The 57671-nt window shown below is 70.8% G+C and carries 48 protein-coding genes (2 of these 48 cut by a window edge); 24 read left to right on the top strand and 24 right to left on the bottom strand.

The window, feature by feature from the left end; translation table 11 throughout:
* From JIG36_RS38515 to JIG36_RS38465, 11 genes are all read left to right on the top strand, one after another.
* Positions 1-879: the 3' portion of a maltokinase N-terminal cap-like domain-containing protein gene (locus tag JIG36_RS38515; protein ID WP_203381386.1), read on the top strand. 432 nt of this gene lie to the left of the window's left edge; only the last 879 of its 1311 coding nucleotides appear in the window; its start codon lies beyond the left edge, outside the window; it ends in the stop codon at positions 877-879.
* 70 nt (positions 880-949) lie between these two features.
* Positions 950-3055, top strand: coding sequence for a 1,4-alpha-glucan branching protein GlgB (gene glgB, locus JIG36_RS38510; RefSeq protein ID WP_203381463.1), 2106 nt, complete (start codon positions 950-952; stop codon positions 3053-3055).
* Between the two features lie 90 nt (positions 3056-3145).
* On the top strand, positions 3146-4063 hold the full coding sequence (locus tag JIG36_RS38505; protein WP_203381385.1) for a COG1361 family protein: 918 nt from the start codon (positions 3146-3148) through the stop codon (positions 4061-4063).
* Between the two features lie 75 nt (positions 4064-4138).
* A complete protein-coding gene (locus tag JIG36_RS38500; protein ID WP_203381384.1) occupies positions 4139-4300 on the top strand; it encodes a hypothetical protein in 162 nt (53 codons plus the stop codon).
* Between the two features lie 33 nt (positions 4301-4333).
* Complete coding sequence (locus JIG36_RS38495) at positions 4334-5530, top strand: FxsB family cyclophane-forming radical SAM/SPASM peptide maturase (protein ID WP_203381383.1); 1197 nt, start codon at positions 4334-4336, stop codon at positions 5528-5530.
* Positions 5520-7220: an HEXXH motif domain-containing protein gene (locus JIG36_RS54415; RefSeq protein ID WP_203381382.1), complete on the top strand. Its 1701-nt coding sequence runs from the start codon at positions 5520-5522 to the stop codon at positions 7218-7220. The genes JIG36_RS38495 and JIG36_RS54415 overlap by 11 nt, the downstream gene beginning before the upstream one ends.
* Positions 7217-8449, top strand: coding sequence for an MFS transporter (locus JIG36_RS38485; RefSeq protein ID WP_203381381.1), 1233 nt, complete (start codon positions 7217-7219; stop codon positions 8447-8449). Before JIG36_RS54415 ends, JIG36_RS38485 begins: the two co-directional genes overlap by 4 nt.
* Before the next feature lie 828 nt (positions 8450-9277).
* Entirely contained in the window at positions 9278-10456 is a 1179-nt protein-coding gene (locus tag JIG36_RS38480; RefSeq protein WP_203381380.1) for a tetratricopeptide repeat protein, read from the top strand.
* A 76-nt stretch (positions 10457-10532) separates the two neighbouring features.
* Positions 10533-11408: an aldo/keto reductase gene (locus JIG36_RS38475; protein ID WP_203381379.1), complete on the top strand. Its 876-nt coding sequence runs from the start codon at positions 10533-10535 to the stop codon at positions 11406-11408.
* Positions 11409-11973: 565 nt separating this feature from the next.
* A complete protein-coding gene (locus JIG36_RS38470) occupies positions 11974-12495 on the top strand; it encodes a SigE family RNA polymerase sigma factor (protein ID WP_203381378.1) in 522 nt (173 codons plus the stop codon).
* The gene (locus JIG36_RS38465; protein ID WP_203381377.1) at positions 12488-13471 is read left to right on the top strand and encodes a hypothetical protein; all 984 of its coding nucleotides are present in this window, start codon (positions 12488-12490) and stop codon (positions 13469-13471) included. Before JIG36_RS38470 ends, JIG36_RS38465 begins: the two co-directional genes overlap by 8 nt.
* Before the next feature lie 732 nt (positions 13472-14203).
* Here the strand turns inward: JIG36_RS38465 and JIG36_RS38460 are convergent.
* Together JIG36_RS38460 and JIG36_RS38455 are read right to left on the bottom strand one after the other, a co-directional pair.
* Positions 14204-14722 carry a nitroreductase family deazaflavin-dependent oxidoreductase gene (locus JIG36_RS38460; protein ID WP_203381376.1) on the bottom strand — a complete coding sequence of 173 codons (519 nt, stop codon included), beginning with the start codon at positions 14720-14722 and terminating at the stop codon, positions 14204-14206.
* A complete protein-coding gene (locus JIG36_RS38455) occupies positions 14719-15231 on the bottom strand; it encodes a hypothetical protein (protein WP_203381375.1) in 513 nt (170 codons plus the stop codon). Before JIG36_RS38455 ends, JIG36_RS38460 begins: the two co-directional genes overlap by 4 nt.
* Before the next feature lie 47 nt (positions 15232-15278).
* Between JIG36_RS38455 and JIG36_RS38450 the strand changes: the two genes are divergently transcribed.
* Together JIG36_RS38450 and JIG36_RS38445 are read left to right on the top strand one after the other, a co-directional pair.
* The gene (locus JIG36_RS38450) at positions 15279-15869 is read left to right on the top strand and encodes a GNAT family N-acetyltransferase (protein WP_203381374.1); all 591 of its coding nucleotides are present in this window, start codon (positions 15279-15281) and stop codon (positions 15867-15869) included.
* Positions 15870-16145: 276 nt separating this feature from the next.
* Complete coding sequence (locus tag JIG36_RS38445; protein ID WP_203381373.1) at positions 16146-16655, top strand: FBP domain-containing protein; 510 nt, start codon at positions 16146-16148, stop codon at positions 16653-16655.
* Between the two features lie 442 nt (positions 16656-17097).
* On the opposite strand, the gene JIG36_RS38440 is transcribed toward JIG36_RS38445, so the two are convergent.
* Genes JIG36_RS38440 through JIG36_RS38430 form a run of 3 tightly spaced genes read right to left on the bottom strand, consistent with a single transcriptional unit; the run spans position 17098 to position 18664 of the window.
* Positions 17098-17481: a VOC family protein gene (locus tag JIG36_RS38440; RefSeq protein ID WP_203381372.1), complete on the bottom strand. Its 384-nt coding sequence runs from the start codon at positions 17479-17481 to the stop codon at positions 17098-17100.
* A gap of 33 nt (positions 17482-17514) precedes the next feature.
* Entirely contained in the window at positions 17515-18090 is a 576-nt protein-coding gene (locus tag JIG36_RS38435) for a DUF4240 domain-containing protein (RefSeq protein ID WP_203381371.1), read from the bottom strand.
* A gap of 34 nt (positions 18091-18124) precedes the next feature.
* Entirely contained in the window at positions 18125-18664 is a 540-nt protein-coding gene (locus JIG36_RS38430; RefSeq protein WP_203381370.1) for a GNAT family N-acetyltransferase, read from the bottom strand.
* Positions 18665-18779: 115 nt separating this feature from the next.
* Between JIG36_RS38430 and JIG36_RS38425 the strand changes: the two genes are divergently transcribed.
* Entirely contained in the window at positions 18780-20489 is a 1710-nt protein-coding gene (locus JIG36_RS38425; RefSeq protein ID WP_203381369.1) for a serine/threonine protein kinase, read from the top strand.
* A 108-nt stretch (positions 20490-20597) separates the two neighbouring features.
* Here the strand turns inward: JIG36_RS38425 and JIG36_RS38420 are convergent, their stop codons facing one another.
* Complete coding sequence (locus tag JIG36_RS38420; protein WP_307873077.1) at positions 20598-23009, bottom strand: Tex family protein; 2412 nt, start codon at positions 23007-23009, stop codon at positions 20598-20600.
* A gap of 186 nt (positions 23010-23195) precedes the next feature.
* Here JIG36_RS38420 and JIG36_RS38415 point away from each other — a divergent pair, with 186 nt between their 5' ends.
* Positions 23196-23915 carry a PP2C family protein-serine/threonine phosphatase gene (locus JIG36_RS38415; protein WP_203381367.1) on the top strand — a complete coding sequence of 240 codons (720 nt, stop codon included), beginning with the start codon at positions 23196-23198 and terminating at the stop codon, positions 23913-23915.
* On the opposite strand, the gene JIG36_RS38410 is transcribed toward JIG36_RS38415, so the two are convergent.
* Both JIG36_RS38410 and JIG36_RS38405 read right to left on the bottom strand, forming a co-directional pair.
* Positions 23912-25150, bottom strand: coding sequence for an MFS transporter (locus JIG36_RS38410; protein ID WP_203381366.1), 1239 nt, complete (start codon positions 25148-25150; stop codon positions 23912-23914). The genes JIG36_RS38415 and JIG36_RS38410 overlap by 4 nt on opposite strands.
* Positions 25147-25695 carry a winged helix-turn-helix domain-containing protein gene (locus JIG36_RS38405; RefSeq protein ID WP_203381365.1) on the bottom strand — a complete coding sequence of 183 codons (549 nt, stop codon included), beginning with the start codon at positions 25693-25695 and terminating at the stop codon, positions 25147-25149. The genes JIG36_RS38410 and JIG36_RS38405 overlap by 4 nt, the downstream gene beginning before the upstream one ends.
* Before the next feature lie 142 nt (positions 25696-25837).
* Here JIG36_RS38405 and JIG36_RS38400 point away from each other — a divergent pair, with 142 nt between their 5' ends.
* Positions 25838-26101 (top strand): PspC domain-containing protein, encoded by a 264-nt coding sequence (locus JIG36_RS38400; RefSeq protein ID WP_307873076.1) that lies wholly within the window; start codon positions 25838-25840, stop codon positions 26099-26101.
* On the opposite strand, the gene JIG36_RS38395 is transcribed toward JIG36_RS38400, so the two are convergent.
* From JIG36_RS38395 to JIG36_RS38380, 4 genes are all read right to left on the bottom strand, one after another.
* Positions 26076-27017 (bottom strand): cytochrome c biogenesis CcdA family protein, encoded by a 942-nt coding sequence (locus JIG36_RS38395; protein ID WP_203381364.1) that lies wholly within the window; start codon positions 27015-27017, stop codon positions 26076-26078. The genes JIG36_RS38400 and JIG36_RS38395 overlap by 26 nt on opposite strands.
* 1 nt (position 27018) lies before the next feature.
* Entirely contained in the window at positions 27019-27579 is a 561-nt protein-coding gene (locus JIG36_RS38390; protein ID WP_203381363.1) for a TlpA family protein disulfide reductase, read from the bottom strand.
* Between the two features lie 154 nt (positions 27580-27733).
* A complete protein-coding gene (locus JIG36_RS38385; RefSeq protein ID WP_203381362.1) occupies positions 27734-29206 on the bottom strand; it encodes an NADH-quinone oxidoreductase subunit NuoF family protein in 1473 nt (490 codons plus the stop codon).
* Positions 29203-30963 carry a translation initiation factor III gene (locus tag JIG36_RS38380; RefSeq protein ID WP_236049069.1) on the bottom strand — a complete coding sequence of 587 codons (1761 nt, stop codon included), beginning with the start codon at positions 30961-30963 and terminating at the stop codon, positions 29203-29205. Before JIG36_RS38380 ends, JIG36_RS38385 begins: the two co-directional genes overlap by 4 nt.
* Before the next feature lie 397 nt (positions 30964-31360).
* On the opposite strand from JIG36_RS38380, the gene JIG36_RS38375 reads away from it, so the two are divergent.
* Complete coding sequence (locus JIG36_RS38375; protein WP_203381360.1) at positions 31361-32209, top strand: hypothetical protein; 849 nt, start codon at positions 31361-31363, stop codon at positions 32207-32209.
* A gap of 98 nt (positions 32210-32307) precedes the next feature.
* On the top strand, positions 32308-32838 hold the full coding sequence (locus JIG36_RS38370) for a DUF305 domain-containing protein (RefSeq protein ID WP_203381359.1): 531 nt from the start codon (positions 32308-32310) through the stop codon (positions 32836-32838).
* 663 nt (positions 32839-33501) lie between these two features.
* Here the strand turns inward: JIG36_RS38370 and JIG36_RS38365 are convergent.
* The 4 genes from JIG36_RS38365 to JIG36_RS38350 all read right to left on the bottom strand — a co-directional run bounded on the left by JIG36_RS38365 (position 33502) and on the right by JIG36_RS38350 (position 37231).
* The gene (locus JIG36_RS38365) at positions 33502-34146 is read right to left on the bottom strand and encodes a hypothetical protein (protein ID WP_203381358.1); all 645 of its coding nucleotides are present in this window, start codon (positions 34144-34146) and stop codon (positions 33502-33504) included.
* The gene (locus JIG36_RS38360) at positions 34143-34553 is read right to left on the bottom strand and encodes a PadR family transcriptional regulator (RefSeq protein ID WP_203381357.1); all 411 of its coding nucleotides are present in this window, start codon (positions 34551-34553) and stop codon (positions 34143-34145) included. Before JIG36_RS38360 ends, JIG36_RS38365 begins: the two co-directional genes overlap by 4 nt.
* Positions 34554-34605: 52 nt before the next feature.
* Positions 34606-35364 (bottom strand): PP2C family protein-serine/threonine phosphatase, encoded by a 759-nt coding sequence (locus JIG36_RS38355; protein ID WP_203381356.1) that lies wholly within the window; start codon positions 35362-35364, stop codon positions 34606-34608.
* 97 nt (positions 35365-35461) lie between these two features.
* Positions 35462-37231 carry a glycoside hydrolase family 6 protein gene (locus tag JIG36_RS38350; RefSeq protein WP_203381355.1) on the bottom strand — a complete coding sequence of 590 codons (1770 nt, stop codon included), beginning with the start codon at positions 37229-37231 and terminating at the stop codon, positions 35462-35464.
* 175 nt (positions 37232-37406) lie between these two features.
* Here JIG36_RS38350 and JIG36_RS38345 point away from each other — a divergent pair, with 175 nt between their 5' ends.
* Entirely contained in the window at positions 37407-38036 is a 630-nt protein-coding gene (locus JIG36_RS38345) for a hypothetical protein (protein ID WP_203381354.1), read from the top strand.
* A 79-nt stretch (positions 38037-38115) separates the two neighbouring features.
* On the opposite strand, the gene JIG36_RS38340 is transcribed toward JIG36_RS38345, so the two are convergent.
* Positions 38116-40566, bottom strand: coding sequence for a LamG-like jellyroll fold domain-containing protein (locus JIG36_RS38340; RefSeq protein WP_203381353.1), 2451 nt, complete (start codon positions 40564-40566; stop codon positions 38116-38118).
* A gap of 178 nt (positions 40567-40744) precedes the next feature.
* Between JIG36_RS38340 and JIG36_RS38335 the strand changes: the two genes are divergently transcribed.
* Positions 40745-42244: a sensor domain-containing diguanylate cyclase gene (locus tag JIG36_RS38335; RefSeq protein WP_203381352.1), complete on the top strand. Its 1500-nt coding sequence runs from the start codon at positions 40745-40747 to the stop codon at positions 42242-42244.
* On the opposite strand, the gene JIG36_RS38330 is transcribed toward JIG36_RS38335, so the two are convergent.
* Both JIG36_RS38330 and JIG36_RS38325 read right to left on the bottom strand, forming a co-directional pair.
* A complete protein-coding gene (locus tag JIG36_RS38330; protein ID WP_203381351.1) occupies positions 42237-42842 on the bottom strand; it encodes a hypothetical protein in 606 nt (201 codons plus the stop codon). The two genes, JIG36_RS38335 and JIG36_RS38330, sit on opposite strands and share 8 nt — an antisense overlap.
* A 29-nt stretch (positions 42843-42871) precedes the next feature.
* Positions 42872-43939, bottom strand: a complete 1068-nt coding sequence (locus tag JIG36_RS38325; protein WP_203381350.1) for an ROK family protein — start codon at positions 43937-43939, stop codon at positions 42872-42874.
* Between the two features lie 37 nt (positions 43940-43976).
* Between JIG36_RS38325 and JIG36_RS38320 the strand changes: the two genes are divergently transcribed.
* Positions 43977-44996, top strand: a complete 1020-nt coding sequence (locus JIG36_RS38320; RefSeq protein WP_203381349.1) for a sugar phosphate isomerase/epimerase family protein — start codon at positions 43977-43979, stop codon at positions 44994-44996.
* A 22-nt stretch (positions 44997-45018) separates the two neighbouring features.
* Here JIG36_RS38320 and JIG36_RS38315 read toward each other — a convergent pair whose 3' ends face one another.
* Positions 45019-47136, bottom strand: coding sequence for an FUSC family protein (locus JIG36_RS38315; RefSeq protein WP_203381348.1), 2118 nt, complete (start codon positions 47134-47136; stop codon positions 45019-45021).
* Between the two features lie 11 nt (positions 47137-47147).
* Complete coding sequence (locus JIG36_RS38310) at positions 47148-48290, bottom strand: acyl-CoA dehydrogenase family protein (RefSeq protein ID WP_203381347.1); 1143 nt, start codon at positions 48288-48290, stop codon at positions 47148-47150.
* A gap of 44 nt (positions 48291-48334) precedes the next feature.
* Between JIG36_RS38310 and JIG36_RS38305 the strand changes: the two genes are divergently transcribed.
* Positions 48335-51274: a glycine--tRNA ligase gene (locus tag JIG36_RS38305; protein ID WP_203381346.1), complete on the top strand. Its 2940-nt coding sequence runs from the start codon at positions 48335-48337 to the stop codon at positions 51272-51274.
* Here JIG36_RS38305 and JIG36_RS38300 read toward each other — a convergent pair.
* The 3 genes from JIG36_RS38300 to JIG36_RS38290 form a co-directional block, all read right to left on the bottom strand.
* Positions 51219-54458 carry an nSTAND1 domain-containing NTPase gene (locus JIG36_RS38300; protein WP_203381345.1) on the bottom strand — a complete coding sequence of 1080 codons (3240 nt, stop codon included), beginning with the start codon at positions 54456-54458 and terminating at the stop codon, positions 51219-51221. The genes JIG36_RS38305 and JIG36_RS38300 overlap by 56 nt on opposite strands.
* A gap of 116 nt (positions 54459-54574) precedes the next feature.
* Positions 54575-55234, bottom strand: a complete 660-nt coding sequence (locus JIG36_RS38295; RefSeq protein WP_236049066.1) for a DUF2306 domain-containing protein — start codon at positions 55232-55234, stop codon at positions 54575-54577.
* A 94-nt stretch (positions 55235-55328) separates the two neighbouring features.
* Positions 55329-55757 carry a DUF6392 family protein gene (locus tag JIG36_RS38290; RefSeq protein WP_203381343.1) on the bottom strand — a complete coding sequence of 143 codons (429 nt, stop codon included), beginning with the start codon at positions 55755-55757 and terminating at the stop codon, positions 55329-55331.
* A 197-nt stretch (positions 55758-55954) separates the two neighbouring features.
* Between JIG36_RS38290 and JIG36_RS38285 the strand changes: the two genes are divergently transcribed.
* Both JIG36_RS38285 and JIG36_RS38280 read left to right on the top strand, forming a co-directional pair.
* The gene (locus JIG36_RS38285) at positions 55955-57058 is read left to right on the top strand and encodes a glycerophosphodiester phosphodiesterase (RefSeq protein WP_203381342.1); all 1104 of its coding nucleotides are present in this window, start codon (positions 55955-55957) and stop codon (positions 57056-57058) included.
* Between the two features lie 9 nt (positions 57059-57067).
* A protein-coding gene (locus tag JIG36_RS38280) for a TRP family putative cation channel (RefSeq protein WP_203381341.1) crosses the window boundary here: on the top strand, positions 57068-57671 show its 5' portion. The gene runs 128 nt beyond the window's last position; the window shows 604 of its 732 coding nt (coding positions 1-604); its start codon is at positions 57068-57070; its stop codon lies beyond the right edge, outside the window.

Below are 57671 nucleotides of genomic sequence, written 5' to 3'. Positions count from 1 at the left end.
AAGGTGTTCCGCCGGGTCTCGCCCGGCATCAACCCCGACATCGAGCTCAACCGGGTGCTCGGCCGCCGCGACAACCCGCACGTGGCCCGGCTGCTCGGCTCGTTCGAGACCACCGAGAGCGGCGAGCCCTGCCCGCTGGGCATGGTGACGCAGTACGCGGCGAACTCGGCCGAGGGCTGGGCCATGGCCACGGCCTCGGCCCGTGACCTGTTCGCCGACGCGGAACTGCGGGCCGACCAGGTGGGCGGCGACTTCCAGGGCGAGTCCTACCGCCTGGGCGAGGCGGTGGCGTCGGTGCACGCCGACCTGGCCGAGGCGCTGGGCTCCGGCCCGTCGTCGTTCCCGGTCGACGCCATGCTGGCCCGGCTGCGCGAGGCGGCCCAGGCCGTCGCCGAGATCCAGCAGTACGTGCCGACGATCGAGGAACAGTTCCGCGCCCTCACCAGCGAGCCGGTGCAGGTGCAGCGCGTGCACGGCGACCTGCACCTGGGACAGGTGCTGCGGGTGCCCGAGGCGTGGCTGCTCATCGACTTCGAGGGTGAGCCCGGCTCGCCGCTCGACCAACGGCGCCTGCCCGACTCGCCGCTGCGCGACGTGGCCGGGGTTCTGCGCTCTTATGAATATGCGGCCTATCAGCTGCTGGTCGATCAGGACGACGACGAGCACCTGGCGGCGCGGGCCCGCGAGTGGGTCGACCGCAACCGGGCCGCATTCTGTGACGGTTACGCCCATGTGGCCGGCTCGGACCCGCGCGAGCAGGGCCCGTTGCTGGCGGCGTACGAGCTGGACAAGGCGGTCTACGAGGCCGCCTACGAAGCCCGGCACCGGCCCGGCTGGCTGCGGATCCCGCTGCGGTCGATCGCCCGGCTCGTCGGCTGACGACATCATCTAAGGAGACTCCCCCGTGATCGGCCACTCCGACTCCTCGCTCGCCGCCGACCAGCGCGCCATGAACAGCGTCGTGGCCGGTGACACCCACGACCCCCACGCGATCCTGGGTGCGCACCCGGGCGGCGGCAACACCGTCATCCGTACGCTGCGCAAGGGCGCCAAAGCCGTCACGCTGCTGCACGAGGGCGAGCAGGTCGAGATGACCCGGGTGCACGCCGACGGCGTCTTCGCGGCCGAGGTGCCCGGCCTGGTGCTCGACTACCGCCTCGACGTCGACGGTGACGTGGTCGACGACCCCTACCGGCACCTGCCCACGCTGGGCGAGCTCGACCTGCACCTGATCGGCGAGGGCCGGCACGAGAAGCTGTGGAAGGTGCTCGGCGCGCAGCCCCGCGAGAGCGGTGTCGGCTTCGCGGTGTGGGCCCCGGGTGCCCGCGGCGTGCAGGTGATCGGCGACTTCACCGGCTGGGGCCCGTACGACGGATGGCCGATGCGCTCGCTCGGCTCCAGCGGCGTGTGGGAGATCTATCTGCCCGACGCGCACCTGGGCAGCAAGTACAAGTTCAAGATCCTGGGGCGGGACGGGCAGTGGCGCGAGCACGCCGACCCGCTGGCCCAGCACACCGAGGTGCCGCCGGCCACGGCGTCGGTGGTCTACGAGAGCTCGTACGAGTGGTCCGACGGCGACTGGATGCGCGAGCGCGCCGGCAAGCAGTGGCACCAGGAGCCGATGAGCGCGTACGAGGTGCATCTCGGCTCGTGGCGGCCCGGCCTGTCCTACACCGAGATGGCCGAGCAGCTCGTCGAATACGTTCTGGAGACCGGCTTCACGCACGTCGAGATGATGCCGGTCATGGAGCACCCGTTCGGCGGCTCCTGGGGTTATCAGGTCACCGGCTACTACGCGCCCACGTCGCGTTTCGGCACCCCCGACGAGTTCCGCTACCTGGTCGACAAGCTGCACCAGGCCGGCATCGGCGTGATCCTCGACTGGGTGCCGGCCCACTTCCCCAAGGACGAGTGGGCCCTCGCGCGCTTCGACGGCACCCCTCTCTACGAGCACGGTGACTGGCGCCGCGGCGAGCACCCCGACTGGGGCACGTACGTGTTCGACTTCGGCCGCAAGGAGGTCCGTAACTTCCTGGTGGCCAACGCGCTCTACTGGTGCGAGGAGTTCCACGCCGACGGCCTGCGGGTCGACGCGGTGGCCTCGATGCTCTACCTCGACTACTCGCGCAAGGACGGCGAGTGGACGCCCAACCAGTACGGCGGGCGCGAGAACCTCGACGCGATCAGCTTCCTGCAGGAGATGAACGCGACTGTCTACAAGAACTATCCCGGCGTGGTCACCGTGGCCGAGGAGTCGACCGCGTGGCCCGGCGTCACCCGCCCGACCCACCTGGGCGGTCTCGGGTTCGGCTTCAAGTGGAACATGGGCTGGATGAACGACACCCTGTCGTACATCGAGAAGGAGCCCATCTACCGCCAGTGGCACCACCACCAGATGACGTTCGCGACGGTGTACGCCTGGAGCGAGAACTACATCCTGCCGATCAGCCACGACGAGGTCGTGCACGGCAAGGGCTCGCTGACCGGCAAGATGCCCGGCGATCTGTGGCAGAAGCTGGCCAACACGCGCGCCCTGCTCGGCTTCATGTGGGCCTTCACCGGCAAGCAGCTGCTGTTCATGGGGGCCGAGCTGGGTGACCTGCGCGAGTGGAGCGAGGAGCGCGGCCTCGACTGGGGGCTCGTCGAGGACCCGCAGTTCGGTGGCGTGCAGCAGCTGGTCAAAGACCTGAACCGGGTCTACAAGGAGACGCCGGCGGTCTGGACGCAGGACACGTCGCCGACCGGCTTCCGCTGGATCACCAGCGAGGACTCGCAGCACAACACGTTCTCGTTCGTGCGGTTCGCCCCCAACGGCGACCCGATGGCGTGCATCGTGAACTTCGCGGCCGTCCCGCACGAGGAATACCGCATCGGCCTGCCCAAGGGCGGCCGCTGGGCCGAGGTGATCAACACCGACAGCGAGCTGTACGGCGGTTCCGGCGTCGGCAACCTCGGCGGGGTCGACACGGACGACGTGCCGTGGCACGGCTTCGACCACTCGGTGTCGCTGCGGGTCCCGCCGCTGGGCGCGGTCTGGCTGCGTCTCGAGAGCTAGATAGCCGACAGCCCGGACGGACGGGACAACCAGGCCCGTCCGTCCGCTGTAGAGTCCGGCGCATTCGCTCATCCTCACTGGAGGTGATCAATGCGTCACAGCAAGTCCGCCTGGGGGCGCGCCGGCGCGGGGGCCGTCGCGCTCACGGCGGCCACCCTTCTCTGCGCGCCCCTCGCCGCACAAGCAGCCGACCCTCAGCCGAATCTCGTCGTCACGGTCGAAGATCTCAACACGCCATCCACCCGGATCGGCGAGGGCGACCGGCGGCCCGTCAAGGCCGAGATCCGCAACGAGGGCGACGCCCCGACCGGCCCGTTCTCGGTGCAAGTCAGCGTCCCTGACGGCTTGACCCTGAGCGGGCCCGCCGACTGCACCTACATCGACTGGTGGCCCGACGACGCCGGCGGGCCTTGGGCCTACGGGCCCGGGGAGGCCACCTGCGCGGCGCCACAGGGCCTCGCGCCCGGTGAGTCACTGTCCGTCACCGGCTTCACCGTCCGGGCCGGCCGCAACCTGCCGGGCCCGGCGGAGTTCAACGGCCACGTCGCGGCGGTCGTGGGCGACGAGGTCCTGGCTTCCGGCGAATTCAGTTTCTGGACCCGGCGCAACACGATCGACGTCGCGGTCTCGGCGCCGGTCGTGCGGGGGTCGGCCGGAGACACGGCCGATCTGACCATCACGGTCGTCAACAAGGGCCCGTCCGACGGCGTCGGCCCGCGGGTCTATGTCGCCGCGCCGGTCGGCACCGTTCTGTTGCCCTCCGAATCTTGCTGGACAGCGGGTACCGACGGCGAGCAACGGCCCGAATCGGCCGCGGTGGAGTGCGGTGGCGGCGGCTACTTCCCGACCCTCTATTCCGGATCGGGTAACTGGCAGCACACGATTCCGCTGAAGATAAAGTCGCCTCTCACCCTGCCGGGATATGTGCGCGTGTCGGGCGACTACCCGCGCGGCACCGAGGCCTGGCCGCTCAACAACACGGCGCCCGTCGTCGTGGTGCCGCGGTAGGTTGTATCGAGGAACTCCTTTCGGCCCGCCGGGCGGCAACCCCGCCCGGCGGGTCCGGGGCGATCGGAGGCAGCCATGGACAACCAGGAACCACAGATCGTCGACCTGCGCGAAACCGGCGACGACCTTCTCGACGAGCTCAGCCCCGCCCTGCGCGCGGCGATCGAGCGCGTCTACTCCCCCGACGCCCTCGAAGGGCCCGGCGGGTTCAACTCGTTCGTGGACGCCGATCTCTGATCGGGCCGGCACCACCGGGCCGGGAGTCGGCTGATGACTGTGGCGTGGCCGGACGACATCGACGTCACGGCGCTGACCGCGCGCGGATGGCGGCCCCGGCCCTTCACCCAGTTCGTGGTCAAGATTCACAGCCGGTGCAACCTGGCCTGCGGCTACTGCTATGTCTACGAGTCGGCCGACCAGAGCTGGCGGTCCCAGCCCCGGGTGATGAGCGAGGCCGTGTTCGCCACGGCCTGCGACCAGATCGCCGGGCACGCCGGCCCGTCGGTGAGCCTGGTCTTCCACGGCGGTGAGCCGCTGCTCGCCGGGGCCGCCCACCTCGACCGTCTGGCCGGGCTGGCCACGCGGGTGATCGGGCCCGGCCGGCGGTTGCGGCTGGGCATGCAGACCAACGGGCTGCTGTTCGACGAGCGGGTGGCCGAGGTCTGCGACCGGTGGGACATCCGGGTGGCGGTCAGCGTCGACGGCGACGAGACCGGCCACGACCGGCACCGCACGTTTCGCGACGGCCGCGGCAGCCACGCCGAGGTGGTGAGCGGGTTGCGGTTGCTGCGGCGACACCCCCGGCTCTACGCCGGGCTGCTGTGCACGGTCGATCTGCGGAACGACCCGGTGACGACGTACGAGGCCCTGCTCGACCACGCGCCACCGACCGTGGACTTCCTGCTGCCGCACGGCAACTGGACGACACCGCCGCCCGGGCGGGAGGAGGGCGGCCCTCCGGCGTACGGGAAATGGTTGGCCTCGATCTTCGACCGCTGGTTCGACGCGCCGGTGCGTGAGACGGGTGTGCGGCTCTTCGACGACATCCTGGCGCTGATCCTGGGCGGCACCGGAACGTCGGAATCGGTGGGCCTGCAACCGATCCGCGTCGCCGTGATCGAGACCGACGGCACGATCGAACAGGTCGACTCGCTGAAGACCGCGTTCGCGGGCGCGACCCGGGTGCGGGCGCCGGGCGGCGGCAACCCGTTCGACGCCGCGATCCGCCAGCCGCCGATCGTGGCCCGCCAACTCGGGCGCGAGGCGCTGTGCGAGACCTGCCGGGCCTGCCCGATCCACCGGATCTGCGGCGGCGGCAACTACACGCACCGCTTCCGCGAGGGCTCGGGCTTCCTCAACCCCTCCGTCTACTGCCCCGACCTGATGTTCCTGATCGAGCACGTCCGGGCGCGGGTGTCCGGCGAGCTGGCGAAGATCCCCGCGAGGAGGCCACCCGGTGGAGACTGAGCCCGACCGACTGGCCCGTGACCTCGGGCGGGGCTTCGGCTCGCCCGGCAGCCGGGCCCTGCTCGCCGCCGGTCAGCGACGCAAACGCAAGGTGCTGCTGCGGATGCTGATCAACGACTGCGAACGGGCCGAACAGGCCGGCCTGGCCGAGATCGCGACGCGCGTGCCGGACGAGCTCCTCGACTACCCCAACGTCGGTGTCTGGCTGGCGCACTGCATCCGGCGGCTCGCCCACAACGTCGAATCCCCGGTGCCGCTCTGGGCCGACCTGGGCTACCTCGGGTGGCTGGCCGCCGCGCACGCCATCACGTCCCGCCACGACGGCAGCGTCGAAGTGGTCGTGCGCGACGGCGCGGTGATGCTGCCCGGGCTCGGGCTGGCGCGGCTCGCTCCACCGGGGACACACGGCACGGCGATGGTGACCGTGTCGCCGGGCCGGGTCGACATCACCCGCGACGACGTGCGGCTGGTGCTGCGCGACCTGGGCAGCGAGGCCGACGAACGGTGGCTGCCGCTGCGCCGGCTCGGCACGACGTATTCGACCCTGCGCACGGTCCACCTCGACGATCTCGACCCGTTCCGCGACATGTCCGACCCGTACACGAAAGCCCAGTTGACCGCCCCGCCCCCACGGCTGACGGCGGCGCAGGCGGCGGGCTGGTCCCGGGCCTTCCACGGCGGTCTGGAGATCCTGCGCCGGCAGTACGAGGAGTATTCGGCCGGGATCGACGACGTGCTGCGCGCGGTGGTGCCGCTGACCGCCGAACCGGTGACCAACGGGGTCAGCAACACGTCCCTGCATGCGTACGGGGGTGTGAACATGAGCGCCGCGGGCGGGCCGCACCAGTTCGCGCTCACCCTGATCCACGAGTGCCAGCACGCGAAACTGGCCGCCCTCACCGACCAGGTCGAGCTGCAGAAGCCGTCGGTGGTCAAGGATCTCTACGCCCCGTGGCGCGACGACCCGCGGCCGCTGTCCGGGCTGCTGCAGGGCATCTACGCGCACCTCGGCGTGACCGACTTCTGGCGCACCTACCGCAAAGTGGCCGGCGACAAGTCGCTGATGGCCGACGTCGAGTTCGCCCGGTGGCGTACGCAGGTGCGCCAGGCCCTGCTCGTGGCCGCCGCGTCGCCGCTGCTCACCGACGCCGGCACGGCCTTCGTCGAGGCGATGAGCGCGTCGGCCGGGCGCTGGGCCGACGAGACGGTGCCGGGCGGTCTCGAATCCCTGGCCCGCGAGTCGTCGGCCGCTCACCTGGTGGCGTGGCGGGTGCGGAACATGACGGTGGACGTCGGCGCCCTGGTCGAGCGGTGGCGGGCCGGGCTGGCGCCGGGCGAGCTGCCCGAGTCGACGGTGGTCGCGGCTCCCCCGTCGACGCGGGCCCGGCTGCCGGTCGGCTATGTGAAGATGAGCCAGGCCGCCGGGCAGCCGGTGGATCAGGGTGACATCCCCGCCTCCGACGTGGCCTACACCGAAGGCGACTACGAGCGGGCCCTGACGCTCTACACGGCCGAGGTGACCGGGCCCGACGCCGGCCCCGAAGCGTGGGCGGGGCTCGCGCTCAGCCTGCGCCACCTCACCGAGGAGGCATCGGTGTCGGCGCTGTTCCGCCGGCCCGAGGTGGTGGCCGCGGTGCACCGGGCCGAGCCGAGCGACATCGTCCAGCTCACCGCCTGGCTGTCGTCGTGATCCTGCAGAACCGGCGTTTCCTCGCGCTGTGGAGCGGCAACGCCCTCTCGCTGGTCGGCACCGCGGGTGTCCGCATCGCGTATCCCCTGCTGGCCCTGGCCCTGTTCGACTCGCCCGAACTGGCCGGTTGGATAGCGTTCGCGGCCACCATCCCCACCCTGATCCTGCAGGTGCCGGCCGGCCTGATCGCCGACACGGTCAACCGCCGCCTGCTCATGCTGGTGGCGCAGGCGGTCGGTCTGGCCGCCACCGTCTGCGTGCTGCTGGCCTCCGCCCTCGACCTGCGCGGCCTGGCCGTCATCCTGATCGTGGCGGCGGTGCTCGAGGGGTCGGCGTTCGTCGTGTTCGGCATCGCCGAGGTGGGCGCGGTGCGCGACGTCGTCGACGAGCGGGAGCGCACGGTGGCGTTCTCGTTCCTCGAGGCCGAGCAGCCGATCGGCAACCTCGCGGGCCGCGCGGTGGGCGGCGCGCTCTTCGACCTGTCCCGCTGGGCGCCGTTCCTGTTCAACGCTTTCTCGTACGTCTTCTGCCTGCTCACGCTGGCGGCCATGCCGAAGCACCTGTTCGATCCCCGCCCGGTCCCGTCGGCGGAATCGGTCGCCCGTTTCTGGCGCCGCATGGGCGAGGGGCTGGTCTGGATGTGGCAGATCCCCTACCTGCGCATCACCACCATCGTCACCGGCTTCACGAACATCCTGTTCCAGTGCGTGATCCTGATGGTGCTGGTGGTCGGCACCCGCGAGGGCCGCCCGGCCTGGACGGTCGGGGCCATCCTGGCCGCGGCCGGCGTCGGCGGCATCCTGGGCTCGTTCGCCGCGCCCCGGCTGGAACGCCGTTTCTCCCCCCGCGCGCTGTTCCTGGGCTGCGTGTGGGTGTGGACGGTGATGCTGGCGCTGATCGCGGTCAGCACTCACACGGTGGTGCTGGTGGCGGCGTGGGCCGGGGTGGGCGCGGTCGGCACGGTGGTCGCGGTGACCCTCACCGTGACCCGCGCGCGGGCCGTCCCCGATTCGGCGCTGGGCCGCATCGTGAGCGCGGCCTCGGTCATCACCGACGGGGCGGTCCCGATCGGGGCGGTGCTGGGCGGTTATCTGCTGGCCGCGGCCGGGCCCGAAACTACGGCCTGGGTGCTGTTGGCCGCCATGCTGCTGGCGGCGCTGGTGTGCACGAGACTGCTCCGTCCCGCTCCCGTAGACAGTGCGTCCCGGTTGTCCGCGGCTCACGAATAGAGCCTGTTCCGATGTGCACGGTGTGCCGGATCCGCGCAGCCGTCCCGATCCGCTCGTCCCACCCAGTTCGCGCTGTTTACCCGGCCCTCCCGGCCCGCAGGACCCTCCGCATCCACGCCGCCCTCCCGATCCGCCCGGTCCATCCGACCCATGCAGCCCTCTCGACCTGCCCGGCCATCCTGATCCGCGCGGCCCTCTCGACCCTCCCTATCAACGCGGCTCACCCGGCTGGCGCGGTCCACTCGACCTGCGCAGCCGTCCCGATCCACCCGACCAACGCGGCCCTCCCGACTCGCGCAGCCCTACTGATCCACCGGACCAGCGCGATCCACTCAGCCCGCGCGGCCCACCCCACCGACGTGGCCCTCCCGACCCGCACGATCCACTCAGCCCGCGCGGCCCACTCAACCGACGTGGCCTTCCGACCCGCGGGATCCACTCAGCCCGCGTGGCCCACTGAACCGACGTGGCCCTCCCGACTCGCTCGGCTCACCCGTCCCGCGCAGCCCTACTGATCCACCCGACCAACGCGGCCCTCCCGACTCGCGCAGCCCTACTGATCCACCGGACCAGCGCGATCTACTCAGCCCGCGCAGCTCACCCGACCGGCAGGTCCCTCCCGACCCGCCGGAACCGCGCGGCCCGCCCGATCCAGCCGACCAGCGCGGTCCACTCAGCCGGCGCAGCCCTACCGATCCACTCGACCAACGCGGTCCACTCAACCCGCGCGGCCCTTCCGACCCGCAGGGCCCACCCCATCCACCCGACCAGCGCGATCCACTCAGCCCGCGCAGCCCTAGCGATCCACCCGACCAGAGCGGTCAACCGATGAGCACGCGTACGGGGGAAATGCTCGCCGCCTACTTCGACCTGCGGAGCGACTGCGGCCCGGTGCACGCGCGGATCGTGGGTCTCATGGGCCGCCGGCTGGTCTCGGGCGCTGCTGTCCCGGCGTGCCAGACCGTGACTCCGAGTGGCCTGCGCTACGCGATCTCGCTGGACGCCCCCGAACTGCCGCTGATCGACGCCCCCCGGGCGCTCACCGCTGCACGGCGTTCTCCCGAGTGGGCTCACCTCTGCACCCTCGTGGACGCGTGGGACGACCTCACGCCGGCCGACCGGTTGCGGGTCGCGCGGGTGCTGCACAAACTGGGGTTCTGGGCCACGCTCCTGACACTGACCCCGCCGCCGACCGACCGGCACGCGGAGACCGTCGACGCCGGGGTGTGGCGGGCGCTGACACGTCTGCGGCGGATGGCGACGCTCAAGATGCGCGGCGAGGACGACTTCCCGATCCCGCCCGACATGTACGAGGTCTACGCGGCGGCCGCGCACGATCCCGGAACGCCGCTGGAGGAACGGATCAGCGCCGCGGTCAATCTCGCCGCCCACCACGGACGGAACGACCGCGTGGCCGACGACATCGCGCCGTGGGCCGAGCTCGCCATGCGTCTGGTGCAGAGTTCGGCCCTGACCCCGCTGCTGGCCAGCGCCGCGTGGCGGGCCATCTGCTTCCTGCCGTACTACCGCAGCGACCACCGAGCGGTGGCAACCATGCTGGACGAAGCGGAGCGCCTGGGCCGCGCCGCACTCGAGGCGGCACAACCGGGTCCCGCGACAGTCGAAGCGGCACAACCGGGTCCGGCGGCAGTCGAAGCGGCACAGTTGGGCCACGTAGCCCCAACCAGCCCGGCGACCACGACCGGCCGAGCCGACGCTGAGGGCCGGGACGCCGGGGCGGACGATCGGCTTCTGGCGGTGGAGAATCTGCGGGTGCTCAGTCAGACGCGTGGGCGAGCGGCCCGCGATCCGCTGGAGGCCGAAAGCTGGTACCGGCGGGCGGTGGAGCTCGACCCGGAAGATCCGCAGACGCATGTGACGCTCGGCGATCACCTGGTGCGGTGCGGACGGAGCGAAGAGGCGTACGCGAGCTTCGCCACCGCAGCCGAGCTTGGCGCGCCCTACACCGGATACTCGCGGATGGGGATGGAACGATGCCGCATCTGAGCACGGACGCAAGCTTCGCCTCCGCAGCCGAACTGGGCGCGCCCTACACCGGACGCTCGCGGATGGGGATGAAACGATGCCGCATCTGAGTGTGGGCCGGGTCGGGTTCGGGGCCATGCAACTTCCCACCACGCCCGAGAGCTGGGAGTCGTCGATCGCTGTACTGCGGCGGGCCGTCGAGCTGGGGGTGCCGCTGATCGACACCGCTTACCTGTACGGCGGGGGCGCCAATGAGGAGCTTGTGGCCGGGGCGCTCCATCCGTACGGGGAAAGCCTGGTCGTCACGACGAAAGTGGGCGTGAGCGGGTCGGGCCCGTTGAGCGGGTGGCGGCTCGACGGCCGGCCGGAATCGCTGCGGCGGCAGGTGGACGGCTGTCTGCGGCGGCTGCGCGTCGATCGGATCACGCTGTTGCAACTGCACCGGATCGATCCCGAGGTGCCGCTCGCCGACCAGGTGGGCACCCTGCGCGAGGTGGTCGCAGCCGGCAAGGCGGAGCTGGTCGGCCTGTCCGAGGTGACCGTGTGTGAGCTGGCGTCGGCACGCGCCGTCACCGAGATCGCGTCGGTGCAGAACCGCTACAACCTGGTCGACCGCACGCATGAGCCGGTGTTGCAGGCCTGCACGGAGTCGGGGATCGCCTTCCTGCCGTGGCGGCCGCTGGCGTACACGAGTGAAGCGCACACCACCCCGACGGAATCGGCGCACTCGAGCGCGACTGCCGTCGGAACCCCTGCGACCGGCGAGCACGCGGGCAGCGTGGTGGAGGCGATCGCCGCCGAGCTCGGTGCGACAGCACAGCAGGTGGCGTTGGCCTGGCTGCTCGGACGGTCGCCAGTGATGCTGCCGATCCCCGGCACGGCGAGCCTGGACCACTTGGAGCAAAATGTGGCCGCCGAAGCGTTGCGCCTCTCCGCCATGCAGCGCGCCCGCCTGGACGATCTCGCACACTGAACTGCTCCGCGCGACCTCGAGGACGACCGTGAGTCTGCCGTGGATCGACTGCGCGGATCCGTCACGGGTCGGCGCTGCGCGGTCGACCACGGATCGGCTACGCGCGTCTACCGCGGGTCGGCTGCGCGACTCGACCACCAAACGACCGCGCGGATCGACCACGAAACGAGCGCGCGAGCCAGCCACGAAACAGGCGCACGGGTCGGCCACGAAACAGGCGCGCAGATCGACCGCGGATCGGGCGCACGGGTCGGCCACGAACGAGCACGCGAGCCGACCACGAAACGAACGCACAGACCGACCACGAACGAACACACGAGCCGACCACGAAACGAACGCACAGACCGACCACGAACGAACACACGAGCCGACCACGAAACGAACGCACAGACCGACCACGAACGAACACACGAGCCGACCACGAAACGAACGCACAGACCGACCACGAACGAACACACGAGCCGACCACGGATCGGGCGCGCGGGTCGGCTGGGGAAAACTTGGGCGGGGCCGCAACAAAACGTGGGGGAAAGTGCGTCACAAGGGGCGGAAAGGAGGCCGGCTCGTGACGTTCGAGGAGTTTCTCTCGGCCCGGTTGGCGGCGCTGCTGCGCTATGCGACCGTGCTCGCCTGCGACCCGCATCTGGCCGAGGACATTGTGCAGGAGGTCCTGGCCCGCGCGCAGCCGCGGTGGCACCGCATCGCCGCGGCCGATGTGCCCGAGGCGTACGTCAAACGGATGATCGTCAACGAGCTGGCCTCGTGGCGGCGGCGTCGTGCGGCCCGGGTCGTGCCGATGTCCCTGCCGGCGCTCGACGCGGTGAGCCGGGAGATCGCCGACCCGGCGGCCGAGTTCGGCGAACGCGACGCGATGATCCGCCGGATCGCCGCGCTGCCGCTCAAACAGCGCATCGTGGTGGCGCTGAGGTTCTACGAGGGGCTGGACGACGACGAGATAGCCGACCTGCTCGGCTGCCGTCCGGTCACCGTGCGCAGCCATGCCTCGCGGGCGCTGGCCACGCTCCGCAAGCACGTTTCCGCGCCCGCGACCCCCATCAACACCGGCCCGGGAGGACGCCGTGAGTGACGAGAAGATCATCGAGGCCGCGTACGAGAAAATCGCCGCCGCCGCTCCCCCGCCCGAGCGCGTCCGGGCGCGAATCCTGGCCCGTTCGCAGGCCCACCGGCAGCGCCGCGCGGTGCTGGTCGGGGCCGGGTCGCTGGGTGCGGTCGCCGCCGTCACCGCCGTCGGGGTGCCGCTGGCCCGCCGTTCCACACCGTCCGCCACTGCCCCGTCCGCATCGGCCGCTGCTTCCCCGTCGGCACCGGCCGGGCCGCTCAGCCTCGTACCCCTCCGCCTGACCGTCGGCTGGTTGCCGACCGGCGTCGGCGAGCAGTACCGGACGGCGACGCTGCGCGGCGCGACCGTGGCCGGCAGCACGCGCAGCTGGACGCTGAACGGCGTGCCCTACCCCACGGACGGCAGCGTCGCCAAGGGCGTCACCCTGAGCATCGGCGAACGCATCGACGACAACTCGGGCACCCCCGTCACGATCGGCGACGTCACCGGCAAGCTCCGCGTGACCGACTCGTCGTTCGTCGAGTGGACGCCACCCGGCGGCCCGTCCCTGATCGTCAGCGTCTACGGCCTGCCCGACAGCACGGCGGTGGCGTTGCGGATGGCCCGCTCAGTCATCCCGACCCGCGCGACGATGCCCGTCTGGGCACAGGCCGCGTGGATCCCCGCCCGTTTCCGGGGAACCGTCACCGCCGCGCTGCTCCCCGGGGTCGACGGCGGCTGGCGCCAGGACATGACGTTCAGCTCCCCGAACCACGCCCAGACCCTGCGGATAACCGCCCGAACGACCGAGCCGACCGAGCCCACCCTCCACAAGGTCCACCGCTCCGACGGCGTCTGGCTCTCGATCCCCGAAGACACTCCAGGCGTCCTCGGCCCCGAACCCGCCCAGCCCCCCACCAGGCACGAGGCCGAACGCCTGCTCACCGAGTTCGTCTACCACGCACCCGACCTGGACTGGGTCGGCTCACACACAACCGGCTGACGCACGCACCGGGCGGCCGCAAACGCGCGCAAACGAGCAGCCCCAAACACGCGCATGCGAGCACCCCACAACACGCGCCAACGAACAAACCCCGAAACGGCGCGCGGGCGAGCAGCCCCACAACACGCGCAAACGAACAACCGGAGCCCGCGCAAACGAGCAACCTACAAACGTGCACAAACGAGCAACCCGGAGCGTGCGCGAGCGAGTAACCCAAGAACGCGCGCACCCTACAAACACGCGCAAACGAGCAAACCTGGAAGGCACGGGCGGGCAACCAAGACCGTGTGGGACGGCAACCTGCAAACAGGCGCAAACGAGCAGCCCCACGAACACGCGCGGGCGAGCAACCCGCAAACTTCCGCAAGCGAGCAACCGGAACCGCGCAACGAGCAGCCAGCTATAACGCGCGCAAATGCGCAACCCGGAACGCGCGCAAGTGCGCAAACCACAAGCACGCGCGAACGCGCAGCCCGAAACGCCTGCGGGCGAGCGAACTGCGAACGTGCGCGAGCGCGCGGGCCGGAACGCGCACAAGTGCGCAAACCACAAGCACGCGCGAACGCGCAGCCCGAAACGCCTGCGGGCGAGCGAACTGCGAACGTGCGCGAGCGCGCGGGCCGGAACGCGCGCAAGTGCGCAAACCACAAGCACGCGCGAACGCGCAGCCCGAAACGCCTGCGGGCGAGCGAACTGCGAACGTGCGCGAGCGCGCGGGACGGGACGCGCGGGTCAGGTTGGCGGTGGGGAACTGATCGGCGTCAGGCGGACTACCGGGATCTGGCGGGCACCGGCCCGGGAGCGGAAGTTGAGCCAGCCCGGGTTCATGCGCACCGCGGCCTCGAAGCGGCGGTCCCGGTCGGTTCCGGTCAGTTCCAGGGCGGTGAACTCGCGGGACACGCTGCCGCGGGTCACCGTGGCCCGGGGGTGGGCTTTCAGGTTGTGGTACCAGGCCGGGTTCCGGGGCTCGCCGAAGTTCGCGGCTATCACCACCAGGCCGTCGCCGTCGGGGACGCCCAGCACGGGTGTGGTTCGGAGGCGGCCGCTGCGGGCGCCGGTCGTGGTCAGGCGGACCACCGGCAGGCCGGAGACCCACCCGGAGAACGTGCCCCGCCCACGGCTCAGGCGCAGCGCGAACCGGTCCATCGACGGGAGGTAGCGCACCGACAACCACGCCACGGGACGGCTGGTCACGGTCCGGCGGACCAATCGGCGTACGGGACCGGCCTCGGCGAACTCGTAGCCGGTCATGGGAGGGCCAATCCGGCGTACAGGAGAGCTCGCTCTTGATGTTTGGGGCTGGTCAGCCTGGTGACGCGGGCCAGCACCTGCCTCGGGTCGCACACCGACACCGGGGTGCCGTCGATGTCCATGGTCGTGGCGCCGGGGAGCAGCTCGTCGTAGGTGCCGCACATGCGCATCGGCACGTCGAGCATGCCCAGGCGGGTGACGTAGAGCCACTCCAGCTGTTCCTCGGTTGCGGGCTCCGGGCGCCACGCGCGGCAGGTCTCCAGGGTGAAATCGTCGCGCCACCCGGGGGTGTAGGCGGGGATCGCCTCCGCGGCCCGCAACGCGCCGGCCAGCCGTTCGAGGTTGGCGGGGTCGAGCGCGGGTGTCACGTCGAGGTCGGCCGGTTCCAGGTCGGCGCCGTACAGCGCGAGCACCGCCGAACCCGTCAACACCCACTCGACACGATGGTCGTTCAGCAGCCGCACCATCGGGGCCAGAGCCAGGGGCGGGCGTGAGGTGGGATCCGGCACGCACTTCACGCTACCCGGGCCGGGTGGAGAGGCGGGACCATCGGGGGATGAGGAGACTTCCGCCGGTTGAGCTGGTGCCGTTCACCGAGGATCTGCTGCCGGCCGTGCAGGTGTGGTTCTACGATGCCGAGGTTCAGCGGTGGCTGGGTGGGCCGGACTGGCCGGCGCGGGAGTTCGACCACGGGCGGGAAGGGTTCGGGGAGGAGTTCCGGGGCCGGCTGGTGCTCCGCTCGCATTCGTGGGTGGCGCTCGACGGCCGGGGTGTGCCCGTCGCCCACATCGGCGGCGAGGTCTACGACCGGTGGTGCCGCTATCGCGAGACTCCCGCCGGGCCCGTCGTCGACCGGATCGAGCCGGGGCCCTCCCTGGGGTTCGCCTATGTCGTCGATCCAGGTCAACGGCTTCGGGGGTACGGGACCTCGACCGTGCTCGCGATGATCGGAGCGGCCGAGGTGGCGGACGTCGTGGTGTTCGCGGCCGGCATCGAGCCCGACAACACGGCCAGCGTGCGGTGCGTGGCCGCGGCCGGGTTCCGGGCCCAGGACTCCGAGCCGGACTGGGAGGGGATCGTCCACCACGTGTGGCGGCGAGAGCGGACGAGCGCAACCAGCAACCAGCGCAACCAGCGACCAGCGTGAACAGCGACCAGCGCAACCAGCGACCAGCGTGAACAGCGACCAGCGTGAACAGCGACCAGCGCAACCAGCGCAACCAGCGCAACCAGCGCAACCAGCGCAACCAGCGACCAGCGTGAACAGCGACCAGCGTGAACAGCGGCCAGCGTGAACAGCGACGAGAGCGGACAAGCATGAGCGGCGAACCCGGACGAGCGTGACCGGCGACGAAACGGAGCGCAGCCGGGCCGGGGCGAAATGCGGATGAACTCGGCGGGCCGGTCGATTAGGTTCGCGATCATGGAACCATTGGATGAGAAGGAGATCCGAGACTCCTTCGTCAACTGCAGCAAGGGCGAGGCCGGGCGGATCAAGATGCCGGCCGGGCTGGCCGAACTCCCCTGGCGGGATCTCGACTTCCTCGGCTGGACCGACCCGGCGGCGCCGCTCCGGGCACTGATCGTCGTTCCGGGCCGGGGCGGGGAAGGGCCGACCGGGCTCGTGCTGCGCCGGCCCGAGCCGGGCAAGTCCAGCGCGCTCAAGTCGAGCATGTGCCGGATCTGCCTGACCGAGCACGCGTCGTCGGGGGTGGCGCTCTTCGTCGCGCCGCTGGCCGGCGCCGCCGGTCGTAAGGGCAACACGGTCGGTGAATACATCTGCTCGGACCTGGCGTGCTCGCTCTATCTGCGCGGCCGCCGCAAGCCGAAGATGCGCCTGGTGCACCGCGAGGAGACGCTCACGCTGGACGAAAGGGTCGACCGTGCGATGACCCATATGCGCGCCTTCACCGACCGGGTGGTCGCGGGCTGATGCCGACCCCCGACGACCCCGGCCAGCCACGTACAAGACCAAGGCCCCGCCCATGCGGGGCCTTTCTCATGCTCGGACGCATCGACCCACACCCACCAGCCGCGCCCGCTACGCCGACCCACGCACCTCACGCACGCCACGCAACTCGCGCGACTCACGCCGGAACGTCGACTCAAGCGCCCTGCCCGCCACGCCGACCCACGCACCCCGCGCCCGCCACGCGACTCACGCTGGAACGTCGACTCGAGCACCCTGCCCGCCACGCCGACCCACGCACCCCGCGCCCGCCACGCGACTCACGCTGGAACGTCGACTCGAGCACCCGGCGCCCGCCACGCCGGCCCATGCCGAACGTCGGCTCAAGCACCCGCGCCCGCCACGCCGACCCACGATGGGGACATCGACCCGCGCACCTCGCGTCCCGAGCGCCGGCCCACGCAAGTCACTCCCAGAGTGTCGACAGGCGCTCGAACGTCTCGTCGTCGCTGTGGCGCGGGATCACGCACGCCAGCTGGCCGCCGGGGATGCGCAGGATGCGGCACTCGAGCCACTGGTCGATCTGCTCGGCGCCGAGCCCGATGAGCCGGGCCGTCTCGGCCTCGACGTCGTCGGTCTCGAAGTCGACGTGGTAGCGCGCGTCGCCGTCGATCGCCTGGATCGCCAGCGTCAGCCCGGGCAGCGCCCCGATCAGCCCGGTGAACTGCGGCTCGCCCGGCGGCTGACGGGTCTCGACACCGAGCGCCCGGGACCAGAACGAGACGGCCGGGGCCGCCTCGCCCGCGGGCACGTCGATCAGGATCGTGGACAACCGGCTGCGATGAGCCACGGCAACCTCCTAAATTGACCGAACCGGGTCGAACTAAATTGACGGAACCGGGTCGAACAGAGCGCTCAGCCGCGGATAACGCCGCCGGCGCTCGGACAGGTCTTCCAGGTCGAACCGGGGATCGGACGGCTCGGGCGACGCCCGGAAGATCAGCCCGCGGGCCTCGAGCGCGTCGTCGAGATCGTCGCCGTCGCTGACCTCTTCGTAGGCCTCGGAGGCGACATAGTCGAGCATCTCCCAGTCGGGCCACTCGTCTTCGGCCCAGTCGTCGCTGTCACGCCCGGCCAGCGACCGCACGGCGGGCACGTCGGCCAGCGAGTCGGGATCGGCCGCGGCTGCCTCAAAGACCTCGCGGCCCTGCCCGATCAGCCACGCCTGGAAATACCAGAAGCCGTCGTCGGACGCGCCGTCGCAGACCAGGACCGCGGCGCCCCACATGTGCCAGGTGTCGACGCGGTCGCGCAGACCGTAATAAAGGATCTCAAATTCCTCGATCTCGGCGCGGGACAGCTTCACCAACTGGCCGGTCAGCCAGTCGGCCCGCTCGTCCTGATCCTTCTTCCTGCGCGCGCTGCGCTCGATCAGCGCCCAGAACCCGTCGAGATCCACGCCGGAACTCAACCACACACGTACGACAGAACCGTCAGGCGGGCCGCAGCCATTCTCCGGCCAGGAGGCCGTACAGCAGATCGTCGGTCCATTCGCCCTTGATGTAGGTCTGCTGGCGCAGCAGGCCCTCGCGGGTGAAGCCGAGCCGCTCCATCAGGGTCGCCGACGCGACGTTGCGGGAGTCGCACTCCCCCGTGACCTTGTGCAGCCCCTGCACCTTGAACAGCCGGTCCAGCACGGCGGTGACGGCCTCGCGGGCGTACCCGTGCCGCTGGTGTTCCCGGGCCACCGTGAAGCCGATCTCGGCCTGCAGAAGGTTGTCGTGCAGATGCACCGCGACGTCACCCACGAGCCGGCGGTCGGTGGTGCGCTCCACCGCGTATTGGAACCAGCCGGGCCGGTCGGGATCGGAGGCCATGAAGTTGGCCACCGCGGTCTCGGCGCGCAGCAACGAGAACGGGGCGTCCCAGGACTGATAACGGGCGACGTCCGGATCCGACCGGTATGCGGCGAGAACGGGGGCGTCCGTCTTGTGGAAGCGCCGCAGGAGCAACCGTTCCGTCTCGATCAGCATTTGCCGAGGATAAGCCGTGCTCCCCAGACCGTGCCGTGCCGCGCGGCCGACAGCGGGACGCGGACGTCACCCGATACAGTGACACCTTCTTATTTCTCCGGGACTGGGGGCGGTCATGCGTCCGGAGCCGTTGCGTCCGCGCGATCCGGTTCGGCTGGGCTCTTACGAGCTCGTCGGCCGGCTCGGCGAGGGCGGCATGGGCACGGTTTACCTGGCAAGGACACCGGCGGGCCAGCAGGTGGCGGTCAAGGTGGTGCGCGACGACCTGGCGCCCGACGACGAGTTCCGCCGCCGTTTCCGGAGTGAGGTGGCCCGCGCCCGGCAGGTGCCGCCGTTCTGCACGGCCGAGGTCATCGACGCCGACCCCGACGCCGAACACCCCTACCTCGTGGTCGAATACGTCGAGGGCCCGACCCTGCAGCAGGTCGTCGACGAGAAGGGCCCGCTCACCGCGGCCAACCTCCACAGTGTCGCGATCGGGGTGGCGACCGCCCTCACCGCCATCCACGGCGCCGGCATCATCCACCGCGACCTCAAGCCCCGCAACGTGCTGCTCGCCCCCGGCACGCCCAAGGTGATCGACTTCGGGATCGCGCGGGACATCGACGGCGCACACACGGCCAACACGTCACCCGAGTTCATGATGGGCACGGTCGCCTACATGGCGCCCGAACGGTTCGGCGACGATGTGGCGCTCACCGCCGCGGCCGATGTGTTCGCGTGGGGCGGCGTGGTGGCGTACGCGGGAACCGGTCGCACCCCGTTCGGCGGTGACTCGCCCCCGGCCACGGCGGGTCGCATCCTCACGCAGGAACCCGACCTGTCCGGCCTGAGTGGTCCGCTGCGCGATCTGGTCGCCCGGGCCCTGCACAAGAACCCGGCCGAGCGCCCCTCCGCCCGCGAACTGCTCGACCTGCTCGTCTCGAGCCCGTCCCGGCCCGCCGCGTCGGCTCTGGAGGGGCAGCCTGACCTGCGCGCGGCGGCCAACCAGGCCCAGTCGGTGACCGGCCTGATGCCCGGCCCGGCCCCGGCCGAGCCGACCGTCGCGCTGTCGGCGGTGCCGGGCATGTCGGAGGCGGTCGACGACGATCACGGTCGTCGTCGGCGCTGGTTCCTGCCCGCCTCGATCGCGATGCTGGTGCTGGCGGTGATCGCCGGCACGATGATGCTCGTCTTCGACCCGCGGTCCGAGCCGGTCGCCGGTTCGGGCACCCCCGAGCCGCCGGTCGTGTCGTCGTCGGCCACCCCGCCACCGGGGCCGGTGCTGATCTCCGACGACCTCGACAAGCAACGGCTGTGGCTGGCCAAGACCGAGCCAGACGGGTTCTCGTCGTGCGCGTTCACCGAGGGTGAACTGCGCGTGCGGATCCAATCCAGGTCGCTCTACAAGTGCCGCGGCCCGCAGGACACCCTGCCCGACGATCTGAGCATCGACGTCGGCGTGCGGCTTCTGACCGACAACGCGTGCGCGGCGATCTGGTTCCACTTCAAGCTTCCGCGGGGCGGTCATCTCGTACGGGTCTGTCAGAACAACGTCTTCGTCGGCGCCCATCAGGGCTCGGACGTCACCGTGTCGCGCACGCTGCCGCTCGACCACCCGATCCTGGCCGGCGGTCCGGCGACGCGGATCGGCCTGCGGGTCGTGGGCGACACCGTGACCGTGACCCGCAACGGCGTGACCTTGGGCGACGCTCCGCTGGGCGCGGCCGAGATCAGCGGGAGCCGGGTGCTGCTGGGCATCATCCTCGACCGCGACGTGCCCGAGGCGGGAGCGGCCGAGGTCGCCTTCGACCAGATCGAGGTACGGGGTCCGAGCGCACGCTGAGACACGCCCGGCGGGGTCCCGGAGCCGGGCGCGCCCGCGGACGACACGCCCGACCAGATCCCGGAACCGGGCGCGCCCACGAACGACACGCCCGGCCGGCCCGTACGGTCAGTCCTTGGTCAGGCCCGCCCGGCGCAACGCGTCGGCCATGGCACCACCGTTGAAACTGGTCTGCGGCTGCTGACGCTGACCGCCACCACCCTGCCGGCCCTGACCCTGCCCTTGGCGCTGACCCCCGCCACCCTGGCGCTGCTGACCCCCGCCACCCTGGCGTGGCTGACCACCGCCGCCCTGGCGGGGCTGCCCCTGACGAGGACGATCCTGCTGCCCCCGCTGCGGCCGGTCCTCACGCTGCTTGCGGACGGGCTCGTCCTGCAGTCGCATCGTCAGCGAGATCCGCTTGCGCTGCTCGTCCACCTCGACGACCCGCACCTTCACGACGTCGCCCGATTTCACGACCTCGCGCGGATCCTTGACGAAGGTGTTCGACAGCGCCGACACGTGCACGAGCCCGTCCTGGTGCACGCCGATGTCGACGAACGCCCCGAACGCCGCCACATTGGTCACGACGCCCTCGAGGATCATGCCCGGCTCGAGGTCGGCGATCTTCTCGACGCCCTCGGCGAACGTGGCCGTCGTGAACTCGGGCCGCGGGTCACGCCCCGGCTTGTCGAGCTCGCGCAGGATGTCGGTCACGGTCAGCACGCCGACGGTGTCGGTGATGAACTGCTCGGGACGCAGACCCCGCAGCAGCGGGCTGTTGCCGATCAGCGACTTGATGTCGGTCTGGGCCGAGGCCAGGATCGTACGGACCACCGGGTAGGACTCGGGGTGCACGGCCGACGAGTCGAGCGGGTCGTCGCCGTCGGGGATGCGCAGGAAGCCGGCGCACTGCTCGAACGCCTTGGGGCCGAGCCGGGCCACCTTCTTGATCTCGTTGCGGTTCTTGAACGGCCCGTTCGAGTCGCGGTGCAGCACGATGTTCTCGGCCAGGCCGGTCGTGATGCCGGAGACCCGCGAGAGCAGCGGCGCCGAGGCGGTGTTGATGTCGACGCCGACCGCGTTCACACAGTCTTCGACGACGGCGTCGAGCGACTTGGACAGCTTCGACTCGGACAGGTCGTGCTGGTACTGACCGACGCCGATCGAGCGCGGGTCGATCTTCACCAGCTCGGCGAGGGGGTCCTGCAGGCGGCGGGCGATCGAGACGGCGCCGCGCAGCGACACGTCCATGCCCGGGAGCTCCTGGGACGCGTACGCGGAAGCGCTGTAGACCGACGCCCCGGCCTCACTGACCATCACCTTGGTCAGGTTGGCCTCGGGGTGCCGCTTGATCAGATCGCCGGCGAGTTTGTCGGTCTCGCGGGAGGCGGTGCCGTTGCCGATGGCGATCAGGTCCACGTTGTGCTTCGAGGCCAGGGCGGCCAGCCGGTGGATCGACTCGTCCCACTTGTTCTGGGGCACGTGCGGATAGATCACGTCGGTGGCCACGACCTTGCCGGTGGGGTCGACCACGGCGACCTTCACGCCCGTACGGAATCCGGGGTCGAGCCCCATCGTGGAGCGTGTGCCGGCCGGGGCCGCGAGCAGCAGGTCGCGCAGGTTGGCGGCGAACACGCGGACGGCTTCGTCCTCGGCCGCCTGCCACAGCCGGACGCGGGTGTCGGCGCCGAGGTGGATGAGCACGCGCGTGCGCCAGGTCCAGCGCACGGTGTCGCTCATCCACTTGTCGCCGGGGCGGCCCTGGTCGGTGATGCCGAAGCGGGCGGCGATGCGCGGCTCGAAGGTCGACTCGTCTTCGGGCTCGGGTTCCATGGTGAGGTCGAGGACCTCCTCCTTCTCACCGCGGAACATCGCCAGGATGCGGTGCGAAGGGAGTTTCGCGTACGGCTCGGCGAAGTCGAAGTAGTCGGCGAACTTCGCGCCGTCGGTCTCCTTGCCCTCGCGCACCTTGGCGACCAGGCGGCCCCGCGTCCACATCCGTTCCCGCAGGTCACCGATGAGGTCGGCGTCTTCCGAGAAGCGCTCGATGAGAATGGCCCGTGCCCCGTCGAGGGCGGCCTGCTCGTCCTTCACCTCCTCGGTCAGGAAGGCGGCCGCTTCGGTGCGGGGGTCGAGGGTGGGATCGCCGAACAGCTTGTCGGCCAGCGGCTCGAGGCCTGCCTCACGCGCGACCTGGGCCCGCGTACGGCGCTTGGGCTTGTAGGGCAGATAGATGTCTTCGAGCCGGGCCTTCGAGTCGGCGGCCAGAATCGCCTGCTCCAGCGCGTCGTCGAGCTTGCCCTGCGAGCGGATCGACTCCAGCACCGCGGCGCGCCGGTCCTCCAGCTCGCGCAGGTAGCCCAGGCGCTCGTCGAGGGTGCGCAGCTGGGCGTCGTCGAGGGCCCCGGTCACCTCCTTGCGGTACCGGGCGATGAACGGGACCGTGGCCCCGCCGTCGAGCAGATCGACCGCCGCGGTGACCTGGCCCTCACGGACGCCGAGTTCGGTGGCAATGCGCTGATGGATGGCTGTCGTCACGACGACGATTGTCGTCCACGGCCGCACCGGTTGTCCCGCCGCCCCGCGCGAGGTAGCCCTCCGGTGTGGTTGAGCTGCCGAGAAGGACCAGTTCATCGCGTTACGTCCGTCCTTAACACAAACTCGTGGCCGCACTACGTAGGAGGTACTAGAGACATCTGATCGGGGCTTTGGCAGTCTTGTCACATGACGCTTGTTGTCCGGGCGGTCGCCGCCACCGATCAGGGCCTGGTGCGGTCCAACAACGAGGACGCGGTCTTCGTCGGAAACCGTCTCCTCGTGGTCGCGGACGGCATGGGCGGGCTACCCGCCGGCGAGCTCGCCAGCGACATCCTCGTGCAGGCGCTCAGCGTGGTCGACGCGATGGACGACACCGGTGAGCCCCTGCAGGATCTGATCGCGGCGCTGGAGACGGCGAACGGCCGGATCGAGGCCGCCGTGGCCGACGACGACGCCCGCGACGGCATGGGCACGACGGTCACCGCGATCATGCTGGCCGGCGATCGTGTAGCGGCGCTCAATGTCGGTGACTCCCGGTGCTATCTCGTCCGCGACGGCGAGCTGACCCAGCTGACCCGCGACGACACGTACGTGCAGGCGCTGGTCGACCAGGGTGTGCTGAGCGCGGCCGACGCCCGGCGCCATCCGCAGCGCGCGCTCGTCACCCAGGCGGTGCAGGGCGGCCCCTACCGCCCCGCCGGTCGCATGATCGGAGTCCAGGCCGGTGACCGTTTCCTGCTGTGCAGCGACGGCCTCTCCGACTACGTGGAAGACAGCGTGATCGCCGAGACGCTGCTGACCAACGCCGACCGCAAGACGGCGGCGGCCGAGCTTGTGCACCGCACCCTGGAGAACGGCGCCCCCGACAACGTGACGGTCATCGTCGCCGACATCACCGAGGGCTAATACTCGGGCAACTCCTGCATCGTCCGTAGCGGGGAGAACCAGATCCACACGGCGCCCAGCAGCGCGCCCACGGTGGCGATCCAGAGCGACGGCCGTACGCCGATGAGGGCGCCCAGCCCGCCGCCGAGCAGAGCGCCGACGGGCCGGATGCCGTAGTTGACGGTGCGTTTGAAGCCGGAGACGACGGCCAGCATCGTCCGGGGCGTGGCCGCGGTCTGGGCCGCTCCCCCGGTGATGTCCAGCACCATCACGCCGAGCGCGGAGAAGAACTCGGCGGCGACGAGCGCGGTGAAGATCAGCCACTGCGCGCCCTCGACCCACGGCACCAGGATCAGCGGGGCCGGGAAGAGCAGGTAGCCGACGACCACGGCCGGGCCCAGACCGATGCGGCGGCTGAGCGGGCCGGCCAGGGCGGCCCCGAGCAGGCCGCCGACCGAGCCCAGACCGATGATCAGGCCCAGCGCGCCCGGCGAGACGTGCAGCTCGGTGGTGACGTAGAGGACGAACAGCGCGGCGAAGATGTAGTTGAAGAGGTTCAGCGTGGTGGCGCCGAGCAGCAGCGCCCGCAGCACGGCGGAACGGGCCACGTACCGTACGCCCGCAAGCATGCCTTTGATCTCTCCCGGCTCGTCGGCGGGACCGTCGGGAACACGCACCCGGGCCAGGAACACGGCCGAGGCCAGGTAGGTCAGCACGTCGGCGATCAGCGCGACCGGGGCGGTCAGCCACTGCACGAGCAGGCCGCCCAGGCTCGGCCCGGCCACGAACGAGGCGGCCCGGCTGCCGTTGAGCAGGGTGTTGGCGTCCACGTAGTCGGCCCGGCGCACGAGCGAGGCGAACAGGCTGGCGTGCGCGACCTCGAACAGCACCGAGAACGAGCCGACCAGGAACGCCACCGTGCAGAGCAGGGGCAGCGTGAGCGCATCGGCCCACCACAGCGCCGGCACGGCCAGCAGCAGGACGGCCCGGGCCACGTCGGCCACAATCATGATCGCGCGCTTGTCCGGGCGCCGGTCGGCCCAGGCCCCGGCGGGCAGCGAGAGGAACAGGTTGGGCAGCAGGGCAGCCGCGGTCAGATAGCCCATCTGGGCCGGGCCGGCGCCGACGGCCAGAACCGCGAGCAGCGGTACGGCGATGAGGGTGATCTGGTCGCCGACGAGCGAGACGGTCTGGGCACCCCAGTAGCGCCGGAACGCGGTCTCGCGCAGCAGGCCCGTTCCCAGGACGGCCGTCATTCCGGCACCGGTCCGCGCGGTATGGCCAGCTGGATCAGTTGCACCGGACGGGACCCCTCGGACCGGGTCGCGCGGTCGGCGAACCGGGCCGCCAGCGCGTCGATCTCCTCGGTGAGTTCGCGCAGCTCGTCGGCCGTGACATAGACCAGCGCGTCGCCGAACCCGGCTGCGGCCCGCCATTCGGTGGGCTCGTCGGCGCGGATCGCCAGATAGTCCTGGGCCCGCCGGGTGAACTCCCCGAGCAGCACGCTGTTGAGCTGGTCGGTGGCGGCCTTCATGGCCGGGTCGTCGGAGTCGTCGTCCCAGGAGGTCGTGGCCGCCGTCGCCCGCCAGGGCCGTTCCCGGGCGTCGGCCCCCGGCACCCGCTCGGCGAACCCGTACTTGGCGAGCTGCCGCAGGTGGAACGAGCAGTTGGGCACGTTGTCGTCGAGCGCGGCCGCGGCCCGGGTCGCCGTCATCGGCCCCTCCGAGCGCAACAGCCCGATCAGCCGGATCCGCAGCGGGTGGGCGTACGCGCGCATGGTGCGGGGGTCGGTCACCTTCATTACTAGAGAATGCTTTAGAAAGAAGTCTCTAGCAAGTGGGTTCTCAGGGTTCCCGGATCAGGGTCGAGCCAGGGAGCTTCCGGATGTTGACGGGCCCGCCCAGGGCCCACCATTGATGTATCAGGCCGAACGAGCCGCAGAGATGGAGAACAAAGACCTCATGAACGCCGTGCACGACAGCATGTCCCGCCAGGGCCTCACCCGGCCGCGCGAGGGCCGGCTCCTCGCCGGTGTCTGCGCGGGTCTGGCTCGCCGCTTCGGCATCGACCCGTGGCTGGCCCGCCTGCTCTTCGTCGTGATCCTGCTGGCCATCCCGGGCAGCCAGATCCTGGTCTACCCGATCCTCTGGATCGTGATGCCGTCGGAGAAGCCCGCCTTCGTCAGCGCGTACCCGCCGGCCGCCTGACACTGACGCCGCCGGAAGGCGGCACTGTCGCAGCGCCGTCGTAGGGCGGCCCCGAATCCTCAACTCTTTCGCTGGAGAACGGCCCGCCTCGTGCGGGCCGTTTCTTCGTCACCAGCACGATCACCAGCGCGGCGGCCACCACGACCACGAACGGCCAGGCGCCGGCGGCGGACACCGATGAACTGAGCCACCGCTGCACCCCGGCGGCCGCGTTGATCACGGGGTCGGTGCCGGCCAGCCGCAGGTTTCCGGCCAGCCGCAGCTCGTACCAGCCGTAGTACGCCACATAGAGCCCGCACACCACGAGGATCGCGCCACCCACGCGCGGCACCAGGCCGAGCAGCCGCCGCATCCGGGTGATCAGCGAGACCCGCACAAGGGCCACGGCCACCGCGGTCGCGCTCACCACAAGAGCCATTCCTCCCGCGTACGCGAGAAAGAGCGCGACACCCTCAGTGAGCGAACCCGCCCGGAGGCTCGACACGACGAGCGCCAGGAAGGGCCCGACCGCGCAACCCAGTGAGGCCACCGCGTACGCCATCCCGAACAGCACGGTCGACCCGGTCGAGCCGGTCAGGGCGGGCGCGCGCAGGTTCACCGACGGCAGGGAGCGCCCGGCCAGCAGCCACACCCCGAGCGCGGCCAGGGCCAGGCCGAGCACCACGGTCAGCCAGGGCAGGCGGGGTTGCAACGCCCCGGCGATCGGGGTCAGCACCAGGCCGAACGCACCGAACACGACCGCGTATCCGATCGCCAGCGCGGCGCCGGCCTTGAGCGCGCGACCGACGGCACGGGCCGGGCGGCCGGGTTCGGCCGCGACCAGCACCGACAGATAGGCGGGCAGGAGCGCGAACCCGCACGGGTTGACCGCGCCCAGCATGCCGGCGGTCAACGCGAGCAGCAGCTCCCCGCCCATGTCAGGCCGTCAGCGCCTTGACCTGCTTGGTGAGCTGCAAGTCGTCCATGTAGCCGGTGTGCTGGACCTTGCCGTCGCGGTCCAGAACCACGTACAGGCTCTGCTCGGTGATCTTGAATTTCTTCCAAATCTTGCCGGCGCCGTCGTCGAGGTGCGTCACGTTGCCGACCTCGAGGTCGGAGACGAACTGGTGCATCTCCTTGTTGCCGCCCATGCCCGCGATGCCGAGGAAGGACAGCTTGTCGCCGTACTCCTCCTGCAGGTCGCGGACGCTCTGGGCCTCGCTCGCGCAGGTGGCGCACCAGGGCGCCCAGAACCACAGGATCGTCGGCTTGCCGGCCAGGGTGGTCGCGTCGAACGCCTTCCCGTCCAGCGTCTTGCCGCTGAACTTGAGCGTGGCGGGCACGGTGACCGGTGCGCCCGCTTCCTCAGCCGCCTTCTCGTCCGTCCGGCCGGCCGCGTCGCCCGGCTTCACACCCTCGGCGGCGGGCGCCGCTGCCGGCTCCACGAACGACGGGGCCGGCTCGCTGCCGCACGCGGCCACGAACAAGACTCCCGCCATCGCCAGTACGGCAGCGCGCCTTCTCACTTGCTTTCCGCCTCCGTGAGTCGCAGGGCCAGGGCCGATCGTTTGCTGCCCGCCTCCGTGAGTCGCAGAGCCAGGGCCGATCGTTTGCTGCCCGCCTCCGGGAGTCGCAGAGCCAGGGCCGGGCCGATCACTTGCTGCCCGCCTCCGTGAGTCGCAGAGCCAGGGCCGGGCAGACGTTGACGGCCTTGCGGGCGCCGTTCTCGAGCCACGGCGGCAGCGGGGTCTGCGGGAACGCCGGGAACCCGTTCGCGTCGAGCCGGATGATCTCGGGCGCGACGGCCGAGCAGAGCCCGTGCCCGTCACAACGTGACCAGTCCACCGCGAGGCGCCGCGCACCCTGCTCGGCCGTGTAGGGCAGAGGCAGGATTCCCCGTACGTTCTTGCCGCAGCCCTCGCCGTTGGTGTGCGCCTCGACGTCCTTCGCGAAGACCTCGAGCGCGGAGAGCGCGAACCGGGCCGTGCCGTCGGGGTGGCTGCAGGCACCGCGGCCCTTGACCACACCGGCCGCCTGACGCACGTTCTCGACCGCGTTGCCGCCCAGCGAGACCAGCGTGACCGCGCGGGCCAGGTCGGGCAGGCCCAGCCGGCACGGCCCGCACTGACCGGCCGACTCACCCGCGAGGTATTGCACGACCTGCGAGACCTCGCCGAGCGGGCAGGTCTTGGAGCCGATCGGGATCAGCATGCCGGCGCCGAGCGTGCCGCCCACGCCGGCGAAGCCCTTGCGCGAGATGGTGACGGTCTGCGCGGCCTCGGCAGTGATCCACTTGCCGTGGTAGCCGCCGACCAGCAGGCCGGGGCCGATGTCGGCGCCGCACATGTTGAGCACGTCCATGAGCGGGGTGCCGGTGGGCGCCTCGACCACGGCCGGGTTGCTGGCCGAACCGCCCACGGTCAGCATGACCGTGCCCGGCTCCTCGGGGATGCCGACCGCGTTGTACTCCCACGGGCCGAGCCGGGCCGCGATCGCCAGCTGCGAGTACGTCTCGGCGTTGGACAACAGCGTGGGCAGGCCCATGACGCCGTTGTCGCTGGAACGGACCTTGCGGCCGGGCGGGATGTGCGCCTCGCCGTTGATGCCGCGCACCAGCGCGCCGCCCTCACCCGAGATGAACCGGTGCGGGACGGTGACGATGCGGGTCGGGCAGGGCATGCGCCGCTCGGCCAGGGCCGCCGTGATCGAGCTCTGCCCGATGCCGTCGTCGGCGATGCCGATGACGATCTCTTCGGCGTCGAGCGCGGCCGCGGCCAGGGCGGCGCCGTCCAGGATCAGGTGCGGCGCCCGGGTGAGCACCGCCTTGTCCTTCCAGGACGGCGGCTCACCCTCGGTCGCGTTGACCACGATCACCGGCGGCAGCTCCTGCCGGCGGCACGAGTCGAGCACCGCGCGCACCTTGCGGGCGAACGGGAAACCCGCGCCGCCCCGGCCGCGCAGCTCGATCCGGTCGGCCAGGCCGATCAGCTCACCGGACGACAGGGCCGCGAACCCGCCGTGCACCTCCTGGTGCGCGAGCAGGTCGAGACGGCCGTACTCGTCGAAGCCCGCGGTGATCCGCGGCGTGCCGATCGCGGTGACCGGCGGAACCTGCGACGCGCTCAATTCGCTTCCCCTCGCAGCTGCGACCAGTAACCGTCGTCAGCCTCGTCCTCCACCCGGCCGCGGCCACCGCGACGGGCTCCCCTGCCCGCCTGGACGCGTCCGGAATCCTGCTGCTCCCGCCGAGCTCGGCGGGACGCCATGTCGACCAGGGTCGGCGTCTCGTCGGGCTCCATGTGATCGGGGTCGTCGGCGAGATCGACGAACCCGCTGCGGCTGTGCCGCCCTGAATCGGCGCCTGAGATGTCGGCGCCCCGGTCGCGCCGACCCCGGGGCGCATCCTCGGCCTCCCGGTCGTAACGGGATTCCGAGCGCGAACGGCGTGGCGGCGATGCCTCGTCGTCGTAGCGGCCGCGTTGGCGGGGCATCTCGTCGTAGCCGCCCCGGTCCTCGTAGCCGCGGTCGGCGCGCCGGCCGGACCGGGTCGGTTCCTCGTAGAGCGGCATGTCACCGCGGCGGCGCGAGCGCGGAGCGGGCTCGTCGTCCTCCTCGGCGTAGCGGCGGCGGCGCGGCGGCTCGTCGTACCCGTCCATCTCGACCCGCCGCATGCGGGTCTGGGTGTCTTCGAAGTCGGGCCGACGCATCCGTGTGCCCGTGTCTTCGAAGCCGTCCATCTCGACCCGGCGCATGCGCGTCTGGGTGTCTTCGAAGCCGTCCATCTCGACCCGGCGCATGCGGGTGTTGGTGTCTTCGAGCTCGGGACGCCGCATGCGGGTGTTGGTGTCTTCACCCGGGAAGCGGCGGCCGCGCGGCTCGTCGTACTCGATCTCGTCCTCGGCGCGGCGGCCGCGGCGCGGGCGTTCGTCCTGGTCGTAGCGCGGCATCATGCCGGTGGGCTCGTCGAACGACTCCTCGGCGCGGGCCCGGCGCTGGCGCGGAGCGACCAGGTCGTCGGCGGGCGGCGGCGCCACGGGCGGGGCGGTGACCGCGGCCGGCTGGAACGCGTCGACCACGGCGACCGGGCCGAGCCGCTCGGGCTCGACCGGGGCGACACGCTCACGGTCGCGGCGGCCCGGGCGCTTCATCGCGGGCGAGCTGGTGGGCACCAGCGTGCCGACCGGCTTCATGGCGCCCGCACCGGCGGCCGAGGCGAAGTCCTTGTTGCGGTTGAGCGAGACCGAGAGGCGGACGGCCAGACCGACCAGCACACCCAGCACACAGACGATGTAGCTGACGATGACCCAGGTCGCGGCCGGGCGGCCGGCGCTGAGGCCGTGCATCAGGGCGGTCGGCCAGATCAGGTAGGAGACGGAGTGGATACCGCGCCACATCCAGGGGCTGCCGCGGCCGATGAACCGCGAGCGCGCGATGCCGGTCCACATCACGAGGATCATGACCCAGCCCGAGATCGTGCCGAAGCCGACCCAGACCTTGTTGTCGCCGGGGTAGAGGAACGGGATGAACGCGTCGATCACCGAGGCGTGCTTCTCGACGACCTTCATCCAGACGTGCAGGAAGAGCGAGGTGACGGCGATGATGCCGGTGGTGCGGTGCGCGGACTGCAGCAGCACCCGTTGCCGGATCGAGAGCACCAGCCGGTCGGTGGAGACCAGGCCGATCATGATCGTGATGGATAGCGACACGAGCGTGATGACGCCGATGTAGTACTCGGTGTAGGTGAATACGTAGACGTATCCGACGCGGCCGGGCTTGGTCAGCATCGCGACCGCCCAGATGGCCGCGATCACGCTCACGGCCAGAATCGCCACCGCGCCCCGGGACGGGGCGCCTTTCCCGGTGGCACCGACATCGACGGGCATCCGTTCGGCGGATCGCTCTTTGTTACTCGTCCGGGCCATAACTCCTCGTTCTCCGCAGCGGTCACGTCCCGTGGGCGGTGGGACGCAGGCACCCGTGGGGAGTGCCCCCTGCTTCACTTGCCGGGCAGCGGCCGGCGTTGGCCGGTCCCTGCCCATCCCCCAACTACGTGCGGCACGCGGGTTCGGATGAACGCCGGACGGTTCTTTTGTCGCCTACTTTCCAGCGCCACCCCCTACATGGGCGCTGACCTGCGAAGACATGCCGAAGAAACAGTTGCCTAAGCGAAAAATAAGGCGTCACGGGCCAGTGACCCAGCGCACCCGGTGAACCTTTCGGCCCTCGGCTGCGAACCATCGGGTGAGGCCCCCCGCTGTGTTGGTCGGCGGGGCCGACGTCATGAAGGAGTTGATCGGCATGCGACACCTGACCCGGGGCGGGGCTCGAGTCAGCGCTGCTGCCCTGATCGCGGTTGCGGCGCTGGCCTGGAGTTCGCCCGCCCGCGCCGACGTGCCGGGGTTCGAGGTGAAGGTGGGACAGGCACCCCAGACGTTCACGATCGGCAAGGACGCCCGCACGGTCACCGCGGTCGCCTCCACCGATCGCGGCCGGCGTTGCCTCAAGGTCCGGTGGGCGCTGACCATCCAGACCAAGGGGATCAGCCTCGACCAGGTGCGGGTCACCCGGGTCGAGAACAACCAGTCCTTCCCCGTACGCGCGGGGGTGCAGGACGAGCAGGCCACGGTGGTCGACGAGCAGCCCGACCCGGGCCAGCTCTGCCAGGGGCGCACGGTGACCGGCCGCTGGGACGTCGCGTTCACCGGTCCCGACGACGGCGAGGTGACCTTCCAGGCGCAGGCCTTCGACGGCACCGGCCGCCTGCTCAGCTCGACCGGCACCGAGATCCCGGTGGTGAGCCCGGTCGCCGCCAAGCCCAGCGAATCCCCGTCCCCGTCCCCGTCGGCCACCACAGAGGAACCACCGGCCGAAGAGGATGAGGAAGTCGTCGAGGAGGAGCCGGACGCCGCGGCCGCACCCACTTCGACCGACAACGCGGCGCTCACGCCCGCGTCGAGCAGCTCCAACGTGCTCGGCATCGGCCTGATCGTCGGCGCCCTGATGGTGTTCCTCGGCGTCGGCATGCTGCTGCGCCTGCGCTCGCGCAACCGGCAGCAGCCGGCCTGGCCGACCGAGACCCAGCAGATGCCGACCGGCTTCAACAGCATGCCGCGGCGGCGGCGAACTTAAGAGACTTCTGTAGATGTGTTCCGGTCCCGTTAAGGTCCCCACGGCCTGGTGACCGCTAGTTTGTTTACCTACAGCCCGCGAGCCACTACGTTCGGCGCATGCGCCGCGCATTGATATGGCTCACTGCTTCGCTCGTGTTTCTCGGCGGATGCGACTCCGGGCCGGCCGGGGCGGGCACCTCGGCCGCGCCGGCGTCGCCCCGTGAGGGCGGAGTCTCCGCGCGACACGGTGATGCCGATACCGCGTTCGTACGCGCCCTGATCCCGCACCACCAGGCGGGCATCGGGCTCGCCTCGGCCCTGGCCGAAGCGACGCCACAGGCGCGCACGCTCGCCTCGGCCGTCATCGCGACGCAGCAGGACGAAGTGGTGCGGATGAGCGGCTGGCTCCGCGCGTGGGGCGCGGGCCAGCCGCCGTCCGTCAATCCGTCGGCGCCGCCCTCGGCCGGCCCCGACCCCGTGCGGGCGTTCATCGCCCACCAGGAGCAGGCCATCAAGCTGGCCCAGCAGGAACAGGCCAACGGCACCAACCCGGAGGCGCTGGCTTTCGCCCGCCAGATCGTCGAGTCCCGAACCGGCCAGATCATCGAGCTGGAGAAGATCTCGGCCGAACAGGTCTCACCCGGATAGATCTCGGCCGAACAGGTCTCACCCGGATAGATCTCGCCCGAAAGATCACGCCCGAATTGATCTCGCCCAACTAGACCCTCCCCACCGCACCACAGGGGGCTGGCCAAGAAAATACGCGCCGCAAAACGGGCAATCCTACTTATCCACAGGCGACGCCCCGTGATTTCCCAGACACTTTCGGGTTCGCATGCTCGTCCGGAACTTCATGCTCTTTATCTCTCCACTGAGGAAGCAGGCCGCCACATAGCGTCACCGCCAGCAACCAATTGCGGAAAAGGGGATCAGTAGCATGCCAACTAACAAATGGGCGACTTCGGTCGTAAGCGGGCTTCTGATCGCGGGCGGCATCGGCTGCAACTGACCTTCCAGCGCGGCCACTGGGCGAAGAGGACCAGCCCTAAGGAGCAGGCATCCTGGTCAAGCACATCCCCGGCGGACGGGTCGTGTGGACGTCCGGCACCAGGAGTCCCCGCTCGGTCGTCTGGGCCCAGAGCGACGGCAACATGGTCGTCATCGCGCCGGGCAACCGCCCCGCCTGGTCGACCCGGGCCGGCGGGCGCCCCGGCTCGGTCCGGCAGGCGCAGGACGACCGCAACGTCGTTGTCTACGCTCCGGGCCACCGCGCCATCTGGTCGAACGCCATCAGCGGCCGACCCTGGCCACTCACCTCCGGGCGGTCACGGACCAGCGGCGGGCCAGGGCCGTGGCCGCCAGGAATCCGGCTACGACGATGGCCGCCTCGGCTCCGATCACGATGGGAGTCAGCGGGAAGTCCATCGACCAGCCGAGAGCGACCGCGCCGGCGACCGCGGCCGTGACGGCCGGGGGCAGCAGCAGGGTCATGCGCGCCGCGGTGTGACGGATGCGGGCCGCGTCGCGCAGGACGATGCGTACGGCCAGGACCGCTCCGGCCACGACGACCGCGCCTACGCCGCCGTAGAAGACACCCGCGGCCAGCCAGACCGGGACGCGGAAGTTTCGGGGCAGATCGAACGCGGCCACGAACGCCTGGTGCAGACCCATGACCACCACGAAGCCGACCACGACGGCGAGCAGCGCGCCCACGGTCGCCACGCCGAGGACCTGGCCGTAGCGCGCCGGGGTGCGGTCCACACCGGATTCTTCGGCCACCCGCAGGGCGAACCGGGCGACATCGGTGCCGACCAGCTCGGCCGGATCGAGGCCGTCGGCGGCGGCCGCCTCCAGCTCGGTCCGGAGTTCGGCCACCAGCGTCGAACGGTCGCCCGGGCGTACGCCGAGAGCTCGCCACTCCCGGTCCGCAGAGTCGATCAAAGCGTCAACGCTCATGGCGTCCTCCTGGAGTCGAGCGGCGGAACAACAGCAGCCGAGGGCGGAACGACAGCAGCCGAGGGGGCGGCGGCGACGGTCGCGTTCACGACGCCGGCGAAGTGGGTCCACTGGTCACGCCAGGCCCGCAGCCGGTCGTGACCAGGATCGGTGAGGCGGTAGACCTTGCGGGGCGGACCGCTGGGGCTGGGCTCGAGCGCGTTCGTGATGAGCCCGGAACGATGCAGCCGGGTGATCAGCGGATAGACGGTCCCGTAGCTCACGGTGCCGAACCCGGCGACCTCCAGGCGCCGGACGAGTTCGTAGCCGTGGGCCGGCTCGTCGACCAGCAGGGCGAGCAGGCACATGTCGAGACAGCCACGAAGCAACTGAGCCTGCCGCTCGGAGGCATCGTCCGCCACTATCATGCGGCACATAATACTGACGGTAGTATGCGGCGTCTACTAGTCACACGGCACGCTAGAGGACGGTGCGCTCGACCCGGATCACCACGGCGGTGGCGTTGTCGCGGCCACCGGCGGTCAGGGTGTCGTCGAGCAGAGCGTGGACCGTGGCGCCGGGGTCGTCGGTGGCCAGGACCCGGGTCAGGCGCTCGTACGTGAGCTGGTCGGAGACGCCGTCGGTGCAGAGCAGATAGACGTCGCCGGGGTGCAGGGTCACGTGCATCAGGTCGGGCTCGGGAGCGTCGGGGTGCCCGGCGTAACGGGTCAGGCGGTAGCGGGCGGCCCGGGCCTCGTCCGAGTCGGCCGCGAACCAGCCGTTCAGGATGCCCAGCCAGGCGATGGTGTGGTCGACGGTCAGCAGGTCGAGCAGGCCGTCCCGCAGGCGGTAGGCGCGGGAGTCGCCCAACTGGACGATCCAGGCCGAGGCGTCGCCGGCCGACACGAAAGCGGTCAGGGTGCAGCCGGTCAGCTCGTCCAGGGTGCGGCCGGCCTGCCGTACGGAATCCTGGGCCTGAGTCACCGCCGCCCGCAGCGCGGATGGCGCGTCACCCACCGGCGTCTCGAGGACCGAGCGCACGAAGACCTCGACCGCCGTGCTGCCGGCGATCGTGCTGCCCGGACCGTCGCCCATGCCGTCGGCCACCACCGCCAGCGGGACGCCGGGGTCGAGGTGCAACACGTCGTAGTTGTCGTGGTAGCGCTCCCCCACGACGCTGCCGGCCGCGGCGGTGAGCCGACGACCGGCAGCGGTCCAGGCGACCTTGGTTATCTCCACCTGTTCTTTGTAGTACACGCCGAGCCCCGCCCGGCCGGAAAGCACCGGGCCCCGCTCCTCGTGGGTTAGAGCGGGGCCCGGCGGTCCTATCTACCCGTCAGGAGAGCGGCGGGTAAGCGTTGGCCATCAGCTGGCGGAACTGAGCCGAGAACCAGGCGCCGGAGATCGGCGCGTTGGGCAGGGCACCGCTCATGCTGTTGCCGTTGCGGGCGTTGCCGGTGTAGGTCGGGTCGCACATCCGGTCGAAGCCCTTGCCCTCGTCGTTCGGGATGAGCGAGGAGGAGCCGTCCGACTCACCCGGGGGCTTGACCCAGACGTACGCGTCGATACCGCTGGCCGGGGCGGCCGTCGGACGCTCGCCCAGGCCCGCACCGGACTGGTTGCACCAGTTGCCGGCGTGGATCCGGCGGTCGATGCGCGACTCGTTGACGAAGGTGTCGATCACGGTGGAGGTGCTGGCCGCGGTCGGGCGGGCCGAGCCGCCCCAGCCGTTGCGGCTGGTGTCGATCAGCATGCCGATGCTCGAGTTGAAGCCGATCGAGACCAGGCGCTGGCGGAAGGCCTGAGCGAAGGTCAGCTCGTCGGTGTACTGGTTCCAGTCCACCCACTTCGACTGCCGGACGCTCTGGCCACCGACCTGGGTGGTCGGCTGCACGAACGGCTCCCGCAGCGCGGAGTAGTTGGCCGTGTTGGTGATGAAGCCGTGGACGTTGTTGACGCTGCCCGAAGCCTGCGCGGCCTGCAGCATGATGTCGGCGGTGGGGTTGAAGTTCGAGTCCCAGCCGATCCAGCCGTGGTGCGCGGCGTCCACGTAGTTGTAGGTGTTGCCGAGCGCGCCCAGCTTGTTCAGCGCGTAGCCGACACCCTGCACGTACCCGCCGTTGGCCTTCATCGTGTCGCAGGTCGCCGTGCCGCCGGCCTGACCGGAGGTGTTGGTGATCAGGTTCGGCAGCGAGTCGATCTCGATGATGTTGATGATGCGCAGGCTGCGGTACTTCGAGTCGGCCTGGATGGCGGCGATCGGGTCGATGTACTCGCTCTTGTAGCGCGGCAGCTCGTTCGGGCCGAGCTCACCGTTGGAGGCGAGAGCGGCGCAGTCGCGGCCGGGCAGGTTGTAGATCACGAACTGGATGTAGCCGGCGCCCTGGCTGAGGGCGGCGTCCAGGTGGTCCCGTACGCCCATCGAGCCGTTGGAGCTGCTGTCGTCGGTGCCCTCGATCGCGGCGATCCGGTCCAGCCAGACGGCGGTCGGGTTGCTCGAGACCCGGTTGCCGCCGGGCTCGGCGTCGGCCTTGGCCTTCCACTCCGGGTTCACATAACCCTTCGCACCCGCGTACGGGTTGTCGACCTTGCTGCCGGCCGGCGGAGGCGACGTCGGCGGGGTCGTGGGCGGCGTGGTCGGCGGCGTCGTCGGCGGTGTGGTCGGCGGCGTCGTGGGAGGCGTCGTCGGGCCGGTCGAACCGGTGCAGGCCGTGCCGTTCAGCGAGAACGAGGTGGGCGCGGCGTTCGTGCCCGAGTAGTTGGCGTTGAAGCCGAAGTTCGCGCTGCCGTTGGTCGGCAGCGACGACGCCCACGACGGGTTGGTCGCCGTCACGTTCTGACCGGACTGGGTGATCGTGGCGCTCCAGCCCTGGGTGATCTGCTGGTTGCCCGCGAAGGACCAGGTCAGCCGCCAGCCGCCGGAGATCGGGTCACCGAGGTTGGTCACGTTGACCGTGCCGGTGAAGCCGGTGCTCCAGCTGTTGGCGGAATAGTCGACGCGACAGCCGGCCGCGGCGCTCGCACTGGTGGCGGCGAAGATGCCGGCCCCAGTGATGAGCGATGCGGCGGCGGCCGCGGTCAGACCGCGGATGAGGACAGGTCTCATGTGGTGGCTCCTCGAGACATGCGGCGGGCGCCCCAGGGGACGCCGGGGGATCAGCCGGAGATACATCGAGGGGCATCGCTCCCCGGCTGTTTCGACAGCATGACATGGGAGCGCTCCCACCGCAATCGCCTGTTAACAACCGGCTCGGCTTGGGTTCATGCCGTATAACGGACGCGTGCAGGTATACGAGCTCACCGAGGCATTGGCCGAAGTTCCCGGGGTCGAGGTCAAGGTCAAGCGGGGGCTCCTCTGGGTGCACATCCCCGCGATCGGCGACACGGCCCAGCTCGATCCCGACGCGATCATGGCCGCCGAGCCGGTCTTCGTGCCGACGCGCAAACCGGCCGTGCAGCTCGACATCCGGCGCGGCCACGAGGTGCTGCCGCTGATCGTCACGGTCGACGACATGGTGTTCAACCCGGTCTACGCCGACGATCTGGTCGAGAAGGGCGCCCACCGCCGCATCCCCGCGATGCCCGCCCTCATCTCGTATTCCGAGATGCACCGCGACGTCCGCGCCCTCGGCAAGTCGATCGACGACCCGAAGCTCGACCTCGACCCGGAAAGCCTGGCCGCGACGCTGCTCGCGCACCGTTGTTTTCTCGCCGGCGCGATGCGGGTCGGCCTCTGGCCCGTACGGGTGGCCGCCTGGTGGGAATACGCCAACGCCCGGGTCGGCGGCCCGGCCGGCCTGGCGCCGCTGCGCTCCGACCCCGACTGGGACGACCTGATGTCCGACGTGGCCGAGGCCCGCCGCCAGACCGAGGCCGCCCAGTCCCCCTCGATGCAGCCGGCCACCGACTGAAGCACCGCCGGAAGCCCGGGAAAGCAAAAGAAAGCGCCGCGCCGTAATGCCCCGGCGCGACGCTTCCCGTCAATGGTGACTAATTGTTCGAGGTGTAGAGCTCCTTGATCTCGGCCGCCGAAAGAGCGCGGTCGTAAAGGTGCACCTGGTCGACCGTTCCGTCCAGGTAATCGACCGGGTTGCCGCCGTACTTGCCGCGCCCGATCACCGTGTTTCCGGTCGGCGACCCCTGCGGCAGGCAGGCACCGGCGGTGCCGGCCAGCTCGCCGTCGACGTAGAGCCTGAGCTCGCCCTTCACGGTGTCGCGCACGCCGACCAGGTGGTACCAGCGGCCCACCTCGGGCTTGACCGGGCCCAGGGCGCGGACCCCGGCGAAGCTCATCGCGAAGCGCTGGTCGGCGCCCGAGTACTGCAGGAAGAAGTCGCTGTTGGAGGGCCCGTCCTGCGAGACCACGGTCTGGAAAGCGCCGTCGGCCTTGTCGAGCTTGACCCAGGCGGCCGCCGAATAGTCGGAGGCCGTGTTGAGAACGGGCTTTCCGGCGTCCAGGAATTGCGACGAGCCGTTCACCGCGACGCCCTGACCCTGGTGGCCCTCGGCGAATGCGGGATCGCCGACCGGAGTGAGAGTTCCGTAGTCGCCGTCGAGCGGCCAGAACGCGATTCCCTCGAGTCCGGGCGTGCCGGGCGGCGGGGGCGGGATCGAGGTGGCCGACCCGTCCGCCTCACGGATGATCTTCTGGTTGATCGCCTTGACCTTGCGCAGATCCATCTTGGTGACCTGCCGGTCATACGTGAAGAAGCCGTTGAGCTCGGCCTCGACGTCGGTGATCTGGGTGTAGATGGCCGCGCTGATGCCGCAGCGCTGGGCCGAGGTGAGCACGTCGGTCTGGTTGGCGACGTACTTGGCGGTCAGCGTGGCCTGGTCGGGCACCATCTCGTAGGCCTGCCCGTCGCCGAACCACATGTGGTTGGACGTCTTGAGGCCGTAACCGCCGTGCTCGCCGTCGATCGCCACCCGCGTCTCCGAGGGCGACGGCGAGGCCGGGCCGAGGTACTGGTGGAAGTCGATCACGTCGCCGCGGCCGGAGTCACCCTTGGAGTTGCAGCAGTTCACCCCGCTGTGCGCGTTGACCAGACGGGACGGGTCCTGCTCCTTGACGGCGTCGGCGATGCGCCCGGTGGCGGCCCGGTCCCACTCACCCCAGCCCTCGTTGAACGGCACCCAGGCGACGACCGAAGTCCAGGAGCTGTGCTCGCGGACCATCTCGTGCAGCTCGGCCTCGAACTGGTCACGCCACTCGGCCGGGAGCGGGCCGGTGTTGCCGCTCGGCATGTCCTGCCAGATCATCAGGCCCAGTTTGTCGGCCCAGTAGTACCAGCGGTCGGGCTCGACCTTGATGTGCTTGCGGACGGCGTTGAAGCCCATCGCCTTGTCCTGCTGCAGGTCCCACTTGAGCGCGGCGTCGGTGGGCGCGGTGTAGAGGCCGTCGGGCCAGAACCCCTGGTCGAGGTTCATCATGTTGAACAGGATCTTGCCGTTGAGCGTGATGCGCAGCCGCCCGTCGGGGCCCTTCTTCGAGCCGATGGTGCGCAGCCCGAAGTACGACCCGACCGTGTCGACCGTCCTGCCCCCGCTGATCAGGGACACGTCGAGGTCGTACAGGAAGGGGTTGTCGGGCGACCACAGCTTGGGCTTGCTGATCGGCAGCGTCAGAGCAGCGCCGGAGGCGCCGGTAACCGTGCCCACCGTCCGCGAACCGTCGCGCGCGACGGCCTTGACGGTGAGGCCGGCCGGCGCGTTCACCGTCAGACGAAGCGAGGAGAGCGTCGGCGTCATCGAAACACCGGCGATCGACGCCGTCGGGACGGGTTCCATCCAGACCGTACGCCAGATGCCCGAGCTGCCGAGGTAGAAGATGCCGCGGTCACTGACCCGGCGCTGCTTGCCGATGGGCTGCCCGGTCGAGTCGGTGAGGTCCTCGGCCCAGACGATCAGTTCCTGCGGGCCGGTGCCCTTCAGCGCGTCGGTGACGTCGACCTCGAAACCGTCGTACCCGCCGCGGTGGGTGGCGACCTCGGTGCCGTTGACGTAGATCTTGGCGTCGTAGTCGACCGCCCCGAAGTTGAGGCGCAGCCGGTTGGCCGACCCGACCTTCCAGTTCGCGGGCACGGTGAAGGTCCGGCGGTACCACATCCGGTCCTCGTGCCGCTGGATGCCGGAGAGAGCCGATTCGATGGGGTACGGCACCAGGACGCGCTCGCCGAGGGTCTGGCCGGTGGGCACGGCCTGTCCGGTTGTGGCCTTGGCGAACTCCCAGACGCCGTTGAGGTTCTGCCACTTGTCGCGGGTCAGTTGCGGGCGGGGGTATTCGGGCAGGGCGTTGTTCGGACCGACCTTGCTGGTCCAGGGAGTGGCGATGGGCGGGATGCCGGGACGCCACTCGGTGGCGGCGCTGGCGGGGGCGGCCGCGCCGGCCACGAGCAGGGCAGTTACGGACAGGGCGGCAAGCAGGCCGCGATGTTTTTTCACGCGCGATGTTCCCTTCGGTGGCAAAGGTTGCGCTCGGGCTCACTCAGGAGCAAACACAACTCAACAACCTTCTACAGATGTCGTCAAGGTTTTATGAGCATCGATATCTGACCGTCTGCACCCGAACCGCGACCGGCCGTCCGTCAACCACGCCGATGCGATGCCGACCTTGAGGGGCATGAGCGTGAGCACCAGTGCGGGCGTGGCCGGCGCGGTCCTCGGGGCGGATCCCCAGGACGCGCTGGTCGCCGATCTCGTGTCGTTCATGACCAAGGACACGCCCTCGGTCCAGCACGTGCTCGAACTTTCCGAGCCGCACCTGCGCACGGCGGCCGGGCTGACCGCGGCCACCGTCTTCGAGCTGAACGCCGAGACCGGCATGCTCGTGACCGCGCGTGTCGGCGAGCCCGGCAGCCGCGACCTGTTCGTCGCCGGGAAGGTGCTGCGACAGGCGGCGGGTGCGAAGCCGGCCGTCTCGGGCGAGCAGATGCCCGTACGGCTGCGGATCGGCGGGCAGACCGTCGGCGTGCTGCTGCTCACCGGCAGCGACCTCGGGGTGCTGCGTCCCGACGTGCTCGCCGCCCTCGCCCTGCACGTCGCCACCACCCTGCAGGGGCTCGCGGCCGAGCGGCAGCGCCAGTTCCTCACGCATTCGTCGACCACCGTCCGCCGGCTCTTCGAGGAGGGGATGGCCGCCGCGAGCGTCGAGGCCGCCGGCCGCGTGCTGGCCGCGTCGGCTGCCGATGGCTTCCGCACCGAGCACGGCGCCGTCTGCCTGACCGACGCCGACGGCACGATCCGCTATGTGCACGCGGTCAACCTGCCCGACGGTGACGACCAGCTCGGTGGGCTGGTGGGCCGGTCGGCCGCCGATTCGCCGGTCTGGCAGGCGATCCAGGACGGCCGGGCCACGCTGGTCGCCGACTCGGCCACCGCCCAGGTGCAGCCGGGTGGCCTGGTGCGGCTGATGAACCTGAAGGCGTACGTGGCCATGCCCCTGATGTCGGCCCAGGGCCCGATCGGCCTGATCATGATCGGGGACTCGACGGCGACCCGGACGTGGACGAGCCAGGACCGCATCCTGGCCGAGCAGCTGTCGGTCGAGGGCGCGCTCATCGTCGACAGCGCCGGCATGCGCCAGGCCGCCCAGGCCCACGTGGCCGAGCTCAGCCACCAGGCGTTCCACGACTCGCTGACCGGGCTGCCCAACCGCACCCACCTGATCGAGCAGGCCGAGCAGGCCGTGCTGCAGGCCGCGTCCGCGCACCGCCGGGTGGCGATGATGATGCTCGATCTGAACGGCTTCAAGCAGGTCAACGACACCGCCGGGCACCAGGCGGGCGACGTGCTGCTCCAGCAGGTGTCCCAGCGGCTGCTGGGCGCCGTGCGGGACGACGACGTGGTGGCGCGGCTGGGCGGCGACGAGTTCGCCATCCTGCTCACCCACGACCCCGACGAGAGCATCGCGAACGCGGTGGCGGCCCGGATCTGCGAGCGGCTGCGGCAGCCCTTCACCATCGAGGGCCGGGAGGTCACCATCGGCGGCAGTGTGGGCTTCGCGCTCTATCCGGACGACGCGACCGGCTACGAGGCGTTGATCAAGGGCGCCGACGAGGCCATGTACGTGGCCAAGCGCGACACCAAACACAGCGGGGGCGGCTACCGGAGGTTCAGCTGAAGAACCAGGCCACCGTGATGCCGACCAGCGCGCCACTGGCCAGCAGGCCCGTCCCGAACCGGCGGGTCTCGGGCCGCCACACCGATCCCCCGCCGATCAGCAGATAGAGCGGGATCCAGCCCCAGAACGGCGCCGCCAGCCCGGCCATGGACGGGAACAGCGTCATCGGCCCGACCGCGGCGCACGGCCCGATGCAGCCCAGCGCGAGACCGCCCAGCAGCCCCGCGAGCAGCGGCGGGTCGATGAGCCGGGCCGGGACCGCCGGCGAGGCCACGGCCAGCACCGGGTCGTCCCCCGGCTGCTGCGTCAGCGTGATCACATACCCCGCCGGGTCGTGGACGACGAGCGTGCGGCCGTAGCCCTCGATGCGGCAGCCGGCCTGCTCCCAGAGTTCGCGGACGGCCGCGTACACCTCGTCGGTCAGCTCCCCCAGCCCGGGCAGCCGGCCGCCGCGCATGATCCGGACGCCTTCCCGGGTCGGCGGCGGCATGAGCTGCGACGGCGGGATCCGGACGAGGTGCAGTCCCGGGTACGCGTGCAGGGTCGTCTCGAGGCGCTGCTCCACGCCCTCGATGGCCTCGCTCCGCCCGGACTTCACCCGACACAGCGTCCCGCATTCCGGTCTTTTTATCCGGAATTCGCCAGCTCCCGGTCGACCCGCTCGGCGGCCAGGGTGTGCTGGACGACCATCGTCGCCGCGCCGATCACCCCGGCCTGGAACCCGCTGGTGGCGGTCACGATCTGGAGGTGACCGGTGGCGAGCGGCAGCGACCGGCCGTAGACGACCTCGCGCACCCCGGCGACCAGGCTCTCGCCCGCGCCGGCCAGGGATCCGCCGATCACCACGAGCTCGGGGTTGAGCAGGCTCACGCAGGTCGCGACCACCTCGCCGATGGTGCGTCCGGCCTGGCGCAGCGCCTGGGCGACGACCAGGTTGCCGCCGTGGACGAGCGCGACGATGTCGCTGTTGGTCGCGGCGGGCACCCCGGCCGCAGTGAGCTGCCGGATGATCGCGCGGCCACCGGCCACGGCTTCCAGGCAGCCGGTGTTGCCGCAGGCGCAGAGCACGTCGGGGGCGTGCGGCGCCGCGACGTGGCCGAGGTCGCCGGCCGCCCCGACCGCGCCACGCAGCAGGCGGCGGCCGCTGATGATCCCGGCCCCGATCCCGGTGGCGACCTTGACGAACAGCAGGTGGTCGAGGCCCGGATGGGCGGTGACGTGCTCGCCGAGGGCCATGATGTTGACGTCGTTGTCGACCAGCACGGGAACGTCCCAGTGCCGGCGCACGTGACCTGGCACGTCGAAGCCGTCCCAGCCCGGCATGATCGGCGGGCGCCGGGGCCGGCCGCTGGAGTGCTCGACCGGGCCGGGCACGCCGATCCCGATGCCGGCCAGGTCACCGGCGCCGCGACCGGCCGCGTCGAGCAGCCGCCCGATCGTCGCGGCGACCCGATCGAGCACCACGACCGGCCCGGCCGTGATGTCGACCCGTTCCGCGGCCTCGGAGAGCACCCGCCCGTGCAGGTCGGTGAGCGCGACGTTGCCGTGGGTGGCGCCGAGGTCGACCCCGACCGCGACCCGGGCCTGCGGGTTGAAGGCGAACCGGGCCGGCGGGCGGCCACCGGTCGAGGCGGCCTCACCCGAGGGCGCGAGCAGACCGCTAAGCCTTCGAAGGTTCTCGAAACTCGCAGTCACTTGCTCGAACGTCCTCGAAAGACTCGAAGGAGAAGCCGTGGACCACAAGGTAAGTCGCCGCCTCGTCCTGGGCGCCGGCGCCGGAGTCCTGACCACCGGGGCTCTCGCCGCCACCGCGGGCCCGGCCCTGGCCGGCTCCTCGTACGGCCACTCCGGAGGCGGCCCGAACACGATTCCGGCCGACCGCGTCGGCCTGCAGATCTTCACCGTCCGGGAGTTGATCGGCGCCGACTTCAAGAACCTCGAGATCGCCTTGGAGGCGGTCCACGACGCCGGTGTCCGCGAGCTCGAACTCGCCGGCACGTACTACGAGAAGACGACCGCCCAGCTCAAGTCGCTCGTCCAGTCGTACGGACTGAAGATCGTGAGCAACCACTTCGGACCGCGCGGAGCCGGTCTGCCCAACCCGTGGGCCACCTACGACGGTCGCATGCAGATCTTCGAAGACGCCCGGACGCTGGGCCGGTTCCCCTATGTGGGCACCGGCAGCGCCTTCGGCTTCGACGGCGGCGGGTTCGGCCCGTTCACCGGCGAGAACATGAAGGTTCTGGCCGACCAGTTCAACAAGTGCGGCGAGCACGCCGTCAAGCAGGGCTTCGGCGGTTTCTTCTTCCACAACCACGACAGCGAGTTCAAGCTGGAGAAGGGCCGGCCGATCTTCGAGATCCTGCTCGATCGCACCGACCCCCGCTACGTGAAGTTCGAGGTCGACCTGGGCTGGGTGTCGGTCGCGGGCGAGGACCCGTACGCGTGGATCAAGAAGCACGGCAAGCGGTTCATCGCGTTCCACATCAAGGACATCAAGTGGGACCCGAACGGCAACCGGACGGCGGCCGCGGGCACGAGGGCCGGCGGCCGGAAGTTCCGGTTCGTCGACGTCGGCAAGGGTGACGTCGACTGGACCCGCACCCTGTCCGCGCTGAAGGACCTGCGCGACTACCGGTTCTTCCTGGAGTACGACGACGCCGGCAACCTCGAGCTCAACCCGCCCGGGTCGGCCAACACGGTCTGGCGCGGCTGCAGCGCGCTGGACAGCATCAACACCAAGCGGAGATAACCCGTACGACCGGGTGGCCCGCCTATGTCGCTCCGTCGGCGACCCGGGCCACACGGTCGCGCAGGTCGTCGCCGGGCTCGGGGCGGCCGGTCACGTTGATCAGGTCCTCCCGCAGGCCGTCCAGCCAGACGCGCAGGTCGGCGATGATGTAGAGGTCCTGGCCGAGGTCGTCGGGCCACTGCTGCGAGGTCGCCGAGGGCGGCCGCGGCGGGGTCTCGTGCCGTTGCAGGGCCGACGCCGAGCGGTCGTAGCACCCGGCGACCGAGCCGGCCAGCGTCGTCAGCTGGGTCACGCAGGGCAGCAGGCCGCCCGCCGGGCACGACTTGACCAGCGCCTCGGCGCCGCGGACGGCGTGGTGCCCGGCCACCAGCGTGGCCTGCCAGTCGATCGTCGCCGCCGGGTGGCGCTCGCTCTGATAGAGCGCGAACGACGCCTCGGCCAGCTGCCCGGCGAACCGGGCCCGGGGCAGCGCGTCACCCGGCGACTGCCCATTTGCCATCACCGCGACCGTCTCGCGGACCACCGCCGCCGACGACGCCAGGAACGTGCCGGCCGCCCGGTGCAGCTCGCCGCCCCCGCCCCGCGGCCACGCGAACAACCCGATCAGCACGCCGATGGCCGCGCCCACCAGCACGTCGGCCACGCGCTGCTCGGCCAGCCGCCAGTCGACCGGCGTGACCTGGGCGAAGACGAGCGTGATGACCAGCGTGAACAGCCCCTGCGACCAGCCCAGGCCGAGGAGCGGGCCGGCCGCGAAGCCGGCGATCATCACCAGCGGGAGCGCGACCACGTAGACCAGCGGGTCGAGGCCGAGGATCAGCAGCAGGGCGGCCACGACCGAGCCGGCGACCGTGCCGGCGATCGCGGGCCGCAGGGTCGAACGGGTCTCGGCGGCCGAGGCGCGCAGCACGGTCAGGATCGTCAGCAGCACCCAGAAGCCGTGCGACAGGTCGAGCACGCCGGCGATCAGGCGGGCCACCGCGAGGGCGGCGGCCAGGCGCAGGGCGCCCTGGAAGGCGACCGACCGGGGCGTGAGGTTTTCCCGCAGGCGGTGCCAGAACAGGAAGGCGTCGCGCCGGTCGGCATACCAGAACTGCCCGGCCGGATCGACCCGCTGCGGCCGTTCCCCGGCGGCCAGACGCACCGCGACGACCAGCGTCTTGGTCCACTCCCCGAGCGACAACGCGAGCGCACCGAGATGCAGCCGCTCCGGCGGCAGCCCGTCGGGTGGGGTGTTCATGCGGGCGATCCGGAAGTCGGCGATCGCCGCGGTGACCCGGTCGGTGTCGGGCAGCGGGCCCTCGGCGCGCAGCCAGGCCCCGGTGGCCTCGACACAGCCCGCGGTGGCCCGCAGCAGCTTGGTCGCCGCGGGCCCGGTGACCGCCTCGCGGTCGTCGGTGAAATACAGGTCGACCACCCGGCCCAGCAGCAGCCGGGCGGTGCCCGCGGCCGAGGAGAGCGCACGGTCGCAGCGACCGGCCGAGGCGGGCCGTTCGGTGGGTGGCAGGCGCGACGGCCGCAGCGCGTCGGCGGCGTCGGTCGCCTCGGGCAGGAGGGCGGCCAGGCGGGACCGGTCGTCGGCGAGCGCCCGCAGGCAACCGGCCAGGGCGCTCACCGCGTCGCCGAGGCGTTGCCGGTAGGACGGCGGGGTCGGGTCGGGCCAGAGCCACAACTCGGCCGCGGCCAGCAGCACGACGGCCAGGGTCAGGCCGGCCAGCCGTTCCGGGAGCGAGCTGGGATCGTACGGAGGGAAACACGGGAGGATGTAGAGGAGCTGCATGCCGGCCGCGAGCCCGACGATCCGCGGCCCGCCGACACCGGCGAAGCTCACCGCGAACCCGAGCACGAACATGCCCGCGGCGGCGGCCCAGGTGGTGACCGACAGCAGCGTGCCGAACGACACGAGCACCCAGCCGACCGGCAGAACGGCGATCAGCGTGCGGGCGCGCTGCCGGGGTGACCCGGGAATCTGTGAGAGCGCGCCGAGGGCGACCACACCGAACAGCGCGTACGGCGCCATGGTCGCGCTGCCCAGGACGTACCGGCAGAAATAGAACCCCAGGCAGGCGACCAGGGTGACCCGGACCGCCCGCCGCACGACGACCAGTTGCGGGTCACGCTTGCGCACCCACGCCCACATGCAGCGCAGTCTTACACGAAGGCGCTCTGGCCGGTCACCGCCCGACCGACGATCAGGGTGTTGATCTCGCGGGTGCCCTCGTACGAGTAGAGCGCCTCGGCGTCGGCGACGAAGCGGCCGATGTCGTAGTCGAGGACGATGCCGTTGCCGGCCAGCAGTTCGCGCGCCCAGCCGGCCACCTCGCGCATCCGGGTCGTGCAGTAGGCCTTGGCCAGCGCCGAGTGCTCGTCGCGGTATTTGCCGGCGTCCTGCAGCTGGGCCAGCCGCACGCACATGCCGAGCGAGCCGGTGACGTTGCCGAGCATGCGGACCAGCAGATCCTGCACGAGCTGGAACTTCGCGATCGGCCGTCCGAACTGCTCGCGCTCCTTCGCATAGTTCAGCGCGATCTCGTACGCGGCCAGCATGACCCCCACGGCCTCCCACGCGACCCCGCTGCGGGTCTGTCGCAGAACCTTCGCGGTGTCCTTGAACGAGTTCGCGTTCTGCAGGCGGTCGGCCTCCGGAACCCGTACGCCGGTCAGCGTGATGTCGGCGTTCTGCACCGTACGCAGGGCGATCTTGTTCTCGATCTTGGTGGCGACGAAGCCGGGGGCGTCACCGCGTACGACAAAGCCTTTGACCTGGTTGTCCTCGACGTCGCGGGCCCAGACCACGACCAGGTCGGCGAAGGTGGCGTTGCCGATCCAGCGCTTGGCGCCGTCGAGCACCCACTCGTCGCCCTCGCGGCGGGCCGTCGTGCGCAGGCCGGCCGCCACGTCGGAACCGCCCGTCGGCTCGGTCAGCGCGAACGCCCCGACCCGGTCGAACGAGGCCATCGCGGGCAGCCACCGCTGCTGCTGCTCGGGCGAGCCGCACATCGTGATGCTGCCCATCGCCAGGCCCGCGTGCACGCCGTAGAAGGTGGCCATCGACGCGTCGGCCCGGGCCATCTCGAGGGCGAGCCACCCGTTGAGCAGCGACGAGCCCTCCCGCCCGGCGATCTCCAGTTCGGCGTACCGCTTGATCAGGTGATGCGGGAAGTCGGAGCGCTGCCAGTGGTCGTTGGCGATGGGCACAACCTCGGCCTCGAGAAAGTCGCGGACCCGGCGCACGACGGCGGCCTCGTCCTCCGAGAGCAGGTCCTGAAAGGCGTAAAGATCTCCGTCGAGCATGTTCGGTACCTACCCGCGCGGACCCCGTCCTAGACTTCGGTCCCATGCTCACCATGCAGGACGCGCTGGCCCGGTTGACCGCGTACTGGACGGCTCAGGGGTGCCTGACCGTCCAGCCCATGAACACCGAGGTCGGGGCGGGGACGCTGAACCCGGCGACCTTCCTGCGTGTGCTGGGTCCCGAGCCGTGGCGGGTCGTCTATGTCGAGCCCTCGGTGCGGCCCGACGACTCGCGCTACGGCGAGAACCCCAACCGCCTGCAGACCCACACCCAGATGCAGGTGATCCTCAAGCCCGACCCGGGCAACCCGCAGGAGCTCTACCTGGGCAGCCTCGAAGCGCTCGGCATCGACGTGAAGGCGCACGACATCCGGTTCGTCGAGGACAACTGGGCGTCGCCGGCGCTGGGCGCGTGGGGGCTGGGCTGGGAGGTCTGGCTCGACGGGCTCGAGATCACCCAGTTCACCTATTTCCAGCAGGCCGGCGGGCTCAACCTGGAACCGGTGTCGGTCGAGATCACCTACGGCATCGAGCGCATCATCATGGCGCTGCAGGAGAAGACCCACTTCAAGGACATCGAGTACGGCGACGCCATCTCGTACGGGGAGGTGTTCGGCCAGAGTGAGTACGAGATGTCCCGGTACTACCTGGACGACGCCGACGTCGCCGCCAACCGTCAGCTCCTGGAGATCTACGCGGCCGAGGCCCAGCGGCTGATCGACGCCGGCCTGCCGGTGCCCGCCCACACGTACGTGCTGAAGTGCTCGCAGGCGTTCAACGTGCTCGACTCCCGTGGCGCCGTCTCCACCGCCGACCGGGCCGCCGAGTTCGGCCGCATGCGCCGCCTGGCCGGCGAGGTCGCCAAGCTGTGGGTGGCCCGCCGCGACGAGATGGGCCACCCGCTGGGCCTGGTGCCGCCGCTGCCGGCCGCGGTCGCCGCCGCGCTTCCGGCCGCCCGCGAGAACGCGCGCACTCTGATCTTCGAGATCGGCACCGAGGAGCTGCCGCCGTCCGAGGCGCGGGCGGCCCGTGACTATGTGCAGCGGGCGCTGACCGAAGGTCTGGCCGGCACCCGCCTCGAGCACGAGGAGGTGCGGGTCTTCGCGACCCCCCGGCGGCTGGTCGCCCTGGTGCCTTCGGTCGCGGCCCGGGAGGCCGATCACGTACGGCAGGTGAAGGGCCCCCGCGTCGGCGCCCCGGCCAAGGCCGTCGAGGGTTTCGCCCGCGGCCAGGGCGTCTCGGCGTCCGAGTTGTCCGTTGCGTCGGTGGGCGGCGTCGATCATCACGTGGTCTCGCGGGAAGAAGTCGGCGGTCATGCGTCCGAGGTGCTGGCCCCGGTGCTGGCCAAGGTCGTGACGGGTCTGCGCGCGGCCAAGAACATGCGCTGGAACGACCCGCAGCTCTCGTTCAGCCGTCCGATCCGCTGGCTGACCGCGCTGTGGGGCGACGACGTGGTGCCGGTGGCGGTGGGCACGCTCGCCGCCGGCCGTCGCACCCGCCTGCTGCGTACGGCCGCCGAGCCGGTGGTCGAGATCGCGTCGGCCGAGACGTTCATGGAGACCCTCGCCCTGGCCGGCATCGTGGCCGACCCCGAGGACCGCCACGACCTGATCGTGACCGGCGCCCAGGACGAGGTCTATCCCGACGGCCGCGTCGACGTCACCGGTGAGGCCGCGCTGATCGAGCAGATCAGCTATCTGGTCGAGGCGCCCACACCCTTGCTGGGCACGTTCGACGAGGGTTACCTGTCCCTGCCCGACGCGGTGCTCACCACGGTGATGCGCAAACACCAGAGATACCTTCCCGTACGCGGTGAGGACGGCTCGCTGCTCCCCATGTTCGTCACGGTCGCCAACGGCCCGGTCGACGTCGAACTGGTGCGGGCCGGCAACGAGGCCGTGCTGCGGGCCCGCTACGAGGACGCGGCGTTCTTCTACCGCGCCGACCGCGCCCTGCCGGTGGCCGAGATGCGGGACCGCCTGACCCGTCTCACCTTCACCGACAAGCTGGGCTCGATGGCCGACCGCGCCGCCCGCATCGCCACCCTCGCCCTGTCACTGGCCGACTCGCTGGGCCTCGGCTCGGCGACGCTGGGCCGGGCCGCCCGCCTGGTCAAGTTCGACCTGGGCTCCCAGCTGGTCACCGAGATGACCAGCCTGGCCGGCGTGATGGCCCGCGACTACGCCCTGCACGCCGGCGAGCCTCGCGACGTGGCCCAGGCCGTCTACGAGACCGAGCTCCCCCGCAACACCGGCGACGCCCTCCCCGCCTCGGTGCCCGGGGCCCTGCTCTCCCTGGCCGACCGCCTGGACCTGGTGGCCGGGCTGGCCGCGACGGTCGGCCTGCCCACCGGAAGCAGCGACCCTTTCGCCGTACGGCGGGCCGTCCTCGGCCTGCTCGCGGTGCACCGGGCCCATCCCGCGCTGGCCGCCCTGTCCTTGACCGAGGCCCTGCGAACCGCCGCGGCCCAGCAGCCCGTAGAAGTCTCGTCCCAGGTCCTGGACGCCGCGGGCGACTTCCTGGCCCGCCGCCTGGAACAGGTCCTCACCGAGGAGGGCCACCCGGTGGACCGCGTCCGGGCCGCGATCGGCCACTACGCCCGCCCGTCGGTGGTCGACGCCATGCTGGCCCAGCTCGAAACCCTGGTCGGAAACCCCGATTTTGTGGCCGTGGCCGCCGCCATCCAGCGGTCCCGCCGAATCCTCCCACCCGACACGGCCGCCGGTTACGACCCCGCTCTGCTGACAGAGCCCGCCGAGCTGGCCCTGCACGAGGCGGTGTCCAACGTGAAGGCCGACTTCGGCACCGACTTGAACGCTTTCACGGCCGCGGTCGAGCCTCTGGTCGAGCCGTTGTCCCGCTTCTTCGACGAGGTCTTCGTCATGGCCGAAGACCCCTCCCTGCGCGCGGCCCGCCTGGGCTTGCTGGCTACGGTCCGCGATCTGGGCGCAGGTCTGCTGGACTGGCCGGAGCTCCGCCTCTAGCCGGCGGCAACCCGAAGTCCCGCCGCTCTTCCGCGGTCAGCACACGTCCCACCCCGGCCCAGTTCGTGGATCCCGGTGGTGGGACGTCCCATCGGTATACCGTGCCGTCGGGCGTGACCGCCATGAGACAGTCGGACCAGACACAGTCCAGAAAACGTCGCTGTACGGGAAGCTCGACGAGCCCGCCGTAGTCCGTGTCGAACAGAGTCACACCGATCCCGTAAGCCGCGACAAAGTCTCCGTCCGGAGACCACGTCATCGCCTGCAAGGTCGAGTCCAACTGACGCTGCAGATGGGGTTCGGCGTTTCCCACCCGCCAGACGGCGATCCGTTCGTCGGCAATCAGCGCGATACGGTCACCTTCCGCCGACCAGGCCAATGCCACGCATGCGGTCGGCACCGTCAAACGATGCCGAGCCGTTCCATCGGTGACGTCGAGCAGCGCGACGCCGGACGAATCGGAGAGGGCGAGTAGTTCTCCGGTCGACGACCAGGCACCGGGGTCGGGCAGGCCGAATCCGGGAAGCTCCCACATCAACCGGCCGTCCGATGCATCGAAGACGGAGACCACACGTTGGCCCGCCTCGGACTTCCCCGCGGGACGAGCCAGCTCACAAGCGACGTGGCGGCCGTCCGGCGACCATGCAAGGCCGTGCGCTTCCGGCGCCTCCCACTGGGCATGCAGATTGCCGGTCGAGACTTCCCACAGCCGCACTCGGGCGCCCTCCGTCACCGCCACAAGGTCGCCACGAGGTGACAACCGGATCCCCGATGCTTGGCCGGAAAGCAATTTCGGCGGTTCCGACTCCGAGAAAACGGCGGGACGCCCCTTCCCGACGAGCGCCGCGACAACACCCGAATCATCGAGTGAGGCACTCGTCAACGCTCGAGTTCGCATGAGCTCAACCCGTTTGTTCGTGCTCTCCGGATCGTCCCGGGGAAGCGTCCAAGCTTCGACGCCGTTTGCGGTCTCAGTCATCAAAGTCCGCCCGTCCGGTGACCAGTAGATCGCTCGTGGCACCGCGGAAGCCCGCAACAGGTGATGCAGATCGCCGCCCAGCGCCGACCGGACCACCACAGACCGCGCATCCGGGTCTTCCTGGGTTGCCAGCAACGCGCGCCCGTCCCGCGACCAGCACATCGCCGCATCGGTGGCCACCGGCCACTCCGCACGAGGGACACCGTCGCGGTCAAAGATCATGCAGGTCATCGCATCGACCTGCTTCCGCATTGCGGCGATGAACAATCCGTCCGGCGACCATTCCGGAACGCCGCTCACCTGGAAGCGGGTTCTCGTGAACAGTCCGGTCTCCGAACCAGCGGCATGCACCTCCAACTGATCGTCGAAGACGGCCGCCATCAGACCGCCATCGGGGGACCACGAGGCGATCTGGATGCCGGGCATCACCGTCCGCCGAATCGACCGCGGCATGTCGTCGTCCATGTGGAAGAACGCGAACCCGCCTCCGCCGGTGGCCACAACGAACCGGTCGTCTCCGATCCAGCCGACCGGGGGGCCGGGCAAATCAGCCAGCTTCGCCGTGTCATCCACGCGCCACACAGCGTTCTCGCGTAGCGCATAGGAGCCGCTGGGGCTGAGTTGGCAGATCTCCCCGGTACGTCCACCGGCGCGCGCCACATCGAGCAAGCCACCGTGGCCGTCCCAGGTGCAGATCTTGCCGTAGTGGTCCGCCGTACGAACCCGACCGTCGGTCAGCCACACCACACCGGACAGCGCGGTGGTGTGCCCGGTCCGGATCTGATGCTCTGTCGGCCTTGCTTCCCGGCTCCAGACGACCAGCTCGCCGGCACGGGTCGGCGTGATCTCACGCATCGCGGTTGCCACGGCGGCTTCCAGCACCGCAGAGTCCCTGGACGCACGGAGCTGCGCTCGCTCGATGATGCCGGCCGCCCGTCCGCCCAGCTCGTATTCGCGCAGCTGCCCCGCGGCGGCAAGAAAGTCCCGCAACGCCGATGTCGCGGTGACGTCCGCAATCACTGTCTCCGCCCTGGACAGTGCTTGGCCCCGCAACAGGTCGTCGGTCGTCCCGGATTTCTGCCAAGCGGTTGCGCGCCGCTCCAGCAAGGTGACCTCGGCCAGTTCCTGCCGGTGCTCCTCGACCAGCTCGGCCAGGGTCTGCCACTGCCGGAACAGCGCATCATGCGCCAGTACGACCGCCGTCCCCTCGTCCCGGTCAGTGAGCAGGCGTGCTTGCCGCAGTTCCGTCACGATTGCGGCGACTTCGCCGTCGAGCGACGCACGGACGATCGTTCTGCGTACGCGTCTTTCCCCTTCGATGCCGACCAGGCTCAGCAGCGTGGCGTCCACTACCGCCCGCGGATACGCGACGATCAGGCCCTGATAGACCGTGCCGGCGTGCTCGGCGATCGCGCCTCCCACGCGCCCGGCCGCGTCGTACCGGGCGTGCGAGATCCGGCCACTCTCCCGTTGCTGGTAGAGCTGTTGCAACAGCAGGCCGAGCAGGGGCAAAGCGTCTCCGACGGTCGCTTCGGCCAGCATGAGGTCAACCAGACCAGGCGCGAAGGTCACTCCGGCCGCGGCCGCAGGTCTCTCGATCGCATCCCGCATCTGTCGCGGATCGAGCACCGCGACCGGGATGGGCTGATCGAACAGACCGGGCCGGAGTCCGGCGGCAACCGCGAGGAACTCGGGGCGCATCGTCACGACTACATGCAGTTCGCGCCGATCCCGCAAGGTTTCGTGCAACAGATCGAGAAAGGGCCCCCGATCCGCCGGCCGTGACTGTGTGAAGAGATCCTCGAGCTGGTCGATCACCAGGACCACCCGGCCACTCGCGCCGGAGAGGTGGTCCCGGAGTGCAGCGCCCCCGCAGGCGGCACGCAGATCGTCGAAGACGTCCGGGCCGGGTTGCATCGGGCCGATCACTCGCCATCGCCTCGGCAGCCCCGGCAGCACCCCGGCGCGTAGAAGAGACGATTTGCCGCTTCCCGACGGCCCGACCAGAGCGAGAAAACGTTGCTGCGGCGCGATTCCGGATCGCTCCAGCCTTCGCAGGACGGTCCAGGTCTCCTGGCTCCGCCCGAAGAACACGCCTACCCGGTCCTCATCGAATGCGGCCAGGCCCGGGTAGGGGTTCTCGTCGCCGGTCCAGGTGATCGCCGATTGCCGGCGTCGCCACCACCGCCACGCGAACCAGGCCAACGCCGACAACGGGACCCACGCCCACGGATATGCGGTCAACGGCTGGGGAAGCCACTCGGTCTCGGCCGTCAGGATGTTGATCGCGAAGCCGAAGAACAGGCCGACGAAGAGTGTGCTCAGTTCGCGGGGATCTCGTTCGATCCGTCCACCCTAGGCAGCTTGCGCGAGCTGCGCGATCGACCAGGAGAGGGACGGCGGATGACCCACTCCGCCACGGCTACGTTGATGGCCCAGCCCAGCAGCATCCCCACCGCCCGCAAGCCGACGCCCGGCTCGCCCGCGATCGCTGTCAACGGGCCCAGCGTGAAGGCCTGCGTGCCCGCGCCCAGGGCCAGCGCGTACGCGCGGATCATCCAGGCCCGGTGCCGCCGGATGTCGCGGCGGCGGATGGCCACGACCGCGACCACCAGGCCGTACGTCATGACGGCCGACACCACCAGGCGCGCGGCGTTCACCACCGTGCCGTCGTGGGCGGGCAGCTCCGCGAACAGGGTCATCCAGGCGCCGCTCAGGGCTACCGCCAAGCCGGCCGCCACCAGGATGCGGCCTGCGCGGCGGTGCCAGGCCCGGTGGTCGCGACGGAACGCCGCGTCGAACTGGAAAGCGCCGATCAGGCTGTAGAGGAGGGCGCCGATGATGTGCACCACGACCGGCGCGGGCACGTCGGCGAAACGGGCGGGAGCGTCACCGCCGGCGAGGGAGCCGAGGCGGGCGGCCCCGGCTATGGACGGGACCAGGGACAGGGCGATCAGGCCGGCCGGCACAAGCTTCGACATGCCGGTCATCGTGGCCGCGAGCGGGAGCCGCAATCATCGGCGCGCGGGCTCGGCTTCTCTTGGACCGCGGAAGGATGCGGGCCGGCCCAAAGTACTAGCGCAGCAGGGTCAGACGCAGCAGCATCTCGCCTTCGGGGGCGTACTGGGCGTGCATGACGAACCAGGGGAAGACCCACTCGTCGGCGACGTCGCCCCGGCCCGTACGGCTCGGGTCGGTGCTCTGCGCGGGCCGGCCCAGCGCCGCCCACAGGCTGCTCCGGCGCGGGATCGTGCCGCCGCGGCCGGGGATGGCGCCCCGGAAGGCCTGGAAGCCGCTGTCGCCGTTGAAGTGCAGCATCACCCAGGACACCGTGTCGTACTCGTCGACCGCGACCCGGACGCCGAACTCGCGGGACTCGTAGGTGCGTGCCCCCTGGGTGGCCATCAGACCGTACTCACGGCTGACGGCAAGGGCCTGCCCTTCGAGCAGGTTCTGTCCGAGCAGCTGGGTCAGGTCGCTTCGTGGTACGACGTTCGGCTGCATGGCGTCACTCCAGACGGAGTCTCCGATGACGCGCACACCCTAATCACGCTGGGTTAACGCCGCGTGAACCCGCGCACGCTTCCCGTTTCGTTCCCGCGTTCGCCACGTCAAGGTCGCCGAGCCGTTGATCGAGTCCCATCGACTTTCCCCGGGACCCCCGGCGAGGGACGCCGGCGGCGAGTCCCGTGGAGGATCACGTGGCTGACCGACGTCAGGTGCTGCGCATGGGCGCCGTCGCCGCAGCGGCCCCGGCACTGGCCGGAACGGTTGCCGCCCCCGCCCCCGCCCTCGCGCACGGCGCGGGCCGCCGGAAGCCCGAAGTCTTCGGCCACCGCGGCGCCTCCGGTTACCGGCCGGAGCACACCCTCGCGTCGTACGAGCTGGCCGCCCGGATGGGCGCCGACTACATCGAGCCCGACCTGGTCGCCACGAAGGACCACGTGCTGGTGTGCCGGCACGAGCCCGAGATCGGCGGCACCACCGACGTGGCCACGCGCGAGGAGTTCGCCGATCGCAAGAAGACGGTCCTGCTCGACGGGGTCAGCGTCACCGGCTGGTTCACCGAGGACTTCACGCTGGCCGAGCTGAAGAGCCTGCGCGCGATCGAGCGGCTGCCCGCCGTCCGCCAGGAGAACACGCTCTACGACGGCCTGTTCCCGGTGCCGACCTTCGCCGAGGTGCTGGAGCTGCGGGCCAAGCTGTCCAAGGAGCTGGGCCGCGACATCGGCGTCATCCCGGAGACCAAGCACCCCACGTACTTCCGTCGCCTCGGCCTGGAACTCGAGACCCCCCTCGTGCAGACCCTCCGGCGCTACCGGCTGGACAAGCGCGGTGCCAAGGTGTGGATCCAGTCGTTCGAGGCGGCCAACCTGAAGGTCCTCAACCAGCAACACCGGGTGCAGGTCAACCTGGTCTTCCTGACCAGCGCGGCCGGCAGCCCGTTCAACGACCCCAAGACGTACGCGCAATATCTGACCCCGGCCGGCCTGAAGGAGCTCTCCTCCTACGTCGACGGGATCGGCCCCGAGAAGAACCAGATCATCCCGCGCACCGCCGACGCGACCCTGGGCACGCCGACATCGCTGGTCAAGGACGCGCACGCCGCCGGGCTCAAGGTCATCCCATACACGTTCCGCGCCGAGAACCAGTTCCTGCCGGCCGAGCTGCGGGTGGGCACCGATCCCAACGCGTACGGGAAGGCCATCGACGAGCAGATCACGTTCCTGCGTACGGGCATCGACGGCCTGTTCACCGACCAGCCCGACATCGGCGTCCTGTCCCGCGCGCTCGGCTCCCAGTAGGGTTCCAGCATGTCGACAGTGGTGCGGTGGCCCGGTGACCGCACCGCCGTCGCGGCGTTCGTCACCGACCCCGGCGCCGTGCCCGCCGCGGTCGCGTCGCTCGGCCTGCCCGCTCCCCGGCCCGTGCTCGTCATGGTCGGCGGCGCGGGCGGTCTCACCGGCAGTGCGCTCGCCCCGGTCTTCACCGGCCTGATCGCCCCCGCGATCCGTTCCCTCGGTGCGGTCGCGGTCGACGGCGGCACCGACGCCGGGGTGATGCGCCTGCTCGGTTCGGCCCGGGCCGCCGGCGCCCCGTTCCCGCTGGTCGGCGTGGCCGCCCTGGGCACGGTCACCTATCCCGGCCACACCGGCACCAACCCGCACGCGGCCCCGCTCGACCGCCACCACTCACACTTCGTGCTGGCGCCCGGCAACACGTGGGGTGACGAGGTCCCGTACATGGGCGCCGTCGCCTCCACCCTCGCGGGCGGCTGTCCAAGCGTCACCGTGCTGGCCAACGGCGGTGACATCGCGCTCCTCGACGCCGAGCACAGCCTGGCCCAGCGGCGTCCCGTGCTCGTGCTGGCCGGCACCGGTCGCTCGGCCGACAAAATCGCGGCCGCCGCGTCCCATC

The organism is Paractinoplanes ovalisporus, from assembly GCF_016834655.1.
In the GTDB taxonomy this organism is placed as follows: domain Bacteria; phylum Actinomycetota; class Actinomycetes; order Mycobacteriales; family Micromonosporaceae; genus Actinoplanes; species Actinoplanes ovalisporus.
The sequence above is the reverse complement of the archived record's forward strand: the minus strand, read 5'-3'. Positions and strand labels throughout refer to the sequence as shown.

What these genes read in the sequence shown, in the direction of transcription:
- glgB (WP_203381463.1), top strand. Translation starts at nt 950, where the DNA reads ATGAACAGCGTCGTGGCCGGTGACACCCACGACCCCCACGCGATCCTG.
- JIG36_RS38505 (WP_203381385.1), top strand. Translation starts at nt 3,146, where the DNA reads ATGCGTCACAGCAAGTCCGCCTGGGGGCGCGCCGGCGCGGGGGCCGTC.
- JIG36_RS38500 (WP_203381384.1), top strand. Translation starts at nt 4,139, where the DNA reads ATGGACAACCAGGAACCACAGATCGTCGACCTGCGCGAAACCGGCGAC.
- JIG36_RS38495 (WP_203381383.1), top strand. Translation starts at nt 4,334, where the DNA reads ATGACTGTGGCGTGGCCGGACGACATCGACGTCACGGCGCTGACCGCG.
- JIG36_RS38480 (WP_203381380.1), top strand. Translation starts at nt 9,278, where the DNA reads ATGAGCACGCGTACGGGGGAAATGCTCGCCGCCTACTTCGACCTGCGG.
- JIG36_RS38475 (WP_203381379.1), top strand. Translation starts at nt 10,533, where the DNA reads ATGCCGCATCTGAGTGTGGGCCGGGTCGGGTTCGGGGCCATGCAACTT.
- JIG36_RS38460 (WP_203381376.1), bottom strand. Translation starts at nt 14,722, where the DNA reads ATGACCGGCTACGAGTTCGCCGAGGCCGGTCCCGTACGCCGATTGGTC.
- JIG36_RS38450 (WP_203381374.1), top strand. Translation starts at nt 15,279, where the DNA reads ATGAGGAGACTTCCGCCGGTTGAGCTGGTGCCGTTCACCGAGGATCTG.
- JIG36_RS38445 (WP_203381373.1), top strand. Translation starts at nt 16,146, where the DNA reads ATGGAACCATTGGATGAGAAGGAGATCCGAGACTCCTTCGTCAACTGC.
- JIG36_RS38430 (WP_203381370.1), bottom strand. Translation starts at nt 18,664, where the DNA reads ATGCTGATCGAGACGGAACGGTTGCTCCTGCGGCGCTTCCACAAGACG.
- JIG36_RS38425 (WP_203381369.1), top strand. Translation starts at nt 18,780, where the DNA reads ATGCGTCCGGAGCCGTTGCGTCCGCGCGATCCGGTTCGGCTGGGCTCT.
- JIG36_RS38415 (WP_203381367.1), top strand. Translation starts at nt 23,196, where the DNA reads ATGACGCTTGTTGTCCGGGCGGTCGCCGCCACCGATCAGGGCCTGGTG.
- JIG36_RS38410 (WP_203381366.1), bottom strand. Translation starts at nt 25,150, where the DNA reads ATGACGGCCGTCCTGGGAACGGGCCTGCTGCGCGAGACCGCGTTCCGG.
- JIG36_RS38405 (WP_203381365.1), bottom strand. Translation starts at nt 25,695, where the DNA reads ATGAAGGTGACCGACCCCCGCACCATGCGCGCGTACGCCCACCCGCTG.
- JIG36_RS38400 (WP_307873076.1), top strand. Translation starts at nt 25,838, where the DNA reads ATGGAGAACAAAGACCTCATGAACGCCGTGCACGACAGCATGTCCCGC.
- JIG36_RS38395 (WP_203381364.1), bottom strand. Translation starts at nt 27,017, where the DNA reads ATGGGCGGGGAGCTGCTGCTCGCGTTGACCGCCGGCATGCTGGGCGCG.
- JIG36_RS38390 (WP_203381363.1), bottom strand. Translation starts at nt 27,579, where the DNA reads ATGGCGGGAGTCTTGTTCGTGGCCGCGTGCGGCAGCGAGCCGGCCCCG.
- JIG36_RS38380 (WP_236049069.1), bottom strand. Translation starts at nt 30,963, where the DNA reads ATGCCCGTCGATGTCGGTGCCACCGGGAAAGGCGCCCCGTCCCGGGGC.
- JIG36_RS38375 (WP_203381360.1), top strand. Translation starts at nt 31,361, where the DNA reads ATGAAGGAGTTGATCGGCATGCGACACCTGACCCGGGGCGGGGCTCGA.
- JIG36_RS38370 (WP_203381359.1), top strand. Translation starts at nt 32,308, where the DNA reads ATGCGCCGCGCATTGATATGGCTCACTGCTTCGCTCGTGTTTCTCGGC.
- JIG36_RS38365 (WP_203381358.1), bottom strand. Translation starts at nt 34,146, where the DNA reads ATGAGCGTTGACGCTTTGATCGACTCTGCGGACCGGGAGTGGCGAGCT.
- JIG36_RS38360 (WP_203381357.1), bottom strand. Translation starts at nt 34,553, where the DNA reads ATGATAGTGGCGGACGATGCCTCCGAGCGGCAGGCTCAGTTGCTTCGT.
- JIG36_RS38350 (WP_203381355.1), bottom strand. Translation starts at nt 37,231, where the DNA reads ATGAGACCTGTCCTCATCCGCGGTCTGACCGCGGCCGCCGCCGCATCG.
- JIG36_RS38335 (WP_203381352.1), top strand. Translation starts at nt 40,745, where the DNA reads ATGAGCGTGAGCACCAGTGCGGGCGTGGCCGGCGCGGTCCTCGGGGCG.
- JIG36_RS38315 (WP_203381348.1), bottom strand. Translation starts at nt 47,136, where the DNA reads ATGTGGGCGTGGGTGCGCAAGCGTGACCCGCAACTGGTCGTCGTGCGG.
- JIG36_RS38310 (WP_203381347.1), bottom strand. Translation starts at nt 48,290, where the DNA reads ATGCTCGACGGAGATCTTTACGCCTTTCAGGACCTGCTCTCGGAGGAC.
- JIG36_RS38305 (WP_203381346.1), top strand. Translation starts at nt 48,335, where the DNA reads ATGCTCACCATGCAGGACGCGCTGGCCCGGTTGACCGCGTACTGGACG.
- JIG36_RS38295 (WP_236049066.1), bottom strand. Translation starts at nt 55,234, where the DNA reads ATGTCGAAGCTTGTGCCGGCCGGCCTGATCGCCCTGTCCCTGGTCCCG.
- JIG36_RS38290 (WP_203381343.1), bottom strand. Translation starts at nt 55,757, where the DNA reads ATGCAGCCGAACGTCGTACCACGAAGCGACCTGACCCAGCTGCTCGGA.